At 68.5% G+C, this 46,079-nt stretch carries 53 protein-coding genes and 1 pseudogene; 40 read left to right on the top strand and 14 right to left on the bottom strand.

Translation table 11 applies throughout. The features are described 5' to 3' along the window. From BGN98_RS12625 to BGN98_RS12495, 27 genes and pseudogenes are all read left to right on the top strand, one after another. A pseudogene (locus BGN98_RS12625) lies at positions 1-214 on the top strand (50S ribosomal protein L2); the annotation flags it as partial. 12 nt (positions 215-226) lie between these two features. Next, a complete protein-coding gene (rpsS, locus tag BGN98_RS12620; protein ID WP_005050512.1) occupies positions 227-508 on the top strand; it encodes a 30S ribosomal protein S19 in 282 nt (93 codons plus the stop codon). A 38-nt stretch (positions 509-546) separates the two neighbouring features. Then, positions 547-930 (top strand): 50S ribosomal protein L22, encoded by a 384-nt coding sequence (gene rplV / locus BGN98_RS12615; RefSeq protein ID WP_005050511.1) that lies wholly within the window; start codon positions 547-549, stop codon positions 928-930. Then, positions 930-1,691, top strand: coding sequence for a 30S ribosomal protein S3 (rpsC, locus tag BGN98_RS12610; protein ID WP_005050510.1), 762 nt, complete (start codon positions 930-932; stop codon positions 1,689-1,691). Before rplV ends, rpsC begins: the two co-directional genes overlap by 1 nt. Continuing rightward, positions 1,691-2,110: a 50S ribosomal protein L16 gene (rplP, locus tag BGN98_RS12605; protein ID WP_029145865.1), complete on the top strand. Its 420-nt coding sequence runs from the start codon at positions 1,691-1,693 to the stop codon at positions 2,108-2,110. The genes rpsC and rplP overlap by 1 nt, the downstream gene beginning before the upstream one ends. Further along, positions 2,110-2,424, top strand: a complete 315-nt coding sequence (rpmC, locus tag BGN98_RS12600; protein WP_005050508.1) for a 50S ribosomal protein L29 — start codon at positions 2,110-2,112, stop codon at positions 2,422-2,424. The genes rplP and rpmC overlap by 1 nt, the downstream gene beginning before the upstream one ends. Next, positions 2,424-2,789, top strand: coding sequence for a 30S ribosomal protein S17 (rpsQ, locus tag BGN98_RS12595; protein ID WP_005050507.1), 366 nt, complete (start codon positions 2,424-2,426; stop codon positions 2,787-2,789). Before rpmC ends, rpsQ begins: the two co-directional genes overlap by 1 nt. A 3-nt stretch (positions 2,790-2,792) precedes the next feature. Beyond that, positions 2,793-3,161 carry a 50S ribosomal protein L14 gene (rplN, locus tag BGN98_RS12590; protein ID WP_005050506.1) on the top strand — a complete coding sequence of 123 codons (369 nt, stop codon included), beginning with the start codon at positions 2,793-2,795 and terminating at the stop codon, positions 3,159-3,161. 5 nt (positions 3,162-3,166) lie between these two features. Next, complete coding sequence (gene rplX, locus BGN98_RS12585) at positions 3,167-3,526, top strand: 50S ribosomal protein L24 (RefSeq protein WP_005050505.1); 360 nt, start codon at positions 3,167-3,169, stop codon at positions 3,524-3,526. 2 nt (positions 3,527-3,528) lie between these two features. Then, positions 3,529-4,119, top strand: a complete 591-nt coding sequence (gene rplE, locus BGN98_RS12580; protein WP_036284609.1) for a 50S ribosomal protein L5 — start codon at positions 3,529-3,531, stop codon at positions 4,117-4,119. An 87-nt stretch (positions 4,120-4,206) separates the two neighbouring features. Next, positions 4,207-4,605, top strand: coding sequence for a 30S ribosomal protein S8 (rpsH, locus tag BGN98_RS12575; RefSeq protein WP_005050503.1), 399 nt, complete (start codon positions 4,207-4,209; stop codon positions 4,603-4,605). A gap of 6 nt (positions 4,606-4,611) precedes the next feature. Continuing rightward, entirely contained in the window at positions 4,612-5,148 is a 537-nt protein-coding gene (gene rplF / locus BGN98_RS12570; protein WP_288121584.1) for a 50S ribosomal protein L6, read from the top strand. A 2-nt stretch (positions 5,149-5,150) separates the two neighbouring features. Continuing rightward, a complete protein-coding gene (gene rplR / locus BGN98_RS12565) occupies positions 5,151-5,510 on the top strand; it encodes a 50S ribosomal protein L18 (protein WP_005050501.1) in 360 nt (119 codons plus the stop codon). Positions 5,511-5,542: 32 nt separating this feature from the next. Then, positions 5,543-6,187, top strand: coding sequence for a 30S ribosomal protein S5 (gene rpsE / locus BGN98_RS12560; protein ID WP_269429743.1), 645 nt, complete (start codon positions 5,543-5,545; stop codon positions 6,185-6,187). Then, a complete protein-coding gene (rpmD, locus tag BGN98_RS12555) occupies positions 6,187-6,372 on the top strand; it encodes a 50S ribosomal protein L30 (protein ID WP_005050499.1) in 186 nt (61 codons plus the stop codon). Before rpsE ends, rpmD begins: the two co-directional genes overlap by 1 nt. Continuing rightward, positions 6,372-6,959 (top strand): 50S ribosomal protein L15, encoded by a 588-nt coding sequence (gene rplO, locus BGN98_RS12550; RefSeq protein WP_288121583.1) that lies wholly within the window; start codon positions 6,372-6,374, stop codon positions 6,957-6,959. Before rpmD ends, rplO begins: the two co-directional genes overlap by 1 nt. A gap of 109 nt (positions 6,960-7,068) precedes the next feature. Beyond that, a complete protein-coding gene (gene secY / locus BGN98_RS12545) occupies positions 7,069-8,406 on the top strand; it encodes a preprotein translocase subunit SecY (protein ID WP_288121582.1) in 1,338 nt (445 codons plus the stop codon). Beyond that, positions 8,403-8,993 (top strand): adenylate kinase, encoded by a 591-nt coding sequence (locus BGN98_RS12540; RefSeq protein WP_288121581.1) that lies wholly within the window; start codon positions 8,403-8,405, stop codon positions 8,991-8,993. The genes secY and BGN98_RS12540 overlap by 4 nt, the downstream gene beginning before the upstream one ends. After that, positions 8,993-9,823, top strand: coding sequence for a type I methionyl aminopeptidase (gene map, locus BGN98_RS12535; RefSeq protein ID WP_288121580.1), 831 nt, complete (start codon positions 8,993-8,995; stop codon positions 9,821-9,823). The genes BGN98_RS12540 and map overlap by 1 nt, the downstream gene beginning before the upstream one ends. 372 nt (positions 9,824-10,195) lie before the next feature. Beyond that, positions 10,196-10,873 carry a DsbA family protein gene (locus BGN98_RS12530; protein ID WP_016463563.1) on the top strand — a complete coding sequence of 226 codons (678 nt, stop codon included), beginning with the start codon at positions 10,196-10,198 and terminating at the stop codon, positions 10,871-10,873. A 167-nt stretch (positions 10,874-11,040) separates the two neighbouring features. Then, a complete protein-coding gene (infA, locus tag BGN98_RS12525; protein WP_005050493.1) occupies positions 11,041-11,262 on the top strand; it encodes a translation initiation factor IF-1 in 222 nt (73 codons plus the stop codon). Positions 11,263-11,335: 73 nt separating this feature from the next. Then, positions 11,336-11,452, top strand: coding sequence for a 50S ribosomal protein L36 (rpmJ, locus tag BGN98_RS12520; protein ID WP_005050492.1), 117 nt, complete (start codon positions 11,336-11,338; stop codon positions 11,450-11,452). 175 nt (positions 11,453-11,627) lie between these two features. Continuing rightward, positions 11,628-12,008: a 30S ribosomal protein S13 gene (gene rpsM / locus BGN98_RS12515; protein WP_036320304.1), complete on the top strand. Its 381-nt coding sequence runs from the start codon at positions 11,628-11,630 to the stop codon at positions 12,006-12,008. 37 nt (positions 12,009-12,045) lie between these two features. Next, positions 12,046-12,444, top strand: a complete 399-nt coding sequence (rpsK, locus tag BGN98_RS12510; protein WP_005050490.1) for a 30S ribosomal protein S11 — start codon at positions 12,046-12,048, stop codon at positions 12,442-12,444. 119 nt (positions 12,445-12,563) lie between these two features. Continuing rightward, positions 12,564-13,553, top strand: coding sequence for a DNA-directed RNA polymerase subunit alpha (locus tag BGN98_RS12505; protein ID WP_005050489.1), 990 nt, complete (start codon positions 12,564-12,566; stop codon positions 13,551-13,553). An 83-nt stretch (positions 13,554-13,636) separates the two neighbouring features. Further along, positions 13,637-14,227 carry a 50S ribosomal protein L17 gene (gene rplQ, locus BGN98_RS12500; RefSeq protein ID WP_288121579.1) on the top strand — a complete coding sequence of 197 codons (591 nt, stop codon included), beginning with the start codon at positions 13,637-13,639 and terminating at the stop codon, positions 14,225-14,227. A gap of 114 nt (positions 14,228-14,341) precedes the next feature. After that, positions 14,342-15,427, top strand: coding sequence for a GNAT family N-acetyltransferase (locus tag BGN98_RS12495; RefSeq protein WP_288121578.1), 1,086 nt, complete (start codon positions 14,342-14,344; stop codon positions 15,425-15,427). Positions 15,428-15,462: 35 nt separating this feature from the next. Here BGN98_RS12495 and BGN98_RS12490 read toward each other — a convergent pair whose 3' ends face one another. Then, the gene (locus BGN98_RS12490; RefSeq protein WP_288121577.1) at positions 15,463-17,427 is read right to left on the bottom strand and encodes an acyltransferase family protein; all 1,965 of its coding nucleotides are present in this window, start codon (positions 17,425-17,427) and stop codon (positions 15,463-15,465) included. 179 nt (positions 17,428-17,606) lie between these two features. Between BGN98_RS12490 and BGN98_RS12485 the strand changes: the two genes are divergently transcribed. From BGN98_RS12485 to BGN98_RS12465, 5 genes are all read left to right on the top strand, one after another. Then, complete coding sequence (locus BGN98_RS12485) at positions 17,607-18,503, top strand: carbohydrate kinase family protein (protein ID WP_288121576.1); 897 nt, start codon at positions 17,607-17,609, stop codon at positions 18,501-18,503. Positions 18,504-18,546: 43 nt separating this feature from the next. After that, positions 18,547-18,858, top strand: coding sequence for a putative quinol monooxygenase (locus BGN98_RS12480; RefSeq protein WP_005050484.1), 312 nt, complete (start codon positions 18,547-18,549; stop codon positions 18,856-18,858). After that, a complete protein-coding gene (gene truA, locus BGN98_RS12475; RefSeq protein WP_288121575.1) occupies positions 18,855-19,730 on the top strand; it encodes a tRNA pseudouridine(38-40) synthase TruA in 876 nt (291 codons plus the stop codon). Before BGN98_RS12480 ends, truA begins: the two co-directional genes overlap by 4 nt. Before the next feature lie 80 nt (positions 19,731-19,810). Next, positions 19,811-20,500: an endonuclease/exonuclease/phosphatase family protein gene (locus tag BGN98_RS12470; protein WP_288121574.1), complete on the top strand. Its 690-nt coding sequence runs from the start codon at positions 19,811-19,813 to the stop codon at positions 20,498-20,500. A gap of 85 nt (positions 20,501-20,585) precedes the next feature. Beyond that, positions 20,586-21,437, top strand: a complete 852-nt coding sequence (locus BGN98_RS12465) for a universal stress protein (protein WP_061683048.1) — start codon at positions 20,586-20,588, stop codon at positions 21,435-21,437. A gap of 79 nt (positions 21,438-21,516) precedes the next feature. On the opposite strand, the gene BGN98_RS12460 is transcribed toward BGN98_RS12465, so the two are convergent. Next, a complete protein-coding gene (locus BGN98_RS12460) occupies positions 21,517-22,029 on the bottom strand; it encodes an LPXTG cell wall anchor domain-containing protein (protein ID WP_036320350.1) in 513 nt (170 codons plus the stop codon). A 205-nt stretch (positions 22,030-22,234) separates the two neighbouring features. Between BGN98_RS12460 and BGN98_RS12455 the strand changes: the two genes are divergently transcribed. The 3 genes from BGN98_RS12455 to BGN98_RS12445 all read left to right on the top strand — a co-directional run bounded on the left by BGN98_RS12455 (position 22,235) and on the right by BGN98_RS12445 (position 25,242). Beyond that, positions 22,235-22,855 carry a hypothetical protein gene (locus BGN98_RS12455; RefSeq protein WP_135948572.1) on the top strand — a complete coding sequence of 207 codons (621 nt, stop codon included), beginning with the start codon at positions 22,235-22,237 and terminating at the stop codon, positions 22,853-22,855. A gap of 89 nt (positions 22,856-22,944) precedes the next feature. Then, a complete protein-coding gene (locus BGN98_RS12450) occupies positions 22,945-23,676 on the top strand; it encodes a fructose 1,6-bisphosphatase (RefSeq protein WP_288121573.1) in 732 nt (243 codons plus the stop codon). A 30-nt stretch (positions 23,677-23,706) separates the two neighbouring features. Then, a complete protein-coding gene (locus BGN98_RS12445; RefSeq protein ID WP_288121572.1) occupies positions 23,707-25,242 on the top strand; it encodes a glycosyltransferase family 2 protein in 1,536 nt (511 codons plus the stop codon). A 52-nt stretch (positions 25,243-25,294) separates the two neighbouring features. Here BGN98_RS12445 and BGN98_RS12440 read toward each other — a convergent pair whose 3' ends face one another. From BGN98_RS12440 to BGN98_RS12410, 7 genes are all read right to left on the bottom strand, one after another. After that, entirely contained in the window at positions 25,295-26,425 is a 1,131-nt protein-coding gene (locus BGN98_RS12440; protein WP_288121571.1) for a response regulator transcription factor, read from the bottom strand. 109 nt (positions 26,426-26,534) lie between these two features. Then, positions 26,535-27,524: a glycoside hydrolase family 6 protein gene (locus BGN98_RS12435; protein WP_288121570.1), complete on the bottom strand. Its 990-nt coding sequence runs from the start codon at positions 27,522-27,524 to the stop codon at positions 26,535-26,537. 80 nt (positions 27,525-27,604) lie between these two features. Beyond that, positions 27,605-28,174: a cell wall protein gene (locus BGN98_RS12430; RefSeq protein ID WP_288121569.1), complete on the bottom strand. Its 570-nt coding sequence runs from the start codon at positions 28,172-28,174 to the stop codon at positions 27,605-27,607. Between the two features lie 65 nt (positions 28,175-28,239). Next, a complete protein-coding gene (locus BGN98_RS12425) occupies positions 28,240-30,030 on the bottom strand; it encodes a DUF4012 domain-containing protein (protein ID WP_288121568.1) in 1,791 nt (596 codons plus the stop codon). 23 nt (positions 30,031-30,053) lie between these two features. Continuing rightward, the gene (locus BGN98_RS12420) at positions 30,054-31,163 is read right to left on the bottom strand and encodes a diguanylate cyclase (protein WP_036289535.1); all 1,110 of its coding nucleotides are present in this window, start codon (positions 31,161-31,163) and stop codon (positions 30,054-30,056) included. Then, entirely contained in the window at positions 31,160-32,815 is a 1,656-nt protein-coding gene (locus BGN98_RS12415; protein WP_288121567.1) for a sensor histidine kinase, read from the bottom strand. The genes BGN98_RS12420 and BGN98_RS12415 overlap by 4 nt, the downstream gene beginning before the upstream one ends. A 19-nt stretch (positions 32,816-32,834) precedes the next feature. Next, positions 32,835-34,505, bottom strand: coding sequence for a sensor histidine kinase (locus tag BGN98_RS12410; RefSeq protein ID WP_288121566.1), 1,671 nt, complete (start codon positions 34,503-34,505; stop codon positions 32,835-32,837). A gap of 62 nt (positions 34,506-34,567) precedes the next feature. Here BGN98_RS12410 and BGN98_RS12405 point away from each other — a divergent pair, with 62 nt between their 5' ends. Then, positions 34,568-34,948: a response regulator transcription factor gene (locus BGN98_RS12405; protein ID WP_288121565.1), complete on the top strand. Its 381-nt coding sequence runs from the start codon at positions 34,568-34,570 to the stop codon at positions 34,946-34,948. An 11-nt stretch (positions 34,949-34,959) separates the two neighbouring features. On the opposite strand, the gene BGN98_RS12400 is transcribed toward BGN98_RS12405, so the two are convergent. The 4 genes from BGN98_RS12400 to BGN98_RS12385 form a co-directional block, all read right to left on the bottom strand. Next, a complete protein-coding gene (locus BGN98_RS12400) occupies positions 34,960-35,895 on the bottom strand; it encodes a hypothetical protein (protein ID WP_288121564.1) in 936 nt (311 codons plus the stop codon). Between the two features lie 3 nt (positions 35,896-35,898). Continuing rightward, the gene (locus tag BGN98_RS12395; RefSeq protein ID WP_288121563.1) at positions 35,899-37,416 is read right to left on the bottom strand and encodes a tyrosine-protein kinase domain-containing protein; all 1,518 of its coding nucleotides are present in this window, start codon (positions 37,414-37,416) and stop codon (positions 35,899-35,901) included. Positions 37,417-37,617: 201 nt separating this feature from the next. Then, entirely contained in the window at positions 37,618-39,033 is a 1,416-nt protein-coding gene (locus BGN98_RS12390; RefSeq protein WP_288121562.1) for an HNH endonuclease, read from the bottom strand. Between the two features lie 162 nt (positions 39,034-39,195). Beyond that, positions 39,196-39,795, bottom strand: a complete 600-nt coding sequence (locus BGN98_RS12385; protein WP_288121561.1) for an arsenate reductase/protein-tyrosine-phosphatase family protein — start codon at positions 39,793-39,795, stop codon at positions 39,196-39,198. A gap of 69 nt (positions 39,796-39,864) precedes the next feature. Between BGN98_RS12385 and BGN98_RS12380 the strand changes: the two genes are divergently transcribed. From BGN98_RS12380 to BGN98_RS14780, 4 genes are all read left to right on the top strand, one after another. Continuing rightward, positions 39,865-40,722: a CPBP family intramembrane glutamic endopeptidase gene (locus BGN98_RS12380; protein ID WP_288121560.1), complete on the top strand. Its 858-nt coding sequence runs from the start codon at positions 39,865-39,867 to the stop codon at positions 40,720-40,722. A gap of 179 nt (positions 40,723-40,901) precedes the next feature. Continuing rightward, positions 40,902-42,494, top strand: coding sequence for a sugar transferase (locus BGN98_RS12375; protein WP_502687836.1), 1,593 nt, complete (start codon positions 40,902-40,904; stop codon positions 42,492-42,494). 481 nt (positions 42,495-42,975) lie between these two features. Next, entirely contained in the window at positions 42,976-44,019 is a 1,044-nt protein-coding gene (locus BGN98_RS12370) for an oligosaccharide flippase family protein (protein ID WP_288121559.1), read from the top strand. Continuing rightward, entirely contained in the window at positions 44,012-44,653 is a 642-nt protein-coding gene (locus BGN98_RS14780; protein WP_353681712.1) for an acyltransferase, read from the top strand. Before BGN98_RS12370 ends, BGN98_RS14780 begins: the two co-directional genes overlap by 8 nt. A gap of 64 nt (positions 44,654-44,717) precedes the next feature. Here the strand turns inward: BGN98_RS14780 and BGN98_RS12365 are convergent, their stop codons facing one another. Next, positions 44,718-45,977 (bottom strand): O-antigen ligase family protein, encoded by a 1,260-nt coding sequence (locus BGN98_RS12365; RefSeq protein WP_288121558.1) that lies wholly within the window; start codon positions 45,975-45,977, stop codon positions 44,718-44,720. Positions 45,978-46,079: the final 102 nt, after the last annotated feature.

The following is a 46,079-nucleotide window of genomic DNA, read 5'->3' as shown; positions in this document are numbered from 1 at the left end:
CGGCCGCAACCGCTGGAAGGGCATCCGCCCGACCGTCCGCGGTGTCGCGATGAACCCGGTCGACCACCCCCACGGTGGTGGTGAGGGCAAGACGTCCGGTGGACGTCACCCCGTTTCTCCTTGGGGCCAGGCTGAGGGTCGCACCCGCCACGCCAACAAGGAAAGCGACAAGTACATCGTCCGTCGTCGCAACGCCGGCAAGAAGCGCAAGTAGGAGTAGAGGAAGATGCCTCGCAGCCTGAAGAAGGGCCCCTTCGTCGACGAGCACCTGCTTCGCAAGGTCGTCTCGCAGAACGATGCCGGCACCAAGAACGTCATCAAGACCTGGTCGCGCCGTTCGATGATCATCCCCGCCATGCTGGGACACACCATCGCGGTGCACGACGGACGCAAGCACATCCCCGTGTTCGTGTCCGAGACCATGGTCGGTCACAAGCTGGGCGAGTTCGCGCCCACCCGCACCTTCCGCGGCCACGAGAAGGACGACAAGAAGGGTCGCCGCCGCTGACGCGGTGGCGTTCCAGAGAGGACTAGAGGAGGAGAGAAATGGTGGAATCCATCGCACGCGTGAAGCACATCCGCGTGACCCCTCAGAAGGCTCGTCGTGTCGTCGCGCTGATCAAGGGAAAGCAGGCTCAGGAGGCCCTGGCCATCCTGAAGTTCGCCCCGCAGGCTGCCAGTGAGCCGATTTACAAGCTCGTGGAGTCGGCGATCGCCAACGCCCGCGTGAAGGCCGACAAGGACAGCGAGTTCCTGGACGAGCAGGACCTGTACGTGGCCAACGCGTACGTGGACGAGGGGTCGACGCTCAAGCGCTTCCGTCCCCGCGCCCAGGGTCGCGCCTTCCAGATCAAGAAGCGCACGAGCCACATCACCATCCAGCTCGCGACCCCCGAGGTTGCCGAGACCAGCAAGAAGGCGAGCAAGTAATGGGACAGAAGGTCAACCCCTACGGCTTCCGCCTCGGCATCACCACGGACCACGTGTCGCGTTGGTTCTCCGACTCCACGAAGCCGGGCCAGCGTTACGCCGACTACGTGGCCGAGGACATCAAGATCCGCAAGCTCCTCCAGACGCAGCTGGACCGCGCCGGCGTGAGCGGGATCGAGATCGAGCGCACGCGTGACCGTGTCCGCGTCGACATCCACACCGCCCGCCCCGGCATCGTCATCGGACGCCGCGGCGCCGAGGCCGAGCGCATCCGTGCCGACCTCGAGAAGCTCACGGGCAAGCAGATCCAGCTGAACATCCTCGAGGTCAAGAACCCCGAGGCCGACGCTCAGCTGGTCGCCCAGGGCATCGCCGAGCAGCTCTCCGCCCGCGTGGCCTTCCGCCGCGCGATGCGCAAGGGTCTGCAGGGCGCGCAGCGCGCCGGCGCCAAGGGCATCCGCATCCAGGTCTCGGGCCGCCTCGGCGGCGCCGAGATGAGCCGCTCGGAGTTCTACCGCGAGGGTCGTGTGCCGCTGCACACGCTGCGCGCGAACATCGACTACGGCTTCTACGAGGCCAAGACCACCTTCGGCCGCATCGGTGTGAAGGTCTGGATCTACAAGGGCGACCTCACCAACAAGGAGCTCGCTCGCGAGCAGGCCAACGCGCCGAAGGCGCCTCGCGGTCGTGACGACCGTGGTGGCGACCGTCGTCGCGCGCCCCGCAACGAGGCGCCCGTCGCAGAAGGAGCATCGGCATAATGCTTATTCCCCGTAAGGTCAAGTACCGCAAGCAGCACCACCCGGGGCGCTCGGGCCAGGCCACCGGCGGCACGAAGGTCTCCTTCGGCGAGTTCGGCATCCAGGCCCTCACCCCCGCGTATGTGACCAACCGTCAGATCGAGTCCGCTCGTATCGCGATGACCCGTCACATCAAGCGTGGCGGCAAGGTGTGGATCAACATCTACCCCGACCGTCCGCTCACCAAGAAGCCGGCCGAAACCCGCATGGGTTCCGGTAAGGGTTCGCCGGAGTGGTGGGTCGCCAACGTCAAGCCGGGTCGCGTCCTGTTCGAGGTCGCGGGCGTCAACGAGCAGCTCGCTCGCGAGGCGCTCACCCGTGCAATCCACAAGCTGCCCCTGAAGGCACGCATCATCAAGCGCGAGGAGGGCGACGCGTAATGGCCGTCGGAACCAAGACGCTCGCTCCGAGCGAGCTGGACACGTTCGAGGACCAGCGCCTCGTCGAAGAGCTGCGCAAGGCCAAGGAAGAGCTGTTCAACCTGCGCTTCCAGTCGGCTACCGGCCAGCTCGAGAGCCACGGCCGCATCCGCGCGGTCAAGCGCGACATCGCGCGGCTCTACACCGTGATCCGCGAGCGCGAGCTGGGCATCCGTGCCACGCCCGCGCCCGTCGAGGTCGCGTCCAAGGCGAAGAAGACGAAGGCCAAGAAGGCGGATGACGCTGCCGAGGCCACGAAGGAAGAGGCCGAGTGATGGCTGAGACCACCGAGAAGAAGGCCGCCAAGAAGGCGCCGGCCGCCGAGGCTGTCGTCGAGGCGCCCGCTGCCGGTCACGAGTCGGCCGCTCACGACGTGCGCGATGCGAACGCCCGTGGCTACCGCAAGTCGCGTCGCGGCTACGTCGTCAGCGACAAGATGGACAAGACGATCGTCGTCGAGGTCGAGGACCGCGTGAAGCACCCGCTCTACGGCAAGGTCATCCGTCGCACGTCGAAGGTCAAGGCCCACGACGAGCAGAACAGCGCCGGCATCGGCGACCTCGTGCTGATCAACGAGACCCGGCCGCTCAGCGCCACCAAGCGGTGGCGTCTGGTCGAGATCCTCGAGAAGGCGAAGTAAGAAATGATCCAGACTGAGTCCCGCCTCAAGGTCGCCGACAACACCGGCGCCAAGGAGCTGCTCACGATCCGTGTGCTCGGCGGTTCCAACCGCCGTTACGCCGGTCTCGGCGACATCATCGTCGCGACCGTCAAGGACGCGATCCCCGGCGGCAACGTCAAGAAGGGCGATGTGGTCAAGGCCGTCATCGTTCGCACCAAGAAGGAGGTCCGTCGTCCCGACGGCTCCTACATCAAGTTCGACGAGAACGCCGCCGTCATCCTGAAGAACGACGGGGAGCCCCGCGGCACCCGCATCTTCGGACCGGTCGGCCGTGAGCTTCGTGACAAGAAGTTCATGAAGATCGTGTCGCTCGCACCGGAGGTGATCTGACCGTCATGGCCAAGATCAAGAAGGGTGACCTGGTTCAGGTCATCACTGGCAAGAAGCAGGACAAGGGCGGCGACCGCGGCAAGCAGGGCAAGGTTCTCGACGTTCTCGTCGAGCAGAACCGCGTCATCGTCGAGGGCGTCAACTACGTCACGAAGCACAACCGTGTGGGTCAGTCCCAGCGCGGCACCAAGACGGGCGGCATCGAGACGATGGAAGCCCCGATCCACATCTCCAACGTCGCCCTCGTCGACCCCTCGACCAAGAAGCCGACCAAGGTCGGTCACCGTGTCGAGGAGCAGACGAAGGATGGCGTGAAGCGCACCGTCCGCGTGCGCTACGCGAAGAAGAGCGGCAAGGACCTCTGAACATGAGCAGCACCACTGCCGCGGCGGCTGGCAAGATCCAGCCCCGCCTGAAGCAGAAGTACCAGGGCGAGATCAAGAAGGCCCTGCAGGACGAGTTCGGCTACGCCAACGTCATGCAGATCCCCGGGATCGTCAAGGTCGTCGTGAACACCGGTGTCGGCGAGGCAGCTCGCGACTCCAAGGTGATCGACGGTGCGGTCGACGACCTCACCAAGATCACCGGCCAGAAGCCGGTCGTCACGAAGGCCCGCAAGTCCATCGCGCAGTTCAAGCTGCGCGAGGGTCAGGCCATCGGTGCGCACGTCACCCTCCGCGGTGACCGTGCCTGGGAGTTCCTGGACCGTCTCGTGAACCTCGCCCTGCCGCGTATCCGCGACTTCCGCGGCCTGTCGCCCAAGCAGTTCGACGGTCACGGCAACTACACGTTCGGTCTGCAGGAGCAGTCGGTCTTCCACGAGATCAACCAGGACAAGATCGACCGCGTCCGCGGCTTCGACATCACGATCGTCACCACGGCGAAGACGGATGACGAGGGCCGGTCGCTGCTGCGCCAGCTGGGCTTCCCGTTCAAGACGGACGAGAACCAGGCCTGACACCCCCCGACCTCTCCGGTCGGTCCATCAAGAAGGTCGGCTGTCGTGTAACGGCATCCGAAACCGCTGAACAAAGGAAACCAAGAAATGACGATGACAGACCCGGTCGCTGACATGCTGACCCGTCTGCGCAACGCGAACTCGGCGCACCACGACTCCGTGTCGCTGCCGAGCTCGAAGCTCAAGACCCACATCGCCGAGATCCTCCAGCAGGAGGGCTACATCTCCGGCTGGGAGGTCTCCGACGCCCGCGTCGGCCAGACCCTCACCCTCACGTTGAAGTACGGCCCGAACCGCGAGCGGTCGATCGCCGGCATCAAGCGCGTGTCGAAGCCGGGTCTGCGCGTGTACGCACGCTCGACCGAGATCCCCAAGGTTCTCGGCGGCCTGGGCGTCGCGATCCTGTCCACCTCCTCCGGTCTTCTCACCGACCGTCAGGCAGAGCAGAAGGGCGTGGGTGGGGAAGTCCTCGCCTACGTGTGGTGATCTGACATGTCGCGTATTGGACGTCTTCCCATCGACATCCCCGCCGGCGTGACCGTTTCGGTCGACGGCCAGGATGTCACGGTCACGGGCCCGAAGGGCGAGCTCGCGCTCTCCGTCGCCAAGCCCATCGAGGTCAAGGTCGAGGAGAACCAGGTTCTGGTCTCGCGTCCCGACGACGAGCGCGAGTCGCGTTCGCTGCACGGACTGACCCGTACCCTCATCAACAACAACATCATCGGCGTCACCCAGGGCTACACCAAGGGCCTCGAGGTCGTCGGCACCGGTTACCGCGTCGCGCAGAAGGGGACGGCGGTCGAGTTCGCGCTCGGCTTCTCGCACCCGGTTCTCGTCGAGGCGCCGGCCGGCATCACGCTGACCGTCGAGGGCAACAACAAGCTCACCGTCAGCGGCATCTCGAAGCAGGCCGTCGGTGAGGCCGCCGCGAACATCCGCAAGATCCGCAAGCCCGAGCCCTACAAGGGCAAGGGTGTGCGCTACGCGGGCGAGGTCGTTCGCCGCAAGGCCGGAAAGGCTGGTAAGTAATCATGGCTGTCAAGTCGAAGAGCGACGCGCGTTCGCGTCGTCACCTGCGCCTTCGCAAGAAGGTCGTGGGCACCGAGGCCCGTCCGCGCCTCGTCGTCACCCGCTCGGCCCGCCACGTCTTCGTCCAGCTCGTGGACGACAGCAAGGGCGTGACCGTCGCGTCGGCGTCGACTCTCGAGTCGGACCTGCGCACGTTCGACGGTGACAAGACCGCCAAGGCCCGCAAGGTCGGCGAGCTCGTCGCCGAGCGCGCCAAGGCGGCCGGTTTCTCGGACGTCGTGTTCGACCGCGGTGGCAACCGCTACGCGGGCCGTGTCGCAGCGATCGCCGAGGGCGCCCGCGAGGGAGGTCTGAACCTGTGAGCGATGCAACTACTCAGAATGTGGAGAACGAAGTGACCGAGCAGGCTGCGGCCACCGCTCCCGTCGAGCGCGAGGCCCGCGAGCCCCGTCGTGGCGGTCGCGAGCGCAACCCCAACCGCGACCGTGGTTCGCGCGACGCCGAGAAGAGCCAGTTCCTCGAGCGCGTCGTGACGATCAACCGCGTGTCGAAGGTCGTCAAGGGCGGTCGCCGCTTCAGCTTCACGGCGCTCGTCGTCGTGGGTGACGGCAACGGTCTCGTCGGCGTCGGCTACGGCAAGGCGCGTGAGGTCCCCCTCGCCATCTCCAAGGGTGTCGAAGAGGCCAAGCGCAACTTCTTCCGCGTGCCCCGCACCGGCTCGTCCATCCCGCACCCGGTGCAGGGTGAGGCCGCTGCCGGTGTCGTGCTCCTGCGTCCGGCCGCCGCCGGTACCGGTGTCATCGCCGGTGGCCCGGTGCGCGCCGTGCTCGAGTGCGCCGGTATCCACGACGTGCTCTCCAAGTCGCTCGGTTCGTCGAACACGATCAACATCGTGCACGCGACCGTCGAGGCGCTGAAACAGCTCGAGGAGCCCCGCGCGGTCGCCGCGCGTCGCGGTCTCGACTTCGACCAGGTGGCTCCGGCCCGTCTGATCCGTGCCGAGGCCGACGCCGCGGCCGCTGCGAAGGTAGGTGCCTGATGGCCGCGCGTCTCAAGGTGACCCAGGTCAAGTCCAAGGTGAGCGAGAAGCAGAACCAGCGTGACACGCTGCGTTCGCTCGGCCTGAAGCGGATCGGCGACTCGGTCGTCCGTCCCGACGACGCGCAGACGCGCGGCTACGTCAAGGCTGTCGCCCACCTCGTCAAGGTTGAGGAGATCGACTGATGGCCGAGAAGGCTGAGAAGGCGACCGAAGAGGTCGCTGTGAAGAACACCGAGAAGAAGGCCGCCGCCAAGCCGGCTGCCAAGAAGACCGCCGAGAAGCCGGCCGCGAAGAAGGCTCCCGCCAAGAAGGCGGATGCCGAGGTGTCGCGCCCCGGTGTGCTCAAGGTCCACCACCTGCGTCCGGTCCCGGGCTCCAACACCGCAAAGACCCGTGTCGGTCGCGGTGAGGGCTCGAAGGGCAAGACCGCCGGTCGTGGCACCAAGGGTACGAAGGCCCGTTACCAGGTGAAGGCCGGTTTCGAGGGCGGCCAGATGCCGCTGCACATGCGTACGCCGAAGCTGCGCGGGTTCAAGAACCCGTTCCGCGTCGAGTACCAGGTGGTCAACCTCGACAAGCTGGCTGAGCTGTACCCGGCCGGTGGCGACGTCACCGTCAGCGACCTCGTCGCCAAGGGTGCGGTGCGCAAGAACGAGAAGGTCAAGGTGCTCGGCACCGGCGACATCTCGGTCAAGCTCACCGTCGCCGTCGACAAGGTCTCGGGTTCGGCCGAGCAGAAGATCGTCGCCGCAGGCGGTTCGGTCAAGTAATTCCACGGCAGGGGCCGGAGGCGAGCCTCCGGCCCCTGTTGCCGTACTCTGGAAGCGGTGTCCTCGGATCCGCATCGAGACACCGGTCAGCTCTCTGGAGGAAATCCCCTTGTTCAGCGCCGTCAGCGCCATCGCGCGGGTCTTCCGCACCCCGGATCTCCGGCGGAAGATCTTCTTCACCCTCGCGATCATCGCCATCTATCGCCTCGGTGCGCACGTTCCGGCGCCCTTCGTGAGCTTCCCGAACGTGCAGTCCTGCCTGCAGCAGACCGGTTCCGCGAGTGAGGGTCTGCTCTCGCTGGTCAACTTGTTCTCCGGCGGTGCGCTGCTCCAGCTGTCGATCTTCGCCCTGGGCGTCATGCCCTACATCACCGCGACGATCATCGTGCAGCTGCTGCGCGTGGTCATCCCGCACTTCGAGGCGCTGTACAAGGAGGGGCAGGCCGGTCAGGCCAAGCTCACGCAGTACACCCGCTACCTGACGATCGCCCTCGCGCTGTTGCAGTCCACGACACTTGTCACCGTGGCGCGCTCGGGCCAGCTGTTCGGCAGGACCGGCATCGCCGAGTGCAACGCTCTGCTGACCAACGATGTGTGGTGGGCCCAGCTGCTGATGATCATCACGCTGACCGCCGGCACCGGCCTCATCATGTGGTTCGCCGAGCTCGTCACCGAGCGCGGCGTGGGCAACGGCATGTCCATCCTCATCTTCACCTCGATCGCGGCGCAGTTCCCGGCGGCCATGTGGGCCATCGCCACGTCGCGCGGTTTCGAGGTCTTCCTCCTCGTGCTGGCCGTCGGCATCGTCGTCGTCGCTCTCGTCGTCTTCGTCGAGCAGTCGCAGCGGCGCATCCCCGTGCAGTACGCCAAGCGCATGGTCGGGCGTCGCACCCTCGGCGGCACGAACACGTACATCCCGATCAAGGTGAACATGGCGGGTGTCGTGCCGGTCATCTTCGCCTCCTCGCTGCTGTACATCCCGGCACTGATAGCCCAGTTCAATCAGACGCCGGACGCCAACGGCAACATCCCGGGCTGGGTGACCTGGATCCAGCAGTACCTCACCAAGGGCGATCACCCGCTCTACATGCTGCTGTACTTCCTGCTCATCGTCGGGTTCACCTACTTCTACGTCGCGATCACCTTCAACCCCGTCGAGGTCGCCGACAACATGAAGAAGTACGGCGGGTTCATCCCCGGCATCCGTGCAGGTCGTCCGACGGCCGAGTACCTCGACTACGTGTTGACGCGCATCACGCTGCCCGGCTCGATCTACCTCGGCCTCATCGCGCTGCTGCCGCTGGTGGCGCTCGCGACGGTCAGCGCTAACCAGAACTTCCCGTTCGGCGGCGCGTCGATCCTCATCATCGTCGGTGTGGGTCTGGAGACGGTCAAGCAGATCGACGCCCAGCTGCAGCAGCGCCACTACGAAGGGCTGCTGCGATGACCGCTGCGCGACTGCTCATCATCGGACCGCAGGGCTCGGGCAAGGGCACCCAGGGCGTGCGCATCGCCGATGCCCTCGGCATTCCCGCTGTCTCGACGGGGGACGTGTTCCGCGCCAACGTCAAGGAAGGCACGGAGCTCGGCCTGAAGGTCAAGGCGATCATCGACGCCGGCGACCTCGTGCCGGACACCCTGACGGGGGAGATCGTCCGCGACCGGCTCGCTCAGGCGGATGCCGCGAACGGCTTCCTGCTGGACGGCTACCCGCGCAACCTCGGCCAGGTCGGCGACCTCGACGGCTTCCTCGATGAGCGGGGCGAGCCGCTCACGGCGGTGATCGAGTTGGTCGTGCCGCGCGACGAGTCCATCCAGCGCCTGTCGCTGCGGGCGACCGAGCAGGGCCGTGCCGACGACAACGCCGAATCGATCGCGAAGCGTCTGGCCATCTACGAGTCCGAGACCGCGCCGATCCTCGATCTCTACCGCGAGCGGGGCATCGTCGATCAGATCGACGGCGTCGGATCGCTGGACGAGGTCTACGCCCAGATTCAGGCCGCGCTGGAAGCTCGCGGCATCGCCGCCTCCTGATGGGACTTCGTCGCTCCCTGTACAAGACCCCGGCGCAGCTGCGCTCGATGGTCGAGCCGGGCCTGATCACGGCGGCCGCGCTGGATGCCGTGCGTGCACTGATCGCCCCGGGTGTGACCACGGCTGAGCTGGATGCCGCGGCATCCGAGGTCATCCTCGCCCGCGGGGCCGAGTCGAACTTCCAGCTCGTGCGCGGCTACCGCCACACGACCTGCATCTCGGTGAACGATCAGGTCGTGCACGGCATCCCCGGGGAGCGGGTGCTCGAGCCGGGCGACATCGTCTCGATCGATGCCGGTGCGCAGTTCAAGGGCTGGAACGGCGACTCGGCCATCACGGTGGTCGTCCCCGGCGGGGATCCGGCTGTGCAGGCGTCGCGCCAGCGGCTTTCGCAGGTGACCGAGGGCTCGCTCTGGGCGGGGGTGGCCGCGCTCGCCTCGGCGTCGCGCGTCGGAGAGATCGGTGACGCGGTGCAGGGCTACATCGAGCGCTCGGGGGAGAGCTACGGCATCCTTCGCGACTACGTCGGCCACGGCATCGGCCGCCGGATGCACGAGGGGCCGACGATCTTCAACTATCGGGTGTCCGACCTGGGCCCCGCGGTGCGTCCGGGCCTGTGCGTCGCGATCGAGCCCATGGTCACCGTCGGCTCTGAGGAGACCTTCGTCGAGGACGACGACTGGACGGTCACCACCGTCGACGGCAGCGACGGCAGTCACTGGGAGCACAGCGTCGCGGTGCACGAGAACGGCATCTGGGTGCTGACCGCTGCCGACGGCGGCGCGGCGGGCCTCGCCCCGTTCGGCGTCACACCGACCCCCATCGCCTGAGCGCCCCACTGCCCGCGCCCTCCTCCCCGCGAACCGCCATCCTTCGCGCGAGCCGACATCATCCTCGGCGCCGCAGCATTTCGGTTCGGCGCCGCAGGAGCGGCTCGCGGGGTGCGTGAAGGCTCCTCCCCAGGGCACCCCACTGCGCGCGTTCGGCATCCATCCGCAACGCTGACGAGTCACGCCGAGCCGCTACGAACGTGCCGAACCGACGCGAAAGGGCGCGCGAGGACATGGCGGCTCGCGGAAGAGATAGCGGTTCGGCACGGGTTGGGGGGCGAAGTCACGGCTTTCACGGGCAACGCATAAGACCGTGTGAGCCACAATGGGAGAACGGCGGCGACAGCCGCACATCGGAGAGGCATCGAGGTTATGGCGCAGGCAGCAGCGGGTAAGAGGAACTGGTTCGCGATCTGGGTGAGCGTGGCGGCCGTCGTCGTGGTCGCGCTGGTCATCGGCCTTGTCGTGTGGATGAACAACGTCAGCTCCGGACCCGGCGCGCAGCCTTCGTCGAGCAACATCAACACGGATACCGGTGCGATCTCCTTCGGCAGCGGCCCCGACGTCGTCGACACCTACGTCGACTTCATGTGCCCGATCTGCAACCAGTTCGAGAAGACCGAGGGTGAGACGATCAAGCAGCTCGTCTCCGACAACAAGATCACCCTCAACATCCACCCCGTGTCCATCCTCGACCGGGCGTCGCAGGGAACGAAGTTCTCCAGCCGCTCGGCCAGTGCGATGTTCGCCGTCGCCGAGGCGGACCCCGCCAACGCCTACGCGTTCATGGAGGCGATGTTCCAGAACCAGCCGCAGGAGAGCTCGCCCGGTCTCTCGGACGACCAGATCGTCTCGATCGCCAAGGGCGCGGGCGTCAACGTCACGAGTGATCTCGAGAAGGCGATCACCTCGGGCAAGTACATCAAGTTCGTCCAGGCGCACGGTCTGCCCGACGGCGCCAAGGGGACACCGACGCTGGTGGTGAACGGTGCTTTCGTGAACGTCACCTTCAACCCCCAGACGGACATCGTCGCCAACCTCAAGGGCTGACGACGTGATGCGCGTCTGAGACGAGCGAGAGGGCCGTACGGCAGTTTGCCGTGCGGCCCTCTATCACGTACACTGAATCTTTGGTGCCTTGCGCCTTCATTGGCGTGTCGCCGCACCACATCCCACTCACCGCAGACCGACCGGTCTGCACAAGCGTCAGCGAGGCTATGGCTAAGAAAGACGGTGTCATCGAAATCGAGGGCGTCGTGTCTGAAGCGCTGCCCAACGCGATGTTCCGCGTTGAGCTCACCAACGGACACAAGGTACTCGCCACGATCTCCGGCAAGATGCGGCAGAACTACATCCGCATCATCCCCGAAGACCGCGTCGTCGTGGAGCTCTCGCCCTACGACCTCACGCGCGGTCGCATCGTCTACCGCTACCGCTAGACCGGTCGAGAAGTAACGAGCGGGCGGATGCCGAGGCATCCCGTCCGACTCGAAGACAGCGAACAGGAAAATCATGAAGGTCAACCCCTCCGTCAAGCCCATCTGCGACCACTGCAAGGTCATCCGTCGCCACGGTCGCGTCATGGTGATCTGCAAGTCGAACCCGCGTCACAAGCAGCGCCAGGGCTGAGTCGCTCGCGGCTCGAGGACGCGTGAGGCCCGCAGGGCCGAGTCGACACCTCACGACGAAGACACAACTCAATACGCACACAGGCAGGATCAGAGCCTCTTCGGAGGGGACACCTCGGGGCGGAGGCCCGGGCACCGATCCTGCTCCACACCTCCACTACTCCTAGGAGAACCGCATGGCACGTCTTGCCGGCGTTGACATCCCGCGCGACAAGCGCGTGGTGATCGCCCTCACGTACATCTACGGCATCGGCCGTACCCGTTCGGTCGAGATCCTCAAGGCCACCGAGATCGACGAGTCGATCCGCGTCAAGGACCTCACCGACGACCAGCTGGTCGCGCTGCGCGACCACATCGAAGGCAACTACAAGGTGGAGGGTGACCTTCGCCGCGAGGTCGCCGCCGACATCCGCCGCAAGGTCGAGATCGGCTCGTACGAGGGTCTGCGTCACCGCCGCGGCCTTCCGGTGCGCGGTCAGCGCACCAAGACCAACGCGCGTACCCGCAAGGGCCCGAAGCGCACCGTCGCCGGCAAGAAGAAGGCCGGCCGCAAGTAAGCGCGGCCCCCCGGTACAGGTTTAGGAGAACAGACACATGGCACAGGCCAAGACTGCTGCGCGCAAGCCGCGTCGCAAGGAGAAGAAGAACATCGCGCTGGGCCAGGCCCACATCAAGTCGACGTTCAACAACACGATCGTTTCGATCACCGACCCCTCGGGCGCCGTCATCAGCTGGGCGTCCTCGGGTGGAGTGGGCTTCAAGGGCTCGCGCAAGTCGACCCCGTACGCCGCCGGCATGGCCGCCGAGTCGGCTGCCCGCCAGGCCGCCGAGCACGGCGTCAAGAAGGTCGACGTCTTCGTGAAGGGCCCGGGTTCGGGGCGCGAGACCGCGATCCGCTCGCTGCAGGCCGCCGGCCTCGAGGTGGGGTCGATCTCCGACGTCACCCCGCAGGCGCACAACGGCTGCCGCCCGCCGAAGCGTCGCCGCGTCTGACTTCCGGGCCGGGTGCCCCCGTGTGACGGGGGCACCCGGCATCCGTCGCCTTTGAAAACTCAACACCTCTTGCAATCGCACGTGTCATATAGCGGGCACGTGACGGAAAGGAACACATAGTGCTCATTGCACAGCGTCCCACTCTGACCGAGGAGAAGATCGGCGAGTTCCGCAGCCGCTTCGTCATCGAGCCGCTGGAGCCAGGCTTCGGCTACACGATCGGCAACGCGCTGCGCCGCAGCCTGCTGTCCTCGATCCCCGGCGCGGCTGTCACCAGCATCCGCATCGACGGCGTGCTGCACGAGTTCAGCACCATCCCGGGCGTGAAGGAGGATGTCACCGAGATCATCCTCAACATCAAGCAGCTGGTCGTCTCCTCGGAGCGCGACGAGCCGATCACCGCGTACCTGCGCAAGACCGGCGCCGGTGAGGTCACCGCTGCCGACATCTCCGCTCCGGCGGGTGTCGAGGTGCACAACCCCGAGCTGGTCATCGCGACGCTCAACGACTCGGCGAAGTTCGAGCTGGAGCTCACGATCGAGCGCGGCCGCGGCTACGTGTCGGCCACGCAGAACCGCAACGAGTACGCCGAGGCGGGTCAGATCCCGATCGACTCGATCTACTCGCCCGTCCTGAAGGTCTCGTACCGCGTCGACGCGACCCGTGCCGGTGAGCGCACCGACTTCGACAAGCTCGTCCTGGACGTCGAGGCCAAGCCGTCGATCTCCCCGCGGGATGCCGTCGCGTCGGCCGGTCGCACGCTCACCGAGCTGTTCGGTCTCGCCCGCGAGCTGAACGTCGAGGCCGAGGGCATCGAGATCGGCCCCGCGCCGGTCGCCGAGGTTCTCACCAACGAGCTGTCGATGCCGATCGAGGACCTCGATCTGTCGGTGCGTTCGTACAACTGCCTCAAGCGTGAGGGCATCAACACGGTGTCCGAGCTGGTCGCCCTCTCCGAGACGCAGCTGATGAACATCCGCAACTTCGGTCAGAAGTCGGTCGACGAGGTGCGCGACAAGCTCGTCTCCCTCGGCCTGTCGCTGAAGGACTCGGTCCCCGGGTTCGACGGTGCGCACTTCTACGGCGGCTACGACGACGAGGCCCTCTGAGCCTCCGCGCTCGCAACGGCAAGACCTTCTGTGCGCACCGGCCCCGACCGGTTCGCTGACCTTTTCCCTCTGGAGTAACTGACATGCCCAAGCCCACCAAGGGTCCCCGCCTCGGAGGCGGCCCCGCCCACGAGCGTCTGCTGCTGGCCAACCTGGCCTCGGCGCTGTTCACCCACAAGTCGATCACGACGACCGAGACCAAGGCCAAGCGCCTGCGTCCGCTCGCCGAGCGCATGGTCACCTTCGCCAAGCGCGGCGACCTGCACGCTCGTCGTCGCGTGCTGTCCGTGCTCGGCAACAAGGACGCCGTCCACGAGCTGTTCGCCGAGATCGCGCCGCTGGTCGCCGAGCGTGAGGGCGGTTACACCCGCATCACGAAGATCGGCAACCGCAAGGGTGACAACGCGCCCATGGCCGTGATCGAGCTCGTCCTCGAGCCGGTCAACCCGAAGCCGAAGTCGACCAAGAAGGCGGCTGCGGCCGCTCCGGTCGCCGCCCCGGCCAAGGATGAGGATGTCGCCGAGGAGACCGCCACCGAGGCGGTCGCCGAGGCCGACGAGGCTCAGGATGCCGCGGACGAGGTCGTCGCCGACGACGCCGCCGCCGCCGCAGGTGCCGAGTCGCCCGAGGAGGGCGCCGCGGCCGAGGCTGCTGCCGAGGACGCCGCGAAGTAAGCACGGCTGTCGTTTGAGAAGGCCCGCGCCCGTCAGGGGTGCGGGCCTTCTCTTTTCGCGCCTCGGCCGGCTCCGCGCGTGCGCCCCACGCGCGTCCCAACTACAGTGGCCCGAGTGAGTGAGCCATCGCTGAGTGCGCGCATCGACCAGTTCCGCCGCCGGTCCGGATCCGAGCTCGGACCGGTGCTGCCACGGCATCCGGAGGTCGCGTCGTGGCGCACTGCGACGGCCGACGACATCGACGCCGTCCACGCCGTGATGGTGGCGGCGGACCGTGTCGACCACCCGACCTGGACCACTCCGCGCGACGACGTCGCCGACACCTTCGATCTTGCGCACATCGACCACTCCCGCGACACCGTGCTGGCGCTGGATGCCGAGAGTACGGTGATCGCGTTCGGAAGCTCCTTCCTCCACCCTTCGCGCGAGGGCGCCCTGAACGTGCACCTGTCGGGTGCGGTGCTGCCGATGCTGTGGCGCCGCGGGATCGGCAGCGCGGTGTTCGGCTGGCAGTACGCGCGCGGCCTCGAGCAGCTGGCGGAGGCCGCGGGCGCGCTGCCCGGCGTGCCGGGCGAAGACTGGAGCGCTCAGCTGCGGGTGTACGCCGAGGAGTCGAACCGCGGCAATCAGAGGCTCGCCGAGTCGGCGGGTCTGGCCGCCGAACGCTGGTTCGCCACGATGCTGCGGGATCTGACCGACGGTGCGCCGGAGGTGTCGCTGCCGGCCGCGGCGCAGGAGAGCGGGCTGCGCATCGTGGCGTACACGCACGATCGTGATGACGACGCACGTCTGGCGCGCAACGATGCGTTCCGCGATCACTGGGGAAGCCTGCCGAGCCAGCCCGAGTCGTGGGCCAAGTTCGTCGGCGGCGAGTTCTTCCGCCCCGATCTGTCCCGGCTGGTCGTCGAGGCCGACGGCACCATCGCCGCTTTCTGTCTCGCGTCGGTGAACGAGGAGGACTGGGCGAGTCTGGGCGCCTCGAACTCGTACATCGACCTCATCGGTGTCGTGCGGGCGCGCCGTCGGCAGGGACTGGCTCCCGCGGTCGTCGCGGCGACGTTGCGCGCGATCGCCGATGCCGGTCTGCAGAAGGCGGTGCTCGACGTCGACACCGCGAGCCCGACGGGCGCCGACGCCCTCTACGAGGGGCTGGGCTTCGTGGCGGACGAACGGTCCGTCGCCCTGGTGGCGCACATCTGACGCGGGCAGCGCTCCCGCCGGCGGCGTGGAGCGGCTCAGGAGGGCGGCACGGGGGCGAGTGCCCGGGTCGTGGCCCAGCGGATCAACTGCACCTGATACCGCGTCTGCGCGCGCTGATTCGCTACGGCATCGACGGCGTGGGTGACGGTATCGGCGTAGATGCGCCCGCCGGTCTCGCCCGGATGGATGCCGTCGCCGGCGAGCACATCGGCGTGCGGCGCGATCGCGCCGGACCAGTCGGCGATGACGACGCCGGGATGGCTCGCCGCGAACGCGGTCAGCTCGGCATTGACGCCCGGGATCCAGTCGCGGGGAGCGAACGCGGTGACCAGCACGAGCGTGCGTTCCCGGCCGACGCGGTCGTAGATGTCCTGGAGTGCCTGAGTGTCCACGGGGCCATTGGTGCCGAGGCCCACGACGACGTAGTCGCGCAGGGCGCCCTGATCGGAGAGTCGGTCGATGATCTTGCTGCCGGCCCACATCGAGCGCGACACCTCGGCGTCGATCTGCACACCCGGCAGCTCGGCGAGCAGGCCGCCGGCCGAGGCGAGCATCACCGAGTCGCCGACGGCCGTCACCCGGTTGCCGCTCACGGTGACGGGCGCCGGAGGCAGCGGCTCGCCGTCGGGGCCCTCCGTCGCTGTGGGCGTCGGCGTGGGCAGGGGGGCATCGGCGCTGTCCGACGGCGGGGTGGGGGCGGCGGATGCCGCGTCGAGCGCGCGCTGGCCCGCCTCGACCACCGCCTGGCTCGAGCTGACCTGCGGTGAGGCGGCGACGGCGGCCGTCGTGCCGCCGAGAACGAGGACCCCGACGCCCACGGTCGCGATCGCCCCGAAGCGCCGTGACGGCGTCGAATGAAGGCGCGCCCACAGTGCCCGCCCGGCTCCCCGGAACCCGAGCCGACGGACGGGCTGTTCGAGCAGGCGGAAGGAGACTGCGGACACGGTCAACGTGAGCACGGCGGCGCCGAGCCCGACGGCGACCGGGACGGACTGCTCGAGGAAGCCGCCGGTCGTCGCCACCGCGAGCAGCACGACGACGGGCCAGTGCCACAGGTAGATGCCGTAGGAGCGTTCGCCGATCCAGCGCAGCGGCGCGACGTCGAGGGCGCGCCCGAGCCATGAGCCGGCGTGCGTCGCCGCCGCGATCGCGACCGCTGTCAGCGCGCTTGCAGCCGCCGGGACGAGTGGGTACTGCTCCGCGCCGTCCGGCACCGCTCCGACGACGACGATGCCGAGCACACTCGTGGCCCCGATGACCGCGGTCCAGGCGGGAACGACGCCGCCGATCGATTCTTGCGCCGACGCGCTCCCGGCGGTACGTCCCGCCAGCGCGAACGCCAGCGCGACGCCGATCAGCAGACCGAAGGCGTGGGTGTCGGTGCCGTAGTACGCGCGCGTCAGGTCGACCGCGGCTGATCCCGCCCCCGCGACCGCGAGCTGTGCGGCCCATGTCAGGGACGCTGCGGCCAGGACCAGAGCGACCGCGGCGCGCATGCCGCGGCGCGGGAGCAGGAGGAAGACGGGCAGCAGCAGTGGCCAGAGCACGTAGAACTGCTCCTCGACGGCGAGCGACCAGAGGTTCCGCAGGAGCTCGGGCTGGGTTCCCGCGAAGTACGACGCCCCGGCGGAGAGGGATGCCCAGTTGGAGGAGAACGTGATCGCGCCGAGCACCTGCCGCCCGAGTCCCAGCAGAACATCGCCACCGACGAGCCAGGCGACGCTCGCGCTCACGGTGACCACCACGGCGAGCGCCGGCAGGAGCCGGCGGGCACGGCGCGACCAGAAGGCGAGGAGGGCGATGCGCCCGGTGCGATCGTGTTCGCGCAGCAGCAGCGACGTGATGAGAAAACCCGAGATGACGAAGAAGACGTCGACGCCGACGAAGCCGCTGTGCAGCACCCAGCCGGGGAACAGGTGATACACGACGACGAGCATGACGGCGAGCGCGCGCAGGCCGTCGAGGCCGGCGTAACGCGGTACCGGAGGGGGGGAGGTCATGGCGGGCGCTGAGATTCCGTGGTGGTTCCGTCGGGTTCCGTGCGGGCGCCGCGCCGGCCACGTCGGGTCGGCGCGAGCGGATCTTCCAGTGTACGTACCCTCCCTGAACACGAAGGGTCCGCCGCATCGCCCGCTGATGACGGGCGCGCACGCCGCGTGCGGTGCGCCAGACTGGTCACATGGATACGGATGTGCTGGTCATCGGTGAAGCGCTCATCGACATCGTCGGGAGCGCCGAGGGTGACCGTGAGCTCGTGGGCGGCAGCCCTGCCAACGTCGCCGTCGGCCTTGCGCGTCAGGGGCACGCCGTTCGTCTTCTGACGCGGCTGGGGCGCGACGAGCGCGGAGAGCGCATTGCCGCCCAGATCACCGAGTCGGGCGCCCTCGTCGACGAGGCGTCGTGGACGGATGCCCCGACGTCCACGGCCCGTGCACGACTGCGTTCCGACGGTTCCGCGGAGTACGAGTTCGCGATCGACTGGGCCGTGCCGACGGCATCCCTGGAGGGGACGCGTATCGTCCACACCGGTTCGATCGCGCTGTTCCTCGAGCCCGGCGGCAGCTCCGTGCTGGAGGTGCTGCGCCGCGCTGCCGACACCGGTGCCGCGCTCGTCACCCTCGACCCGAACATCCGGCCCGCGCTGGTCGGCGCGCACGAGGTCGCGCGGGCGCGTTTCGCGCAGGCGGCGGCATCCGCCGATCTGGTGAAGCTCAGCGACGAAGATGCCGCATGGCTGTATCCGGGTCTGGATGCCGAGTCCGTGCTGCATCAGATCGCAGCCTACGGGCCCCGCCTGACGGTCATGACGCGCGGTGGCGAGGGAGCGATTGGGCTCGGGCCCGGCGGCGTGAGCGCCGTCGATGCGCTGCCTGTCACGGTCGCCGACACGATCGGCGCGGGCGACGCGTACATGGCGAGCCTCATCTCCAGCGCGCTGGACGAGCCCGCGATCTTCGAGGACGCCGCCTCCTTCACCGCGGCCCTTCGCCGTGCCGCCGTCACCGCCGGCATCACCGTCTCGCGCGCCGGTGCAAACCCGCCCACCCGTGCCGAGGTGGACGAGCGCCTCGGCTGAGCCCGGCCACGTACGTCCACACCCAGAAGAGAGGTCCCCTCCCATGACCGTCGTCGTCACCGCCGTCTTCCACCCCGTCGAGGGTCAGCGCCCCGCGCTCATCGAGGCGCTCAGCGCCGCCATGCACGCTGTCCACGCCGAGGACGGATGCCTCCTGTACGCCATCCACGCCGCCTCGGACGGGACGGTCGTCATGATCGAGAAATGGGCCGAGCCCGCCGCCCTCGCCGCGCACGCACAGGGCGACGCCGTGAAGGCTCTGCAGGCCGCCGTCGCCGGCCTGGTGACCGGGCCCGCCGAAGTCGTGACGATGACCCCGGTGCCGGCCGGCACGCAGTCCCAAGGCGCTCTGTGACGGCAGACGGCGTGGTCACCGATCCGCCGGGAGGCGTGCGTCTGCGCCTCGATCTCGCCTACGACGGCACCGACTTCCGCGGGTGGGCGCGTCAGCCGGGCCTGCGCACCGTCCAGGGCACGCTCGAAACGGCGCTGGCCCGTGTGCTCGGCGGCGATCCGCAGCTGGTGGTGGCCGGCCGAACCGATGCCGGTGTGCACGCGGCCGGGCAGGTCGCCCACCTCGATCTCACCGATCGGCAGCAGGAGCGCCTGGCCGCGAGCCGCGCCGGCACCGCCGAGGCGCTCGCTGCCCGCATCAACGGTGTGCTCGGCGCGTATCCCGACGTCGTGGTGCACCGCACCGCCGTGGCGCCGGACGGATTCGATGCGAGGTTCTCGGCCGTCTGGCGCCGCTACGAGTACCGCATCGCCGATCGCACCGCCGGATACGATCCCCTCGAGCGGGTGCGCACGACCAGCGTGAAGGCCGCGCTGGACGTGGAGGCGATGGATGCCGCCGCGCGGTCCCTCATCGGTCTGCACGACTTCGCGGCGTACTGCAAGTGGCGGGAGGGGGCGACGACCATCCGCACCCTGCTGGAGTTCGGTTGGGGTCGAGACGATCGCGGCATCCTGATCGCGCGTGTGAAGGCCGACGCGTTCTGCCACAGCATGGTGCGCGCCCTCGTCGGCGCGTGCGCGGCGGTCGGCGAAGGGCGTCTGCAGGTCGCGGACGTCGCCGCGATCCGCGACGGCGGGGTGCGCACCAGCGACGTCAAGGTGCTCGCGGCCCGCGGCCTCACCCTCACCGCCGTCGGCTACCCCGCCGACGATCTGCTCGGCTCACGCGCCGCGCAGACTCGCGCACGCCGCAGCTTGGACGCCGGCTGAGGCGTCAGGCCCCGGCCGGTGTCAAGACGGAGCAGATTCCTAGGACCGCCGCCTAGGCTGAGAGCGACGGAAGGCGGGGGATGAAGGTCATCTCGTACAACCTCAACAAGCACAAGGCGATCGGCGAGCTCGGCGAGCTGGTCGAGAGCACGGGGGCCGACGTCCTCTGCCTGCAGGAGGCGGTCTCCAGCGACCTGCCGTCGCAGATCGGCGATCTGCACCTGGCCGAGGCGACGGCACGAAACCGGCTGGGACTTGCGCTGTACTATCGGCGAAGCATCTTCGATGCGCGCGACGTGCGCTCCCTCGCGCTGAAGAAGTCGCTGCACGACCGCGTGCTCAAGCCCGCGGAGGAGCGCATGCTGGCCGTGCGGCTGCACGACATCGACCTGGGCCGAGAGGTCATCGTCGCGAGCTTTCACGCCGCCCCGCTGACGGCGCTCAACTCCCTGCGGCGCAAGCAGATCCAGGCGGCGCTGGAGGAGCTCTCCAGCCTCGGTCCCGACCTGCCGATCCTCATGGTCGGTGACTACAACTATCCGGTGTTCAAAGAGAACCTCGGCCAGCACGTGCGTGAGTCCGGGTACGAGCTCACGCTGAGCGATGCCCGCACCTACACGCGTTACAAGTTCTTCCGCGGCCACTACGACTTCGCCACGAGCGTGGGTTTCGACATCGCGACGATCACGACGCTGCCGCAGGGCCGCAGCGACCACCTCCCCATTCTGATCACTGCCGAGCCGCGCGCGCTGGCCCCGCGCACCCCCTGACCCTCTTTGTCACGGCCCACGATCCTGTGGCCGTGCGGTGCCGCGGCGTAGCGTGGAGGCACCGATCCCAACGGAGGGATGAATCATGGTCGAGAAGATCGTCGTGGCTGTGACGGGGGCACCCGTCTCCGAACGTGCGGTGCGATGGGCGCTGCAGCGGGCGCAGGCCGCTCCGCCCGGCACGCAGGGCATCGAGCTGATGTCGGTGATCGGGGGAGCGCTCGGCGCCGTCGGCGAGGCGGAGCTGATCGCGCAGGCCGTCGCCGACACCGAGACCGTGCTGGAGCGCCTGGCGGCGCCGGTGCGAGATGCCGGCATCACGGTGATGACACGGGTGGAAACCGGCAACCCCGTGTCCCGCCTCATCGACGCCAGCGTCAACGCCTCACTCCTCGTGCTGGGCAGCGATTACCGCGGACCGGGCGATGGACCGGCGCGCGGCGCCCACGGCATCCGTATCGTCGCCGGGGCCGCCTGCCCGGTCGTGGTGGTGCCCGACACGGCGCTCGTCGGTCGGCGCGGGGTCGTCGTCGGCGTCGACGGGTCGCCGGTGTCCGAGCATGCGCTGCGTTTCGCGGCGCGCGAGGCCGACCGCCTGGGCGAGCCGCTCACCGCGGTCAGTGTCTGGACTCCCATCGAGGCGCCCCGCAACGGACTGGCCGTCTACCCCGAGATGTACCTGTCGAACATGCAGGCCGCCACGGAGGAGATGCAGGCGGTGGCCCTCGCCGGGCTCGCCGTCGACTTCCCGGATCTGGTCGTCGAGCGCGTCGTCGAGCGCGGCTACCCCTCGCGAGCGATCGCCTCGCGGGGTCTGACCGCTCGCCTCGTCGTCGTGGGTACGCACGGTCGCGGGGCCCTCGCCCGCTTCCTGCTCGGCTCGATCAGCCAGGAGGTGCTGTCGCATCTTCCCGCGGTGACCGCGGTGGTGCGCTGACGCCGCGCAGCCTGCGCACAACGAGAGAGCCTTCCCGGCGATGACCGGGAAGGCTCTCTCGTTGTCGTTCTGGCGTGCGTCAGGCGTTGGTCTCCTGGCGGTTGCGACGCACCGTGGCGGCCACGGCGACGGTCGCACCGGCGAGGACGAGAGCGCCGCCGCCGACCCAGATGCCGAGCAGCGACTCGCTGTCGCCACCCGTCGAGGGCAGGGTGCCGCTGCCGCCGCCGGCCTCGGACGAGGCGCGAGCGCCGGTCGCGGAGAGGGTCCACGAGGAGCCCGCCGGCGGGGTGCCGACGATCGTCGCCGTGGCGACGCCCGAGGAGTCGGCGGTCTTGGTGACCGTCGTGGAGCTGACCGCGAACTTGACCGCGGCGAGGTTGCCCGCGCCGACGCCTTCGCCCACGAGCGTGAAGGTCACGCTCGCGCCCGGCTGGAAGCCGGTCACGGGGACGGGACCGGGCGCCGTGACCGTCACGGTGACGGTGTCGGGGCCGGTCGGGGTGTAAGCCTGTGCCATTGCCGGGGCGGCGAAAACCAACCCTGCGGCGATCGCGACGGAGGCCGCGACCTTGGTGAAACGGTGCTTCATGAGTGCCTGCTTTCGAATCCGGTCTGGGGGTACCTGATGATCCGCTCGTTCCGTATATCCGGTCTTGATGCAGATGGGGGGATGGAGAGTGAAGCGGTATGGTGGTGCTGATGCTCTCCCGAGTATTCCCTAGGGGTCTGCCGGATTGCAAACTCTTGCGGTTTCCGATATGTAAATGTTTCGCGACGTGAAGGAGACCTGCCGGATGGAACGCCCCGGGAGCCGCCGCCGTGCTCTCAGCGCCGCGCTCGCCGCGCTGGTCGTCGTGATCCCGCTGGTCGGTTGCGGGCCCGCGCCGTGGGCCGCGCAGGCGACGACACCCGCGCCCGCTCCCACGACCGCCGTCCCGGTTCCGACGCCGGTCTCCAACGACCTGTCGGGCGGCTCGACCCAGCGCACGCTCACGGCGGGCGCGGTCTCGGCAGCCGTGAACTACTGGTCGACGTTGCGGATGGACCGCTGGACGCCGGCGGCGATCAAGCCGATCAGTCTGTCGATGGTGACGACGATCACCCCCAATGACGGGCAGAAGGTCTATCTCCAGCGCGCCACGATGACCGCGATCCCCGCGAACGCGTCGCAGACGTTCGCACCGCTGGATGCCCAGGTGGATCAGGCCACGGTCTCTCCCGGATACCTGGTGCTGTCGCCTTACAGCTACTCCAACACCTTCAATGTCGGCACGGTCCCCGCCGAGGCCACTTACGTCACGGTGCAGTTCGAGTACGACTTCCTCGTGCAGACGACGCCGACCTCGACCGAGTTCGCCAAGCAGACCGCGAGTGACACGCTGACGATCGCGATCGCCGCCCAGAACGGCGGCTGAACGCGCCTTCCTCAAGATCGGGTAAAGACCGTGTCGAGGTTTCCCTGATTCGCACGTCCCGCCGGTGGTCCATAGATAGCGTGTGGATCATGCTTCCCGCCCCCTCGCGTCCTCCCCGCCTCCGCGCCCTCGGCGCCGCCGCCGCGGGCCTCGTGGTGCTGACGTCCCTGACCGGCTGCACCCAGATCGCCAGCGCCTTCAACGGTCTGCAGCAGAACGCGGTGTCCACGCCTGCCCCGCGCCCGGCGGTCACCCAGGCCGTCAGCATGCCCTACGACTCGAAGTTCACCTACGACGGCTCGGTGTCGCTGTCCACCGACGTCGCCGATGGGCTCGAGGTGCGCCTGGACGTCTGGGCCGCCGATCCGAAGCGCACTCAGGAGTGGGCACCCGACAACGACAAGACCTTCGGTTTCGCGGTCAACGTGGTCGATCACCGCGTCGATGAGAAGGCGGTACTCACGCAGAAGCGACGTGTGTACCTGTCGATGGTCAGCATCACCTCGCAGGTGTCGCAGTCCACGATCGGTCAGCAGCAGATGATGTCGCCGTTCCAGTTCTCGGCCGACCCGCGCACCCTGGTGCCGTCCGACACGATGCGCTCCGACCGCGGCCTCCTGCTGAACACCTTCCAGGGCGGGCTGCTCGTGCCGACGACGACGATCCACCAGCTGCCGGCCGACACCTACGGGATCACCCTCCAGTTCGCCCTGCAGGTGTGGGTGGAGGGCACGGCCAACACGGATACGAGCTTCCAGCAGCAGACCGTCTACCAGGTTCTTCCGATCGCCATCTTCTCCCCGACCGCCCCCACTCAATAGTCTGTTGTCCACACCGACACGAGGTACACCGTGAGCACGCCCTTCGACACCGGCCGGCAGGCCGCCGAACCGCAGTTCCGTGCGGCACCCTTCGGGGCGCCGCCGGCACCGCCGGCACCGCCGTACGGGTTTCCCGTGCCGCAGGAGTCCTTCCACCCCGCGGAGCTCGCCATCCCCGAGCTCGACGACTTCTCCTCGGTGCTCGAGCACACGACCGTGCACCGCTCGACCATCGGGTGTGTCGTGCCTGCGTACAACGAGGAGGAGTCGATCGCCGACGTGCTGCGCTCGCTGCTCGGGCAGAGCCGGGTGCCCGACGTGATCCACGTCGTCGTCAACAACACGTCCGACGCGACGGTCAAGATCGCGTCGGAGTTCAGCGGTCCGCACGAGATCACCACGGAGCTGGGCGAGCAGTTCACCGAGGTGTTCGTCCACGACATCGGCAAGAACCCCGACAAGAAGGTCGGCGCGCTCAACTACGGCTACGCACTGGTCGAGGGGTACGACTACCTGCTCGGTGTGGACGGTGACACGATCGCCGACCGCCGGGCCGTCGAGTTCCTCGAGGGCGAAGCCGTCGGCGACTCCCGCATCGGCGGGATCTCTGCGATCTACTCGATCGATGACCGCCCGATCAAGGGCGTCATCGCGAAGTTCCTCATCGCCGGCCAGCGCACCCAGTTCGCGGCCTTCAACCTGCAGAACCTCTTGCGCGGGCGCAACATGGCGGTGCTGGGCGGGCAGTTCTCGATCTTCTCGACGACGGCGCTGCGCGATGTCATGAAGGCGAACCACCAGAACTCGCCCTGGGTCAAGGACAGCGAGGTCGAGGACTCGCTGCTGTCGCTGCAGATCAAGAGCGCCGGCTACCTCACCAAGATCAGCCCCTTCGCCCGCGCCGACGTGGGCGGAATGACCACGCTCAAGGGTTACGACGCCCAGCAGGTGAAGTGGACCTACGGCGCGATCGAGCTCATGTGGCCGGGTCAGCGCGGCGACACCAAGGGGCAGCCGTTCCACCCGAACCTGCGCCTGCGGTGGTTCGAGAACTTCTCGATGCTCACCAACCTCTTCGTGCGCGTCGCCTTCCTCACCCTGTTGATCGCCTCGCTCTCGATCAACGCGTTCGTCTTCTCACCGTGGTGGCTCATCCCGCCGGTGGTCGCGATGATGCTGAACCTGCGGGTCGCACGGGCGATGGAGACCTGCAACAGTCGCGATCTCCTCTTCGCCGGCCTGATGTTCCCCGCGGAGATCTTCATGTGGGTGCGCATCAGCCACTTCCTGCGGTCGTGGACGCGGTTCCTGTCGCGCAAGAAGGTCGACAACTGGGCGATGCAGGCCAAGGCCGAACGCGGCGGCGGCAGCATCGGCCACTGGGTGCCGTTCATCATGCTCGCCATCGTCGCGATCGCGGTCGCGGTGATCTGGAACATGCTCGACCCGGTGGCGCAGTCGGCGATCCTCTGGGTGGGCTGGCCCATCGTCGGGGTGGTCACGGTCATCCAGACCGTGCTCATGTCGTTCCGGCTGTTCCGTCGTCACCAGGGCTTCAAGGTCTGACGCCCCGCGACGAAGACCCGCGGTGCCCGTCGGCGACGCTCCTCGGCGTCGCTCAGGCGGCGTGCTCTGCCGTCAGCCGGTAGCCCACGCCGCGCACGGTCTCGATGTACCGCGGGTTGGCGGGGTTGTCGCCGAGCTTTCGGCGGAGGTTGGTCATGTGTGCCTCGATCGCGCGCTTGTCGGCCTCGCCCACGAAGTAGCTCGTCACGTACGACTCCCCGCGCAACACGAGGGTCAGATCGGCCTTGCTGCGCACCCGCCGCTTGGACTCCATGAGGGTCGCCAGCAGATCGAACTCGGTGCGAGTGAGCACCAGCTCCTGACCGGCGATCGCGGCAACGCGCTGCTCCGGGTTCACGGTGAGATCGCGGTGCGCGACCCAGCCGGGCCCGGTGTAGGCGACCACCTCACCGGCGGCCCCCGCCGTGGCGAGGGCGCTGCCGGGCGACTGGGGTCCGACGCTCGAGGGCACGACGATCGGCTGCGCCGGCGGCGCCGGTGCGACGGGTGCCGCCGCGGACGGAACGGGTGCGGCGGATGCCGGGGCCGTCTGCTCCTGCGGCTGCGCAGGTGCTGCGGAGGGCTGCACACCGTCGAAGCCGTAGGGCGGGTCGGTCGGCGCGGCCGGAGGCCAGCCGGCGGGCTGGGCCTCGACCGGTGTCGGCCAGCCGGGGGCCTGCGGCGGATACCCGTACCCGGCGGCGGGAGCCTGCGGCATCCCGTAGTCGGGCACGCGCGGCGCGCCCGGACGCGCTCCGGGGAAGGACGGGCCGCCGACCTCCTGGCGCGGCGCGGCCACCTGCGGCGCGCCGCCGGCCGTGGCGCGCGGGCGGCGCAGGAGCGAGTCGATGCGAGCGCGCAGCTCGCGCGGGCGGAACGGCTTCACGATGTAGTCGTCGGCGCCGGAGCCGAGCCCGACGACGACGTCGGCCTCTTCCTCGAGGCCGGTGATCATGATGATGAACGTGTCGCTCTGCGCGCGGATGCGCCGCGCTGCCTCGAATCCGTCGATGCCGGGCATGTTCACGTCGAGAGTGGTGACGAGAGGCTGGTAGGAGAGCACCGCCCGCACGCCGTCGATGCCGTTGCCGACCGACACCGTCGAGAAGCCCGCAGCTTCGAGCACCTCGACGATGAGGTGACGGATGTCGGGATCATCCTCGATGATCACGGCGGTTTTCATCGGTAACGAAGGATCGGTCATGGTCCCGGGACTCTCCAGTAGGGGGGTGTGGAGCACGGTGCTGAGCCACAGTCTAGCCACGCGCCGCCGCGGCGGGATCGAGGCGGCGTCAGCGCACGCCGCTGGTGAGTTCCGCGGCTGCGGCGGGCCACCACAACCCGGCCGCCGGACCGCCGTTGCAGACGCCGTCGCTCTCGCCCGGAGGCTTGATCCAGAGGTTGGTGTCCACGACGTCGTCGCCGAAGGTCCCGGTGGCATCGCCGACGCGCTGCCCGGACGGGTTGCACCAGGTCGCACCGGCGGTCGCGACGCCGTTGCGGGAGGTGTCGATGATGGCGTGGGTGCCCCCCAGGCGGTCCGACAGGGCGTGTGCGTAGGCGAACTCGTCGTACGTCGACTGGTAGTTGGAGACGTTGGTGGCCACACCGCGCACCCGGTCGATGATGCCCATCTGGCGAATGAGCTGGGCCATCTCATCGGGGCTGTGCCAGGCGCTGTGTCCCCCGTCGATGTAGATCCACGTCGCCGTCGACGAGAGGGCGTCGACCGCGCCCGAGAGGAAGCCGGCACGCGTCGCGACATCCCCGCACTCGCTGGTCAGGGCGATGCTGTCGGGCTCGAGGATGATGATCTTCTGCTGGTCGGGCGCCGTCTTCAGCGCCTTTCCGATCTCCGCGACCCAGCGGGGGTAGTCGGCGGGCGACAGGCCGCCGGCGGAGTGATTGCCGCAATCGCGGTCGGGCAGGCCGTAGACGACCATCGCCGTGGCGCGATTCTGATCGCGGGCCTGGGCGATGAGGTCCAGAACCGTTGCGCCGACGGTTCCGATGGGGTCCTGCTCAGGGGTCAGCCAGTAGGCGGTGGGCTGCCCGGCGAGGTAGGTCGTGCCGGCGGTGGCATCGGCATCCATCGGCAGGTTCTCGAGCGCGATCCGTGCCTTCGACTGCTGCGGCGCGATGACGGTCGTTCCGACGGCGGGCGGCTGGGCGAGCATGGCATGCACCCCCTGGGTGACGGCGATCCCCACCGCGGCGATCGCGCCCACCACGATCACGGCGGCGAGGACGATGACGGCGATGACGATTCCGCGTCTCGGCACGCGCCGAGGGGACAGGATGCGCCTGCGGGGGGAGGAGGACACGTCTGAACTGTACCGGTGCGGGGAGCGCGGGCGGCCGTTCAGAGGTCGTTGCGGTCGCGACGACGGCGAACGGCGAGGGCGACGAGCACGACCGCGCCGGCGAGGACGAGCGCTCCGCCGCCCACCCAGACGCCGACGAGCTGACCGCTGTCGCCGCCGGTGCGCGGAAGGCCGTCGGCGCCGGTGATCGACGCGCTGGCCGTACCCCCGGCCGAGCTGCGCGAGATCGCAGCGATGTTGTAGACGCCGCTCGCGGTCGTGGGCAGGACGATACGGACCTCGCCGAGGGCGCCGTTCGCGTCGGAGGTGCGCGTGGTGCTGCCCGTGCTGATGCCGAGGTGCACCATGGCGAACGACGTGTTCGCGCCGTCTTGCCCGGTGACGGTGATGGTGACCGGCTCATCGGCGCCGAACGTGCGCTCCGCGCAGGAGAACGACAGGGTGCCGCCGGCGGTGATGCTGGCCGGCGAGGTGGTGCAGGAGTCGACCGGCGGATAGATCGTCGAGGCGTGGGCCGCGTTCGGGGCGAGGGTGAGAAGCGCTCCGGCCAGTGCCGCCCCCGCGGCGCGCGCCAGGGGGCGAGCGGTACGACGGTGCGAGCGGGTCATGGAGCTTCTCCCTGCGGTGTGCGGCCGACCGGGATCAAGCCGGGCGAGCGCGCGATGCAGGGAGTCTACCCCGCGCCGCAGGTCGCCACGACGACGGGAGAGCGCGCGGCATCCGCCGTGGGGGTGACGAAGGCCTGGGCGTCGCCGGCGGGGGTGTCGGCCCGGACGATGACCGTCACGCCCGTGGATGCCCCCGGGTCGAGGTCGATGCCGAACGTGAGCACCCGGCGCCCCTCGTGCATGCCGCCCGCGAACCCGGCCCCGTTCGTGGCGGTCGCCGAGACCAGGTCGAAGCCCTGGGGCAGGTAGATGTTGCCGACGACCTCGGTCGTGCCGGGGGCGGTGCCGAAGTACCCGCCGCCGGTGATGTACTCGGGCAGCGCCGTCGCGGCGTCGGCGGGCGCGCGGCTGGTCAGGGTGAGCTGCAGGGTGAGCTGGCGGGGCGCGCTCTGCCCGCCCGGCCGGCACGATCCCCAGGCGAGAGACACGTCGGGGTCGATGTAGTAGCTCATCTTCGACCCGGTGCCGTCGTTCAGAAAGACGCCGAACCGTGCCGTGTGCGCGTCGGTGACCGGAAGCTGACCGGCCAGGACGGTGCCGTCGATGATCGCCTGCTCGTCGGCGTGCGCGCTCCAGGCGAGCAGGCGATGCTCTTCGCCGGCCCGGGTGAGGGCGGAGATGAGGCCGGATGCCGAGCCCCGCCCGTCGGCGAGGGCCTGGAAGACCGCGCCGGCCGCACCGGCGAAGAACGCGTCCTGATCGGCGGGCTTGGCGTACCGCAGGTACACCTCGTTGAGCAGCAGCGGGATCGCGTTGTCGGCGCTGAGGGCATCGCCGCTCGGGAGCGCGACCGGGCCGGTGGTCTGCAGCAGGTACGACAGCACGACCGGGTCGATGGCGAGCACGCCGTCGACGTCGGTGCCTGTCTTCAGCCGGTACATCTCCCGCGCGATCGGAGCGTCGACCGTGAAGTCGGGAATCTGCGTGAGGTTCTGGAAGTATCGCGCCGGCTTGGTGTCGTAGATCTTCGTGACCTCGTCGGGCAGGGCGAGGACCGGGTTCGTGAAGCCACGCGGCAGATCGCCCGACGAGAGCGCGCCGATCAGTGACAGACGTCCGTCATCGGCACGCAGCACCACCGCGGCGCCGGCGATGCCGCCCAGCGAGCGCCACTCGGCGTTGTTCTGGACGAGCACCAGGTATGTCCGCGGTCCGTTCCGACCGAGCATGTCGGGCAGCAGCCGCGACGTGCGCGACAGGGTGTCCACGGCGGTCGACACGCTCGAGAAGAGATCGTCGGCACGGTCGACGGCCGTGCCGACGACGCCGATCAGCGGGGTGCGGTCGATGTCCTGCACGGCGACGGCGGCGTCGGCTGCGCGCGTCGCGGCATCCTGGGCGGGTGTCACGAGACCCGCGAGGACACTCGTGTCGAGGCGTCCGCCGACGGGGCGCAGACCGTCGATCGACACGTTCTGAGCGGCGGTAGCGAGGGGCAGCAGACTCTCCCGAAGGAGTTCGTCGGATGCCGCGGCCACCGTGCCGAACGCCGCCAGCTGCGGGCCGATCCACGGCGTGTGGCTGGCGAGCGCCCAGACGGGGTCGGAGGTGAGCTGGTGCGCCTCGGACGCGTCGGCGGCCAGCCGTGCCAGCGTCGGCGCAGCGGATGACGGGTCGGCGGCCAGCGCCGCGGTGCTCTGCGCTGCTCCGGTCTGTATCCGCTGCAGATGCTGGTAGGCGAGGGCCCCGCGCACGCCCACCCACACGGCGATCACGACCGCCAGCAGCAGCAGACCGGCGACGGTCCACGCGAAGATGCGGCCCGCGGTGCGCGCCGGGCGGGGGAGTGCGCTCACGCCACGATCCTACGGGGAGGCGCTCAGGCGATCACGCTCGCGCGCTCCCAGCGATCGCCGCCGGCCAGCTGTGCCTCGTCGGCGGCGGCGGCGGCGGCCGTGATGAGGTCGTCGAGGTCGTAGCCGATGCGCGACACGCTCGCCCAGCCGATGCTGGCCGACAGGCGGACGGCGATCGATTGGTCGGTCGAGACGGTCGCCACACGCTCCAGCAATGCGCGCAGGAGGGGACGGACGGCGGCCTCATGGCGCGGCAGCAGAACGAGCATGCGCGAGGGCTCGAGCCGATCGAGATCGGCCTCGGCGGGGAAGACGGCGGCGACGTCCGACGCGAAGCGCTCGAGGACACGGCTGTACGCCAGCGCGCTGGAGGCTTCGCGCAGCGCGATCGGGTCGTCGAGGCGAACGTCCAGCAGTGACCACCACGCGTCGTCGAATCGCTCCGCGCGGGCGAGTCGGTCACGTGCGATGACTCGGAAGCCGGCGACCGTCGCCGTCACCGAGGTCGGGTTCTCGGCCCGGGTGAGCAGCAGCAGCGTGGTCAAGGCGGTCACGAGCGTGATGGCCGCGACCACCGGGGTGAAGTCTTCCGTCGGAGGGAGGGTGTCGACCAGGCGCAGGCGGTCGCCCACGAGGTCGGTGCAGAGCCACACCAGGGAGAACACCGCCACCAGGCCCGACGACAGGGCGAGCGGGATGATCACGCCGCGTGCTGCCGTGCGCACACCGACGAGTTCGATCGCCGTGGCTGCGGAGATCGCCGCGAACACGACGAGCTCGACGTTGCCGACCGCGTCTTCGGCGGCGGTGCCCGAGGTGAGCGCGACGGTCACGATGACCACGAGCGTCACACCGATCACCGCCGACAGCAGGATCGGTCGGCGCCCGCGGCGCGCGCGCAGGCCTACCCACACGAGGCCCAGAGCGAGGAGCATGAGTCCGTCGCTGAGGGCGTCGAGCCAGGCGTTGTCGAGGAGATTGGCGCTGGTCTGCAGGTAGCTCGCGGCCATGGCGGCGATGAATCCGCTGGACCAGATCGCGGCCTCCCGCGACGGCCGCTGCAAGAACCCCAGCCCGATCATGATCGCGGTGCACAGCGTCGTCAAGGCGACCATGACGGTCGAGATGCTCATGCGCTGACCTCCGTCGTGCTCGGACGGTGAGAGCCCGGCAATGGCAGGCGGACGGTCGCGGTCGTGCCGGTACCGAGCGTGCTCTCCAGACTGATCGTGCCCGCGTTCTCCTCGATGATCTGGCGGGCGATCGACATTCCCAGTCCGGTGCCCGCGATGCCGCTCGCGGTGGCGCTGCGCGCGCGGAAGTAGGGGACGAAGACCCGCTCCAGATCGTCGGCCGCGATCCCGATGCCGGTGTCGGACACCCGCAGCACCGCGTCGTCGCCCTCTGCGGTGGTCATGACCTCGACGCTACCGCCGCGCGGGGTGTACTTGATCGCGTTGCTGATGAGGTTGTCGACGACCTGGCGCAGTCGGAAGCCGTCGCCGGTGATCGGCAGGGGGCGGTCGATGTTCGTCTGCAGGTCGATGTCGGAGGCGGCCGCGGCCGGGGCGAATGCGTCGGCCGTGGCCGCGGCGATGACCGACAGGTCGAATTGGTCGCTCATCTCCGGGGCGCGGTGGGAGTCGAGCAGCGATTTCGTGAGGGCCAGCATCCGTTCGGCGGCCCCCTCGATGACCGTCGCGTGCTCGCGCTGGGCCGGCGTGAGGTCTTCGGCGTCGAGCATGAGGTCGGCGTGACCGAGGATGACCGTGAGCGGGTTTCGCAGCTCGTGGGAGACGGCGCTGGTTGTCGCGCGCTGCTCTCGGCGCTCGCGCTCGGTGTCGGTGACGTCGTCGAGCTGGATGATGGAGACCTTCGTGTCGTCGTCGGTCTCGGTGCGCACCGTACGTCCGCGGATCGACATCGACAATGCGCGCCACTCTCCGCTGGCGTCGTACAGCCAGATCAGCTCGTTCTCGACCCGCTCGCCGCGGGCGGCGCGGGCGATGGAGGTCGCGTCGCGGGGAAGGGCGGTGCCGCGGTATGCGCCGTACTCGACGGCGCGCGGCGGATGCCGGTAGTCGTCGTTGTCGTAAGCGTAGAGATGCCGGTAGGCGGCGTTGGCGAGGTCGATGTTCCCACGGTCGTCCACGCGGGCCAGCGCGGTGCTCACGGTGTCGAACAGTCCGTTGGCGCGGTCTTCGTGCACGCTCATCCGCGCCACGGCGCGGTCGAGCTGGCGGGACTGGCGCTGGATGAGCAGGCGGAACGCTCGGGTGCGACGGGCGCCCTGGTTCATGGCGATGCCGAGGAAGCCGAGTCCCAGCAGGACGATCATGATCTCCAGGGGCGACGTGAGCGGTGCCCCGGGAATCCACCAGCGCACGATCTGCAGCGCGAAGATGAGCCCGAGCGCGGCGACCACGGCAGCCATCGAGTAGTAGGTGGCCACCCACGCCATCGGGACGACCCACAGATATCCGAGTGTGTGGTCGGAGATGGCGAGCAGCCCGATCGCGACGGCGTCGGCGAAGGGCAGCGCGAGGACGAGCTCGCGGTGGCGAGCCCACGGCATCACCATCGCCCACGACGTGATCGCGCAGATCAGGGCGAGCCCCGTCAGCAGCGAGATGTCGCCGAAGAGCCGGGGGTTGAGCAGCGTCACGCCCAGTGCGACCGCGACGGTGCTGAAGCCGACGATGAGCTGCCACTGCCACACGGACCTCACGACGGTGCCGATCAGCTGGCTGTCGGCCCATCGACTCTCGACGCGGGGGGTGGTCATCGGTTCCTCATTCGGCAGTCTATTGATCCGCGTCGGCGGCAGCTGTGCCGCTGCGGGGAAGCAGCAGGGTCGCCTTCGTACCGTGTCCGGGCAGCGACACGATCATGACCTCCCCGCCGTTTCGTCGTGCGAGCATCCGGGCGATGGGCAGGCCCAGACCCGTCCCCGGGGTCGCACGGACCTCGGCCTGCTCGCCGCGGTAGAACGGGTCGAAGACCTGGGCGAGGGCGTCGGGCCCGATGCCCGGACCGGTGTCGCTGACGGTGAACATCACGTCGGCGGCGACACCCGAGATCTCGACACGGACGGCGCCGCCGGCCGGTGTGAACTTGACGGCGTTGGACAGCAGGTTGCCCAGTGCGCGCGCGGCGTCGTCGCGGTCGGCGAAGACCGCCATCTCCTCTGCGGTGTCGATGTCGACCTCGATGGAGCGCGCAGTGGCGCTGCCGGTGTGGTGCGCGACGACCTCGTGCACCAGGTCGGATGCCGCGATCTCGAGCGGTCGCGGTCGTTCGGCCTGGGTGCGGCTGAAGGCGAGGAGGTCGTCGAGCATGCCGGCCAACCGTCCGGTGTTGCGATGGATCGCGTCAACCCACGCACCGGCCTCGGCAGGCAGTTCGGCGTCGGAGAGCAGCTCGCTGTAACCGGCGATGATCGTGATGGGCGTGCGCAGCTCATGGCTGGTCGTGGAGAGGAAGTCCTGCCGCTGCCGTTCGAGGTCGTAGCGCACCTGGACGGTGGCGGCGGTGGCACGCGCGGCTTCGGCGCTCTGCTCCGCGGAGTCGACCGCCGTGCGGGCGTTGCGCAGCGACTCGTTGCGTTCGGTGGTCGTCAGTACCGTGAAGATCGCGAGCGCGGCGACGAAGGCGGCGACCGTGATGGCGCGCTCGGTGGGGTCGATGCGGGCCGGGTCGAACACGCCCATGCTCAGCCTGCTGAACAGCATCGTCGTGAGCGCGACGACGAGGGCCTGGATCTGGGCGAACAACGGCGGAAAACGCAGGGATGCCCACGCCAACGGCACGAAGACGAGGAATGCGAGCGGCAGCGGGCTGAGCGGCCCGATGCCCGCCGCGATGACGATGAGCATCACGAGGATCTGCGCCGCCGACTCGCCCGGACGAGAAGGCGGCTGAGGCTGCCCCTCGAAGAGCGCGAGAGGAACGATCAGCAGCACCGCCGACAGGTGGGAGGCGCAGGTGATGATCGCCGAAGCGAGGGGTTCGCCCTCGACGAGGGTGATGTTGATGAGCGCGATGAGCAGGGCGAAGACCATGGCGGAGACCGCGGACAGGGCGACGAACTGCACCGCGTCGGTGGTTGTGCGCAGGCGTGCGTCTCGGCCCCCGCGCAGCAGCAGCCAGCCCAGCATCGCCGCTTCGATCGCGTTCGCCAGTCCGTACAGACCGCTGAGCTCGGCGGGTCGCCCCGCCACGAAGTTGCCGGCGGTCGTCGCGACGAGCACGACGCACACCGACACCGCGCGGCGATGCGGCGGCGCGCGCAGGACGAGCACGGCCGAGACGCCGGCCGCGGGCCACCACAGGGCTACCGGCACGCCGGGAACGGCGAAGCCGGCCGCCACCACTGACAGCGCGAAGATGAGCAGTGCTCCGCCCACCCAGAAGCCCAGGGTGCGCCACGCAGCGGTGGGGCGATCGACGGGGTGATCCACCCCGGAGGCTGTCATACGAGTACGCTAATGGCATTCGGGGGTAATCTAGACAGGCTAGTAGTCGAGGGGCTGAGTCGGTGGAGGACGCACCCATGGCGAACGTGCTCGTTGTCGATGACGACGCCGACGTCGCCGAACTGGTGCGCACGGTCTTGAGCATCGCCGGTCATGCTGTCACCGTCGCCACCGACGGCGAGCACGGAATCGCCGCGGCATCGGCAGCGCACCCCGATCTCATCGTTCTCGACTGGATGATGCCGGGGATGACGGGCATCGAGGTCTGTCGCACGCTGCGGCAGGATTCGTCGTTCGATGCCACCCGCATCATCATGCTCACGGCCAAATCGGCGCCGTCCGACATCGATGCGGCGCGCGGAGCGGGTGCCGACGACTACGTCGTGAAACCCTTCGCGCCGCGCGAGCTGCGTCGCCGCGTCGCCGAGCTGCTCGCCTCGTGACTGCGGCCGGCTCAGCCGGCGATGTCGATGAGGCGTGAGCCCGCCCAGAGGGTGAGCACGGTGCCCGATGCGCTGCTGCTCGCGTCCAGTGCGAGCGGCCCGGCGGCATCGGCGGCGTCGAGCGTCGTGCATCCGAGATCGCTCGTTCCGGTCGCGTCGCTCGAATGGGCGGTGATGCGGATGCCGCTGCACGCGGCATCCGTCTGCGCGATGTAGACGGTGTCTGCGCTGACGGCGACGGCGCGTGCGGTCTGAGCGAGACGCGTCCAGTTCTGCCCGTCCAGGCGGTAGGCGGCGTCGTCGCAGACGATCGCGGTGGTGCTGCCGGCCGAGCGCAGGCCCCAGGGTGTCGCGCAGGGGGCGGCGATGCGCGTGCCGTCGACGATGACGGCGCGCTCGCCGGGCAGCACGTAGGTGTCGACGGCGAAGATGTCGGGATAGGGCTCCCAGAACCGGCCGTCGGTGTAGGTGCGCAGCGTGTTCAGGGTGCAGTTCGCGCCGAGTGCGGTGACGGCGGTGGCGTTGCGTCCACCGAACGAGGTGAGGCTGAGCATCTGGACGGCGCTCTTCGCCGTGGGGGTGACGCTCTGCCACGTGGCGCCGTTGTCGCCGGAGCGTTCGACGACGGGGGCCGCGCCGCCGCACGCTCCCGCGGTGGCGCGCCACATCGCGTCGGCGCCGACGGACAGGAACCGCTCGGTCGCACCGGGCGCGCCGGCAGGGGTGGGGGAGGCGGATGCCGTGGGTGTCGCCGTCGCCGTCGGGGTGCGGACGGCGTAGGTGAAGGTGGGTGCCGGTCCGACGGTGGCGTCGACGTCGCCGGGGCCGCGGCCCTGCCGGAGCGCGGCGACGCTGAGCCCGACGGCCGCGACGGTGAGCGCGATCAGTCCGATCGCGATGAGCGTCGCGCCGCCGCGGCTCTTGGCGAAGCTGCGCGGGCGGGGCACGACTCAGCTCTCCCTGTCGGCCTCACGCGCGTCGCGGCGGGAGTCGAACCCGAGCTCGTCGAGCGTGGGGGCGGCGGGCACGCTGGCCAGCGGCGTGGTGCGTCCGCGGCGCTTGGCCCCCTTGCGCTCGGCCTTGGAGGTCGTGGCCGGGGTCTCGCGGTAGCCGTACCCGTATCCGTATCCGTACCCATAGGCGGAGTAGTAGGAGTCGGGTCCGCGGGTGGGAACCATCGACATCACGAAGCCGGCGAGCTTGGCGCCGACGGTGTTGAGGGCCTCGGTGGCCCCCTGGAGCTGGTGCTTGGTCGTGCGGCCGGCCGAGATGATCAGCAGCGCACCGCTGGTGACGCGCGCGAGGATGGCGGCGTCGGTGACGGGCAGCAGGGGCGGTGCGTCGCAGAGCACGACGTCGAAGTCCTTCTCGAGCATCTCGAGCAGGGTGTTCATCTGGCGCGAGCCGAGCAGCTCGCTGGGGTTCGGCGGGATCTTGCCGGCGGGCATCACGTAGAGGCTGCGCCCGCCCCAGGGGAACATGACCTCCCCGACCTTCGCGCGACCGATGAGCACGTCGGTGAGACCCGCGCCGCCTTCCATGCCGAGGTACTCGGCGACCTTGGGCTTGCGAAGGTCGGTGTCGAGCAGGGCGACGCGCTTGCCGGCGTCGGCGAGGGCGATGGCGAGGTTGATCGCGGTGGTCGACTTGCCCTCGCTGGGGATCGAGCTGGTGACGACGAAGCTGGAGCGGCCGCCCATGTCGAGGAACTGCAGGTTGGTGCGCAGCGCCCGGAACGACTCGGCCCGGGGGCTCAGCGGATCGGCGTGCACGATGAGCGGGCGCTCCTTGGCCTTCGTGTCGTAGGCGATCGCGCCGATGCCGGGCGAGCCGGTGATCTGCTCGGCCTCGCGGGGCGTGCGCACCCGGTTGTCGAGGGTGGTGCGCAGCACCGCGACGCCGATACCGAGGGCGAGGCCGACGAGAACACCGAGGGCGAGGTTCAGCGGCACGTTGGGGCTCGACGGCTTCAGCGCGGGCTGCGCGTCGCTGACGCGGCTGAGGCGGATGGCGCTGGCCCCGCTGTTGCTCTCGGGCTCGAGCTGCGGCACCGCGGAGGCCAGGCTCGCCGCGATCGCGTTGGCGATCTTGGCCGCCTGCACGGCGTCGGGGTCGGAGACCGTGATGGTGATGAGCGTGGAGTTGAGAGCGGCCGACGCCTTGACGTCTTTCGCGAGATCTTCGGCGGTGCGGGCGAGGCCGAGGTCGGCGATCACCGGGTTCAGCACGACGGGCGTCGTGGTGAGTCCCACGTAGGTGTTGATGCGCGCCTGGGCGAACGACGATCCCTGCTGCAGCTCCTGGGCCGTGTTGCCCGACTGCGTGGAGACGAAGACCGTGCTCGCGGACTCGTAGATCGGGGTCCTCGTGAGGGAGTATCCCGCTGCCGCGCCGAGTCCCAGCAGGGTCAGCACGACGATCACGAGCCAGTTCTTGCGGAGGATGCGGATGTAGTCGCTGAGCTCCATGGTGCCTCTCGAAGACGCGCTGCCAGCCAGGAGGGGGGTTGCAAGGCCGGGACGATCGGACTCAGTCTGCCATAGCGGATGTTTCGGGCCGGTGTCCGGGCGGCAACACGTGCGTGTGCAGCCTGCACAGGTCATCGTCGCCGTCGGTGCCGCCGTGTGGATCCGTCATCATCGCCCCACATCGCTCAGCGGCTCAGCAGCTCAGCAGTTCAGCGCGTAGCGGGCGCTCCCTCCGATGCGGGGCGTGCGGTCGGCATCGATCCACGGCGGCGGAATGAACCACACCCGCGCCGTCACGCCGACGCCGTCGACACGGATCTCCCACCCGTCGCTGTGGATGCGATGGTGGCAGCCGGTGCACAGCAGCACGCCGTTGTCGAGGTCGGTGGGCCCGGCATCCCTGTTCCACCAGGCGATGTGGTGGCCGTGGGTCCATGCCGGCGGTGCGCCGCAGAACGCGCAGCCGCCGTCTCGTTCGGCGAGGGCGAGCTTCTGGGCGGGAGAGAACAGGCGGCGCGCGCGGCCCCAGTCGAGAATGTCGCTGTCGCCGCCGAGGACGCACGGAATGACCTGCAAGTCGGCAGCGAGTCGACGCACCTCCTGGGTGGGCAGCGATGCGTCGAAACCATCGATGCTCGCGACACCGCATCCCGACTCGAGCTGGTCGAGCGTCATGCGCACGACGACCGTGGTCGTCGCAGCGGTGGGCACCTGTTCGCACCCCAGAGCGTGCGCACACAGCTCGTGCAGTGCGTCGGCCCGCATCTGCGGCAGCGTGCGCTCATCGCGGATGTCATCGCGCGCGGCACCTTCGACGCGGTCACCGCCCCGCGCGTCGCCGTGCTCGTGCTCGTGCTCGTGCTCGTGCCCGTGCTCGCGCCGCGGGGCGTGCTCGTTGTTCTGCAGCACGCGGGTGACCATCGCGTCGAGCACCGTCTTGATCGGCGCGGCGGTGGCCACGTCGAATACCCCGGTGAGGTGGAGCATGCCGTCTCGCTCCTGCATCCGCAGCGCGCGGGCCGACCGATGCTCCTCGTGCGCGGCGGCGAGCCCGTCGGGGTCGAGTTCGGCCTCCGCGTGCGCCAGCAGCCGGGTCATCTCGTCGGCCCGCAGCCCGGGTGCCCGCTGGCAGAGGTCACGCTCGGCGGCATCCCTGCGCGCGGAATCGACGCGGAGCGACAGCTTGTCGAGCAGAGTGATGATCGCCGACGCCGCCGTCATCGACAGAGCGCCCGCCGCCACAGCCGCCGCCACGTGCGGGTGCGCGGCGGGTCGCGACTCGCCGCTGATACCGGTGCGCGGCGCCGTGCTCTCGCCCACCTGCACGAGTCTGATCGCTTCGCCCACGCTCGCGCCGGTGGTGGCTTGGATCAGCGCGACAGGGGAGCGGAAGCCCTGCTTCTTGGCGAGGGAGTCGCCCCCGAGCTGCGGCCGCGACTGACGGGAGATCTCGGCTGCGACGGGCGCGAACGCGGCGTCGACCTGGCGCATGAGCACGCCGAAAGCGCGATTCACCTCGACGAGCGCGCTCGGTGACAGCGCGGCCGGCGCCTGTGCACCGCCCGCCGCCGCGAGCGCGTCGAGCGCTGCGGCGATGCCATCGAGCCTGTTCTCCATGACTTCGACTTTAGAACATAGCTACGACACTCGTCGGAGTTGCCCACAGGGGTCGCGGCGTTTCGACTGGCTGCGCTCGCTCAACGGCCGGCAGCACCCTCCCACCACTCCCGGTCGTTGAGCGAGCGCGAAGCGCGAGTCGAAACGCCGACCGCGCCGAGGTCAGCCGAAGGCGATCCGCACGACGCGTTCGACGGCGACGAGCCCCGGCTCGAGCTCGACTGCGGAGCGTTCGTACGTGGCCGCGGAGCGACCGTAGGGGTCGATGACGTCGTCGTCCTCGGGGGATGCCGGGGGCAGCGTGATCCCGCGCCGCCCGGCGACCGCGCCCAGCGCGGCGGCGAAGCGCTCCCGCGGAGGTGCGCCCTGCCCGGCGGTCGCTGCGGCCGTCCGCAGGTCGTCGTCGCTCAGATCGGCGGCGAGGCGGGCGAACTCGCGCGCCGCGAAGGCCTGTCGCATGCGCGAGGGGTCGAGCTCGACGACTTCGCGGCGGTGGTCGCGCGCCATGGCGAGCACGAGATCGGCGGTGCGCACGTGCACCGGGGTGAGGTAGCGGGCGCCGTGGGCCGCCACGAGCGCCTGGTCGACGCCGCGGGCGAGGGCGAGGTCTGCGGCTTCGGGGGTCATCGGCATCCCGTCGCGCGCGCGAGCGCCGGCGCTGGAGACGCGCACCGGAAGGTCGGCGAGGCGGGTGGCCAGCAGCTGCGCGGCCAGGGGGGAGCGGCAGATGTTGCCGGTGCACACGGTGAGGATCTCGAGCACGGTGACTTCCGGTGTCGATAGAGCGGGGAGGGAGTGTGTGGCTCGCCGCGTGACCGGTAGTTTGGCCACGTGCCCGATCAGCTTAGCGACCCCGGTTCGTCCGCCCTCGAGGCGTCGACGCCCCCGCGCCGGTCGTCGAGCGACCGCGGCGCGTCGGAGGCCTCGGGCGAGGCCGCGACGCCCGGTCGCCGTCGTCGCAAGCGCACCGACTGGCGTCTGGGCGGCACGGCGGTGCGCCGGTGGGACCTCTCCGTCCTGTCGGCGGCGCTCATCGGGGTGGGGCTCGGCGTCGTCGGCGGCGGCGCCGTGAGCCGCATCGCGGCGCCGTGGGCCGCCACCGCCTCGACCGTGGTGCTGTGGCTCGGGCTCGGTGCTGCCGTCGCGTTCGCGTTCGCGCGGTCACGGCCGGCCGGGCTGCTGAGGTTTCGGCCGATCGATGTGCTGTGGGGCGTCGGGCTGGGGCTCGGCCTGCGTCTGCTGCAGGGCTGGGTGAGCGGTGTGGATGCCGCGGCCTTCCCCTCCGCGATGGCGCTCGACGGCGGCCTGCCCTCGGGGTGGTGGCTGACGGAGGCGATTCCGGCGGGGCTGGTCGCGCCGCTGGTCGAGGAGTTCTTCTTCCGCACGGTGGTGCTCGTCGCCGTGTATCAGTTGCTTCGCCGCAGCGTCGGCGGTGTCGCGGCGGGCGTGACGGCGGCGCTGGTGTCGGCGGGCGGGTTCGTGCTGCTGCACGCGACGGCCGGGGCGTTGACGCTGGTCGACGGCATCCAACTCTTCGCGGTCGGGGGCACGTGCGCGCTGGTGGTTCTGCTCACGGGCCGCATCTGGGGCGCCGTGTTGACGCACGTGGTCTACAACGTGTCGTATCTGGTGCTCGTCGTCGTCGGAACGTGGGGTGCCGTCGCGCCCGCGGCGCCGTCGCTCGGCTGACGGATCCGCACGCGACACCAAGTTTTCACCAAAAGGATGATGAGAGCCCTCTCATCGTGCTCATAGGCTCGGGTGTCACCGGGAGTCATCAGACCGTCACGCGTCACACACTTGACACATTCGGCTGATAATCTCCCGACAGCCGGGGGGCTGAAACCGAGATCTAGGAGGAAGCCGAAGTGTCGACCGATATTCAGGTCGATGCGACGACGGAGTCGCCTCACGACTCGACAGCACCCCGCGCGGACAGCGGCTCCATCACTGCTCCGGCCGGTGCGTCGACTCAGGCCACCAGCACCATGCGTCCCGCTGCCCCACCCTTCAACGATTGGCGTCGCCGCTTTCAGCGCCGGCTCATCGTCAGCGACTTCCTGGTGCTCGTGTGGGTCGTCTTCGGTACGCAAATCGCGTGGTTCGGCTTCGGTAACGTTCAGGTGGCAATCCGGAACGACGCACGCATCTCTGACATCTCCTACTGGGTGTTCTCGGTGATCCTCGTTGTCGCGTGGCTCGGCGCGCTGTCGTGGAACGACTCCCGGAGCATCCGTGTGCTCGGATCGGGGTCGAACGAGTACCTGCGTGTCGTCGACGCCAGCGTGCGTCTCTTCGGAGTGATCGCCATCGTGGCGTTCTTGACCAAGGTGGATGTCGCACGAGGCTTCCTCTTGATCAGCTTGCCTGTCGGCGTCGCCGTACTGTTGTGGACACGGTGGCTCTGGCGGCAATGGCTCATCATGAAGCGCAAGAGTGGTGACTTCTCGGCGAGGGTTCTTCTCGTCGGATCGGAGGAGTCCGTCGCGCAGATCGCGCGTGAACTCATCCGCACTCCAAGCGCCGGCTACCACGTCGTCGGTGCCTGCACGCCCACCGGAAAGATCGCCGACTTCGTTCCGGGGACGACCATCCCGATGATGGGGAGCGTCAACGCGGTGGAGCGCGCGATGGAACTGACGGGCGCCGACACCGTTGCCGTGACGAGCACGGACGAGCTGCCGCCGGACAAGGTGAAGCAGATCTCATGGAACCTACAGGCGGGGCGCCAGCATCTCGTACTCGCGCCGAGCATCGTCGATATCGCCGGTCCGCGTCTGCACACCCGCCCAGTCGCCGGCCTACCGCTGATTCACGTTGAAACGCCACGCTTCAGCAAGGGGCAACTCTTCTTGAAGCGCTCGGTCGACGTGACCGCGAGCATACTCGGTGTGCTACTCCTGAGCCCTGTGCTGGCATTCCTCGCGATGAGCATCCGACTATCGTCCGAGGGGCCAGTTCTCTTCCGCCAAGTGCGCATCGGTCGCGGTGGCCGCGAGTTCACGATGCTCAAGTTTCGATCGATGGTGACGAATGCCGAAGAGATGCTCGAGAACCTGCAGCGTGAGCGCTCCGAGCACGGGATCGACTCCGGCAACGAGGTCTTGTTCAAGATGAAGAACGATCCGCGGGTGACGCCGATCGGTCGGATCATGCGCAAGTACAGCCTCGATGAGCTGCCCCAGTTGTTAAACGTGATCGGTGGGTCGATGTCGCTCGTCGGTCCGCGACCGCCGCTGCCAAGCGAAGTTGCACAGTACGCCACCCATGTGCACCGACGGTTCCTCGTAAAGCCGGGTATTACTGGCCTCTGGCAGGTGAGTGGACGCTCCACCTTGTCGTGGGAGGACACCGTGAGGCTTGATCTCTCCTATGTCGAGAACTGGTCGCTCGTCGGGGACGTCGCGATCCTCGCTAAGACGGCTCGGGCCGCGTTCATGCCCGGTGAGACGGCAGCATGATCCGGCCACCTCGTTGGCGCCCCCACGGTGAAGGCGTGAGCGGAGTCAGTGGGAATGGGAGCCAGCTGGAAAGGCAACCGTCAGATGTAGGTGCCCTTGCTCCCCTTCCCAGCTTCTCTCAACCGTACGATGTGAGCAACAATCGAGTCGAAGCAAATCCGAGGATCGAGAGCCGAAGGTGACGATCACTGCTACCGGAGCACGCGGTGAAACTAGAGGCTCCGCGCGATCGGCGGGAAAGAGCGCGCTAACACGCGCGGCCACATTCCCGATCACCGCGCTGTCGACACTCGTCACTGCGAGTCTTACCATTCAATACGCGGGCCCGCAGTCATACGCTGCGATTGCTACTCTCATCACGCTTTCCCAGCTCGTACCCTTTGCAGACTTGGGCGTCGGGGCCGGAGTTGTGAACGCGGTGTCTTCGGGTGACCGAGCAGAAGCACGCGCCGCAGTCGCGAGCGCGACTCGCGTATTGCTGATGTCGGCAGCTGGCCTGCTCACCATCGCAACAGCGGTGAGCCTCGTGGTGGGTTGGGACACGATTCTGGGCATCGCTGATGCACCGCTTCCACACGCGGGCGCTGCCGCGCTCGTGGTGATCGCAATCATCGCGATATCTCTTCCTTTTGGCGTGGGGCAGCGCGTACTTATCGGCGCCATGCGTAACCCAACCGCGATCGCGCTATCGACGATCGCGCCGCTGTTTACACTAGCTGGATCGGCCTTGATTGTTTGGCTTCGTCTATCACCTACATTCCTAGTACTACCAGCGGTGATCGGGTCGATGGCTGTCGCCGTAGTCTCATCGGTGGTCGCAGCTCGCATTGTCGGCACCTCCTTTATGGACATCTTCCGGCCGAATGATTTTCGGTACCGCGGTCTGCTCCGAATCGGAGGATGGTATCTTCTGCTAACCCTCGCTTCGGCGATCGCGTTTCAATCAGGTCGAGTAATACTCGCCCATGCGGCGAATCTCGAGGTGGTCGCGGATTTCTCTCTAGCGATGCAGTTCTACGTGCCTTTGTGGTCATTCTTCGTCGCGGGTGGGACGGCGCTATGGCCCGTCTTCGCGAGGCTGCGATCAAGCGCAACTGACTCGCGACCGCTAGTTCTTCGGATGGTTGGCTTCTTCGTGTGCGCGGCCGCCTTGTGCGGTGCAGGATTGACGATTGCGGGCCCGTGGGTTGCGCGACTCCTTGCGCACGGCAACATCGATCCTTCGTGGACGCTCTTCGCGGCTGCAAGCCTGCTGATCGTGGTCCAGGCGGTCCAACTTGTGCAGGGCGTCTCATTGACGGACCGCGCCGGGATACGGTTTCAAGCTCTATGTGCACTTCCTCTCGTTGTCGTTGTGCCGGCCCTCACCTTTGCTGGAGCGGGGTTACTAGGCGCGTCGTCGCCGTTTGTTGCAGCAACTGTGGGAGTCGTCGTGTTCCAGGTGCTTCCAAACGCCGTACGACTGCGGGCGGGCGCGAGAGCGGGCAGCTCGAATCAGTCCGCACCGGAAGTCAGCCATGAATGACCGGGCATCGAAGGTGATCGCACTGATGTGGGGAGACTTCCGCGCCTCACCGTGGCGAAGCCTCTCAGCCAATAGGCGCATGCGGATTGTCGTAGGGACCCGCTTCTCCGTTCGAGGGGCGCGAAGGATCGAGCTCAGCGAAGGGGGGCGACTCTACCTAGGGACAACCTTCTTTGGTTTCGTCGATCGACACGTCCGGAGTCTCTTGCGTGTCCGCGGCCGATTGCACATTGACGGCGTCGCACGTATTGGCAGGGGGGCCGCCTGGGACGTGGGCCCCGGCGCGACTGTCCGAGTCGGCGACGGCACCTACTTCTCGCCACACGTTAGGCTGGTGAGCGCAGGAAGCATCTCGATCGGGGCACGTTGCGCGATCGGGTGGGGCACCGAGATTCTCGACACTAACTTTCACCGCGTTGGCCTGGGAAATGAGTCACCGCCGAGTGCGGGCGTGGTCGAAATCGGAGACCACGTTTGGATTGGTAGCAACGCGCGGCTCCTTCGCGGCGCATGTATTGCTAGCGGATGCATTGTGGCGGCCGGGAGTGTGGTCACGCGTAGTTTCGACGAGCCGAACTGCCTGATCGCTGGCGTTCCTGCCCGTGTGGTTCGGAGCGGCGTTAGCTGGAGCTAGCGCCGGAACCCGGCTGGCGCTTTCCGGTGTTCGTGGGCGGGCGCATTGTCAAATGCCTGGCAGGCTAACGAGCGCTTCGCGGCCCCGCGTGAGAGTCCTCGCTGCGGCCGGATCGATCGGAGTCCTTCGCCTTGGGGGAACGTTCGCGAACCTCCGCGATTTGCGTTCCCTGCACCGCTGCTGGAGGGAACGCGAGAATGGTCGCCGCCGCGAGCCAGCCCCACACATCGAGGAGTCCAAACGCCCAAACTCGCTCAAGAATGCCAGTGAAGACCATAGGCGCGAGCAAGAGTGCGGAAACTGACCGGTATCCTCTTGCGCTTCCAGCGATGCCCATTACCAGCATCAAAGCGAATAGAAATACGCCAACTGCACCCGATGTGTAAAGAATATCCAACCATTGGTTGTGCACAGAGTAGGCCTCGTCGCGCGTCAGCGCGCCAATCGAGACCTGATTACCCCAGGTCAGTCCCCCGAAACCAAATACCGGGCTAGAGGCGATCTCACTCTTCGCAAGTTCCCAGAGATCTCCGCGCCCAGTGAACTCGCCACTGGTGAGCGGGGTCCACGGAAGAAGAACCCCGATCGACACACCGGCTGTCAGAGCGCCGAAGATCACCCGCGATTGCACCTTGGTGGGCATCGATTCACCGCCGATACGCACCAAAAAGACGAGTGCACCAATAACGACCGCAGTAGTGGTAGCAGTCCGACTTCCGGACAGCCAGACCATAGCCACGAGATAGAGCACGAGCACGTACCGGGCTCTGCCTCTGACAATCAGAGCAGCTGCCGAAATGCTCGCGGCGAGCAAAATGCCCAGAACGTTCTCGCCGTTTGTTATTCCAAGTACCAGATTCCCGAGTGGTCCGCATTTATCGAGGCGGCAATTCTTCACCGAAGCAGAGAAGTCCGTCAGCATGAGAATTGTACTCAGGAGGCCTACAGAAAGCCCAACAACAGCTATCCCCAGTTGTGCGCCACGCCCGCGAGGAAGCACCGAAGCCGCCAAGAATATAGAGGCGAGAGCGACCATGCGGGGGGCGCCGAGGGTCGAGGCCCCCGAGAGTGCCGAGGAAAAGTCCGTGACCACGACGATGAGTAGCCCGATGAGCGGAGCAATGAATATCGGACGTCGCCTGGCAAGGCCCGCGACGAAAAAAGCAACACCGGCCACGATGATCACAGGTGCACTCAGGAGGGCGAGTTGACCGGATCGCGCGTTAGGAAGCACGATCAAATCACCGTTTGCGGCGATATAGGACTGCAGGCCACCTGAAAATTGCGTGAAGGCCGTGGGCAGGATTAGGGGCTCTTCGGACATTCGGTGGGGGTGAGGCTCGCCGGGTGAGGTTCGGCGGGTAGGGGTCGAGGTCCCCGAGGATCAGTAGCGCCAACTGCTGCTCCAACCGAGGACCTCGACGTG

It is taken from the genome of Microbacterium sp. 69-7, from assembly GCF_001897985.1.
GTDB classification, from domain to species: domain Bacteria; phylum Actinomycetota; class Actinomycetes; order Actinomycetales; family Microbacteriaceae; genus Microbacterium; species Microbacterium laevaniformans.
Note: the sequence above shows the minus strand (reverse complement) of the source record. Positions and strands in the feature narration are given on the sequence as shown.

Excerpts from the sequence above, each read along its gene's own strand:
- rpsS (WP_005050512.1), top strand. The coding sequence starts at position 227 with ATGCCTCGCAGCCTGAAGAAGGGCCCCTTCGTCGACGAGCACCTGCTT.
- rplV (WP_005050511.1), top strand. The coding sequence starts at position 547 with ATGGTGGAATCCATCGCACGCGTGAAGCACATCCGCGTGACCCCTCAG.
- rpsC (WP_005050510.1), top strand. The coding sequence starts at position 930 with ATGGGACAGAAGGTCAACCCCTACGGCTTCCGCCTCGGCATCACCACG.
- rplP (WP_029145865.1), top strand. The coding sequence starts at position 1,691 with ATGCTTATTCCCCGTAAGGTCAAGTACCGCAAGCAGCACCACCCGGGG.
- rpmC (WP_005050508.1), top strand. The coding sequence starts at position 2,110 with ATGGCCGTCGGAACCAAGACGCTCGCTCCGAGCGAGCTGGACACGTTC.
- rpsQ (WP_005050507.1), top strand. The coding sequence starts at position 2,424 with ATGGCTGAGACCACCGAGAAGAAGGCCGCCAAGAAGGCGCCGGCCGCC.
- rplN (WP_005050506.1), top strand. The coding sequence starts at position 2,793 with ATGATCCAGACTGAGTCCCGCCTCAAGGTCGCCGACAACACCGGCGCC.
- rplX (WP_005050505.1), top strand. The coding sequence starts at position 3,167 with ATGGCCAAGATCAAGAAGGGTGACCTGGTTCAGGTCATCACTGGCAAG.
- rplE (WP_036284609.1), top strand. The coding sequence starts at position 3,529 with ATGAGCAGCACCACTGCCGCGGCGGCTGGCAAGATCCAGCCCCGCCTG.
- rpsH (WP_005050503.1), top strand. The coding sequence starts at position 4,207 with ATGACGATGACAGACCCGGTCGCTGACATGCTGACCCGTCTGCGCAAC.
- rplF (WP_288121584.1), top strand. The coding sequence starts at position 4,612 with ATGTCGCGTATTGGACGTCTTCCCATCGACATCCCCGCCGGCGTGACC.
- rplR (WP_005050501.1), top strand. The coding sequence starts at position 5,151 with ATGGCTGTCAAGTCGAAGAGCGACGCGCGTTCGCGTCGTCACCTGCGC.
- rpmD (WP_005050499.1), top strand. The coding sequence starts at position 6,187 with ATGGCCGCGCGTCTCAAGGTGACCCAGGTCAAGTCCAAGGTGAGCGAG.
- rplO (WP_288121583.1), top strand. The coding sequence starts at position 6,372 with ATGGCCGAGAAGGCTGAGAAGGCGACCGAAGAGGTCGCTGTGAAGAAC.
- BGN98_RS12540 (WP_288121581.1), top strand. The coding sequence starts at position 8,403 with ATGACCGCTGCGCGACTGCTCATCATCGGACCGCAGGGCTCGGGCAAG.
- map (WP_288121580.1), top strand. The coding sequence starts at position 8,993 with ATGGGACTTCGTCGCTCCCTGTACAAGACCCCGGCGCAGCTGCGCTCG.
- BGN98_RS12530 (WP_016463563.1), top strand. The coding sequence starts at position 10,196 with ATGGCGCAGGCAGCAGCGGGTAAGAGGAACTGGTTCGCGATCTGGGTG.
- infA (WP_005050493.1), top strand. The coding sequence starts at position 11,041 with ATGGCTAAGAAAGACGGTGTCATCGAAATCGAGGGCGTCGTGTCTGAA.
- rpmJ (WP_005050492.1), top strand. The coding sequence starts at position 11,336 with ATGAAGGTCAACCCCTCCGTCAAGCCCATCTGCGACCACTGCAAGGTC.
- rpsM (WP_036320304.1), top strand. The coding sequence starts at position 11,628 with ATGGCACGTCTTGCCGGCGTTGACATCCCGCGCGACAAGCGCGTGGTG.
- rpsK (WP_005050490.1), top strand. The coding sequence starts at position 12,046 with ATGGCACAGGCCAAGACTGCTGCGCGCAAGCCGCGTCGCAAGGAGAAG.
- rplQ (WP_288121579.1), top strand. The coding sequence starts at position 13,637 with ATGCCCAAGCCCACCAAGGGTCCCCGCCTCGGAGGCGGCCCCGCCCAC.
- BGN98_RS12490 (WP_288121577.1), bottom strand. The coding sequence starts at position 17,427 with ATGACCTCCCCCCCTCCGGTACCGCGTTACGCCGGCCTCGACGGCCTG.
- BGN98_RS12485 (WP_288121576.1), top strand. The coding sequence starts at position 17,607 with ATGGATACGGATGTGCTGGTCATCGGTGAAGCGCTCATCGACATCGTC.
- BGN98_RS12480 (WP_005050484.1), top strand. The coding sequence starts at position 18,547 with ATGACCGTCGTCGTCACCGCCGTCTTCCACCCCGTCGAGGGTCAGCGC.
- BGN98_RS12470 (WP_288121574.1), top strand. The coding sequence starts at position 19,811 with ATGAAGGTCATCTCGTACAACCTCAACAAGCACAAGGCGATCGGCGAG.
- BGN98_RS12465 (WP_061683048.1), top strand. The coding sequence starts at position 20,586 with ATGGTCGAGAAGATCGTCGTGGCTGTGACGGGGGCACCCGTCTCCGAA.
- BGN98_RS12460 (WP_036320350.1), bottom strand. The coding sequence starts at position 22,029 with ATGAAGCACCGTTTCACCAAGGTCGCGGCCTCCGTCGCGATCGCCGCA.
- BGN98_RS12455 (WP_135948572.1), top strand. The coding sequence starts at position 22,235 with ATGGAACGCCCCGGGAGCCGCCGCCGTGCTCTCAGCGCCGCGCTCGCC.
- BGN98_RS12450 (WP_288121573.1), top strand. The coding sequence starts at position 22,945 with ATGCTTCCCGCCCCCTCGCGTCCTCCCCGCCTCCGCGCCCTCGGCGCC.
- BGN98_RS12440 (WP_288121571.1), bottom strand. The coding sequence starts at position 26,425 with ATGAAAACCGCCGTGATCATCGAGGATGATCCCGACATCCGTCACCTC.
- BGN98_RS12430 (WP_288121569.1), bottom strand. The coding sequence starts at position 28,174 with ATGACCCGCTCGCACCGTCGTACCGCTCGCCCCCTGGCGCGCGCCGCG.
- BGN98_RS12420 (WP_036289535.1), bottom strand. The coding sequence starts at position 31,163 with ATGAGCATCTCGACCGTCATGGTCGCCTTGACGACGCTGTGCACCGCG.
- BGN98_RS12415 (WP_288121567.1), bottom strand. The coding sequence starts at position 32,815 with ATGACCACCCCCCGCGTCGAGAGTCGATGGGCCGACAGCCAGCTGATC.
- BGN98_RS12410 (WP_288121566.1), bottom strand. The coding sequence starts at position 34,505 with ATGACAGCCTCCGGGGTGGATCACCCCGTCGATCGCCCCACCGCTGCG.
- BGN98_RS12395 (WP_288121563.1), bottom strand. The coding sequence starts at position 37,416 with ATGGAGCTCAGCGACTACATCCGCATCCTCCGCAAGAACTGGCTCGTG.
- BGN98_RS12390 (WP_288121562.1), bottom strand. The coding sequence starts at position 39,033 with ATGGAGAACAGGCTCGATGGCATCGCCGCAGCGCTCGACGCGCTCGCG.
- BGN98_RS12370 (WP_288121559.1), top strand. The coding sequence starts at position 42,976 with ATGTCGGCAGCTGGCCTGCTCACCATCGCAACAGCGGTGAGCCTCGTG.
- BGN98_RS14780 (WP_353681712.1), top strand. The coding sequence starts at position 44,012 with ATGAATGACCGGGCATCGAAGGTGATCGCACTGATGTGGGGAGACTTC.
- BGN98_RS12365 (WP_288121558.1), bottom strand. The coding sequence starts at position 45,977 with ATGTCCGAAGAGCCCCTAATCCTGCCCACGGCCTTCACGCAATTTTCA.